Origin of the sequence: Pseudozobellia thermophila, assembly GCF_900141855.1 — a bacterium.
GTDB lineage: Bacteria > Bacteroidota > Bacteroidia > Flavobacteriales > Flavobacteriaceae > Pseudozobellia > Pseudozobellia thermophila.
The window spans coordinates 286,753-335,218 of sequence record NZ_FQYU01000004.1; the positions used below are offsets into that span (position 1 = coordinate 286,753).

The window sequence follows — 48,466 nt, forward strand, 5'->3', positions numbered from 1 at the left end:
CCTTGCAAGGCTATATCGACTTTTTGGAAAAGGAACTCGGAATACCGATCAAAATTGTTTCGGTGGGACCGGACCGGACCCAGACCGTACACAGGTAGGCGATAACCGGGAAGCTGGAAAAACGAAGGGACCCGTACCGGGAACGGCCCGGGACCACAGGGCTTCGGGCACGTCCTAAATCTATGCTAAACCTTATTCGTTTCCACGGGAAAAAACCTATTTTTGGTCAAAATTTGAAGGAATTGAACCCACTTCTGCGTATTCTGATCTTCCTAAGCGGTGTGACGGTATCCGTTGCCCAAGGGCAAGCACCTGTCAAGAACGACAGCGTTCAGAACAAACAGATCAATATCGTTTACGGTGCCAATTTCACCAAGAACGAGGAACAGTTTCCGGGGGCCTCGATCTTCAGTAAGGACAGCCGCCAAGTACAGTTCGAACACCAAGGGGCCGACCTTTGGTGCGATATCGCCATCTACTACCAAAAGGAAAACCGGCTAAGGGCCTTGGGCAACGTGCGCCTCCAGCAGGGCGACTCGATCAAACTGACCAGCGGCAAGATCAATTACGACGGGGAGACCAAATTGGCCAAGGCCTATGAAGACGTCCTCCTCGAGGCACAACAGGCAAGCGGACCGGTAACCCTGCGTACCGACACCCTGTACTTTGATCGCGAAAAACAGGAATCGTATTACAACAGCTCGGGGACCATTGTGGATTCGACCAATACCCTTACCAGCAAAATAGGCCGCTACTTTATGGAGCTGAACAAATACCAGTTCTTGGACAGCGTTCATATTGACAACCCGCAATACACCTTGGACTCGGAGCAACTCGATTACTATACCACCTCAAAAAACGCCTATATGTACGGCCCTTCGACCATTACGGGCGAAACCTATAAAATATACTGCGAAAGAGGTTTTTACGATACAAAGGTAGAAAGTGGCTATGGCATAAAGAACACCCGGATCGATTACAACAACCGAATAATCGAAGGCGACAGCGTCTACTTCGACAAAGCCACCGAATTCGCCTCGGCCACGAACAACATCGTAGTTACCGACACCGTAAACAACGGCGTAATACGGGCACACTACGCGGAGGTCTTCAAGGCCAAGGATTCGGTATTCGCCACAAAACGTGCGGTCTCCATCAGCTTGGTCGAACAAGATTCCCTATACATGCACGGCGACACCCTCATGGTGACCGGCAAGCCCCAAAATCGGATCTCAAGGGCCTTTCACAATGCCAAATTCTACAAAACCGACCTCAGCGGAAAATGCGATTCCATCCATTTTTCGGAAAAAACGGGAATCACCCAGCTTATCAAAGACCCGGTTATCTGGAACGGTGAAAACCAAATGACGGGCGACAGCATCCATCTGATCTCCAACCTGAAGACCGAAAAGCTCGACTCCCTCAAAGTTATCAACAACGCCTTTATCGTTTCGTGGGACAGCATCGGAAAAACCGGGTACAACCAGGCGAAGGGCAAGGACCTTTTCGGCAAGTTTATCGATAACGAACTAAAGATAATCGACTTGGTAAAGAATACCGAGATCATTTATTACATGTACAACGACGATGACGAGCTTATAGGGATCGACAAGACCATTTGCAGCAAGATCCACATCACCATGGCCAACAACGATGTGGAAGACCTCACCTTTATCACCGATCCCGACGGGGATATTTTTCCCGAAAAGGAACTCCCCCCGGAAAGTAGAAAGTTAAAAGGTTTTGTCTGGCGCGGCGATGAGCGGATCAAGACGAAGGAAGATATTTTCGATGAAGACGACAACAATATCGAATTGGCCGTCATACGCGGAATCGACCATCCCATAGATATCGATGCCGAGGAAGCCGAGCGCCGCCGAAACTCCGGAGATCCCGTGAACGGTATTCCCACCGGCAACGACAAGGCCGTTCGACCCGAGGTTAAGGAAAGGCCGAAACAGATAAAGGTTACTTCCGACCCCAATCAGTTTCAATAAGTATAAGCGGTCATGAAAGAAGATTTCTTGAAATATCAGGCGCAGACCTCTGCCCACCCCTTGGCCATGGAAGTTTCCCGCGCCGAAGGAAGCTATATCTACGACACCCAGGGAAGGCCCCATTTGGACTTTGTGGCGGGCGTTTCCGCCTGTAGTCTGGGCCATTGCCACCCCAAGGTCGTCGAGGCGGTACAGAAACAGGCCGAGACCTATATGCATGTCATGGTATATGGTGAGTATGCCCAAGCCCCGGCCGTGGAATACACCAAGCTCTTGGCTTCGCTCTTGCCCGATAACCTAGAGACCACATACCTGGTCAACTCGGGCACCGAAGCGATCGAAGGAGCCCTAAAGCTTGCCCGAAGGGCAACCGGGCGCAGCCAATTGATCGCCGCCAAAAATGCCTACCACGGGAATACCATGGGCAGCCTGAGCATGCTGGGTACCGAAGAGCGGAAAAGTGCCTTTAGGCCCTTATTGCCCGATGTTGCCTTTATTGGGTTCAACCGTAAGGAAGACCTCGACCAAATTACCGGGAAGACAGCGGCCGTATTGCTGGAGACCATACAAGGCGGAGCAGGATTTATCCTGCCTACGGACGATTACCTGAAAGAAGTCAGGAAGCGGTGCGACGAAACCGGAACCTTATTGATCCTTGACGAAATCCAACCCGGTTTCGGACGGACCGGTAGACTCTTCGCCTTTGAACATTACGGTATCAGTCCCGACATCCTGGTCATCGGTAAAGGGATGGCCTCGGGGCTTCCCGCCGGGGCCTTTGTCGCCTCCCACAAGCTCATGTCCCTATTGCAGTACGGCCCCAAACAGGGACATATAACAACTTTTGGCGGAAATTCGGTAATCGCCGCGGCCAGTTTGGCCACCCTTAAACACATTACCACGTCCAATCTCATGGCCGCGTCGCTAAAAAAGGAAAAACGGATCAGAAAACGGCTCAAACATCCGCTTATCAAGGAAATAAGGGGAAAAGGGCTCATGCTTGCCCTAATCATGGAGAGCGCGGAAATTGCAGACCATGTAATATTGGCATGTGCCAAAAGGGGCCTGATATTGTTCTGGTTGCTGTTCGAGCCCCGTGCCATTCGCATTTCGCCGCCTTTGACCATTTCCGATGAGGAAATTGAAAAAGGATGTGGCACGATCCTTGAAGTTTTAACGGAGTACAGGCAATAACTTGTTAACTAATTTGTTAATAATATAGCCTCTAACGGAGAAAAATGTAGCCTGCAAAAGGTTACTTTTAATTCCATAGTTTAACCAAAACGTTCTTATGGCGTTAGAATCTAACGAAAGGCCAGACCGACCCATCGCCAAGTTTGAATCGATGCTCAAGACTGACGACATCTACTTCTTCGATGCCGAGGATTTTGAGGACATTATCCATCATTACCTCAACAACGGCAAAATCAACTTGGCCAAAAAGGCGATTAAAATCGGTCTGCAACAGCACCCCGGATCTATAGAACTCAAACTGCTCGACGTGGAGGTCCTCGTTTTTGAAAACCACCTCGATCTGGCCGAACAGTATTTGGACGAATTGCAATTACTGGACAGCAGCAATGAGGAAATATTCATACAACGGGCCAATATCTATTCGAAAAAAGACAACCACGAGGCAGCGGTAGCCCTGTTGAACAAGGCCTTGGACCTATCCGAGAACAGTTTCGACATTTATTCCTTGCTGGGCATGGAATACCTGTTTATGGACGATTTCAAACTCGCCAAGGAAAGTTTTATGCGCTGCGTCTCCTTCGACGAACAGGATTATTCGTCGCTTTACAACGTAATCTATTGTTTCGAGTTCCTCGAAGATTACGACGGGGCCATTGTATACCTGAACGATTACCTCGAACGCAATCCGTATTGCGAAGTGGCCTGGCACCAACTGGGCAAACAGTACATTGCCAAGAACATGCTCAACGAAGCCCTGGGTGCATTTGACTTTGCCATCATATCCGACGATACCTTTATCGGGGCTTATTTCGAAAAGGGCAAAGTACTCGAAAAACTCGGCAGGTACAACGAGGCCATAGAAAATTACGAGACGACCATCAAGATGGAAGACCCCACCTCGCATGCCTATCTCAGAATAGGCAAGTGCCACGAACGGCTGGGCAACTACGAAATGGCCAAATACTATTACTACCACACCGTACACGAAGACCCCTTGCTTGACAAGGGTTGGTTGGCCATTACCGACTTCTATTACAAAAGGAACAACTACAAGAAGGCCCTGTTCTATGTCAACAAGGCCTTGAATATAGATGGGGAGAATCCACAGTACTGGAAAAAATGTGCCACGATCAATGCCGCCCTGCAGCGTTATGACCAGGCCGACTTTTCGTACAAACAGGCTGTTGACCTGGGCAATTACGAGTTGGGCACATGGCTTGATTGGGCCGATGTCGTGTTCAAGAACAAGGATGTTCGCGGCGCCCTCCAGATATTGGCACAAGGCCAGGAATTTTACCCCGACAATGCCGTCATCAAATATAAGGCCGCCGGTTTTTACCTCGAGATGAACGATAGCATCAACGCCAGGATAAGCCTTATCGATGCCCTAAAGCTCGACATTCAAAAGCTGCCCGTTTTCAACGAAGAATTTCCCCAGTACGCGGCAACCGATTGGGTAAGGAACATTGTCGCCAAGCACGAAAAATCGAAGGGCAAGACCAGCTAATAGCCGAAATTCCCGCCTTAGTACACCCATGGCACCCTTTACTTAAAAGGATAGGCGCCCAAGCTTTGTTCTTTTATTCGGTACTACCACTATAAAAAGCTATTTTTGCTTCCATTGAAAATTTGCCTCATGGAAAACAGAAACCTTGGCCAGTATGTTTTGGTTACCCTCAAAGGAATGGCGATGGGTGCCGCCGATGTCGTCCCCGGCGTATCCGGTGGAACGATCGCCTTTATTTCAGGAATTTACGAAGAGCTCATATCTTCTATAAACAATATCGACATCTCCCTTTTAAAGACCTTAAGGCAACAAGGTGTCAAGGAAGCCTGGACCCGGCTCAACGGAAACTTTTTGCTGGCCCTGTTCGCAGGTATAGGCATCAGTGTACTATCGCTGGCGAAACTGGTAAGCTGGTTGCTTGAGAACAAACCCATCTTGATATGGTCTTTCTTCTTCGGCTTGGTGATCGCCAGTATACTCTTGGTGGGAAAGGAAGTAAGAAAATGGAGCGCCGCCACCCTGCTCGCCTTGGTCGCGGGCGCACTGATAGCCTACTACATCACCACCCTCCCCCCTTCCGGCAGCGTAGACAGCCTGCCTTTTCTTTTTCTATCGGGGGCGGTAGCGGTATGTGCCATGATTCTGCCCGGTATTTCAGGGGCCTTCATTTTGGTGCTTCTGGGATCTTACAAGACCATTATCGACGCGCTTCACAACGTTGACCTTAAAGTAATTGCGGTGGTAGGCTTCGGTGCCGTTTTCGGCCTGTTGAGCTTTGCCCGGTTGCTAAAGTGGATGTTCAACAACTATAAAAACCTAACCTTGGCCCTGTTGACGGGCTTTATCATCGGATCGCTCAACAAGATATGGCCTTGGAAACGGGTTCTGGAAACCAGGAACATCGGTGAGAAGATCATCACCATCGACGAGAATGTATCGCCCTTTGCCTATGAAGGAAACAATCAATTGGCCGTAGCCCTTATTGCCGCTATAATCGGTTTTTTGGTTATTTTTATCCTAGAACGAACAGCTGCAAAAAAATAGTTGCCCCATGTACGAACCGCGCACTATTCTTGATAAGTTCTTTCTATTCATCAAGGGACTCTGTATGGGGGCCGCCAACAAGGTGCCCGGGGTTTCGGGAGGCATAGTGGCCTTTGTTGCCGGTTTCTACGAAGAATTCATCTACTCCCTCCAAAAAGTAAACGGCAAAGCCTTTAAACTTCTTATCAATGGGCGCTTTAAAAGCTTTTACCGCTACATCAACGGCCCGTTTCTGTCACTGCTCCTGTCGGGTATGCTGGTCAGTTACTTCAGTGTTTCAAAGCTGTTGGACTATTTTCTGGAAAAAAAGGAGCTCTTCGTATGGGCAGCCTTTTTTGGAATGATCCTCGGGTCCATTTATTACATATCGAAAGATTTCGAGCATTGGAACCGAAAAACCATAATTGCCGGTATCATAGGTTTACTGGTAGGGGTCTCCATCAGTTTTCTGAATCCCGCAAAGGAAAACGACAACCTGTTTTTTGTCTTTCTCTGTGGAATAATCAGTGTTTCGGGCATGACCCTCCCCGGGTTATCGGGTTCCTTTATCCTCATCCTCTTGGGCAATTATGTATTATTGCTGGTCGATTCGGTAAACGCCCTTTACGACACCTTTGCTGAAATTATCCGTGGCGATTTTGGCTTTGTCGACAACCAAGCGCGTATAGCCACCTTAAAAATACTTGCCGTGTTTACCTTGGGAAGCGCTACCGGACTCGTAAGCCTATCGCATTTATTGAGCTACGTGTTAAAGCACTACAAACATATTACCACGGCCATCATCATCGGGTTCATTACGGGTTCACTGGGCGTGGTATGGCCCTGGAAAAAAACCATCGTAAAGACCGACGAACTAGGAAATAAGATCTTGGATTCCAATGGCGAAGAAATCATCGTCAACTACGAACGCTATTTTCCCGATTTCGGAAACCCCGAAACGTGGTGGGCGCTATTTTTTATCGGCATAGGTATTGCCATTCTATTGGCCCTTGACTGGTATGGAAAAAACAGGAACGACAAAAATGACAAGTAAAACACACAGGTTCGGCCTCGTTGGCAAAGACATCTCGTATTCCTTCTCGAGGGGGTACTTTAAGGAAAAATTCAAATCCCTCGGACTGACGGACCATTCCTATGAAAATTTCGACCTTCAAACGATAACCCAATTTGAATCGGTGGTTAAAGACACCCCTCATTTAAAAGGGCTGAACGTGACCATACCTTATAAGGAAGCCGTTATACCCTATTTGAACGAACTCGACGACGAAGCCAGGCAAATCGGGGCGGTCAATACGATCCAGTTTACCAAAAGCGGCCTTAAGGGCTTCAATACCGATGCCTACGGTTTTAAAAATGCACTGGCCCCCCACCTTAGGCCCCACCATAAAAAAGCCTTGATATTAGGTACGGGAGGAGCGTCAAAAGCCGTTGCCCATGTCTTAAAAAACTTGGATATGGACGTAAATTTCGTTTCCAGAAATCCTTCCCCGGGGCAACTAGGCTATTCCGACCTCGACGAAAGGATACTGGACGAATTTACCGTATTGGTCAATTGCACCCCCTTGGGCACACACCCGAATGTGGAGCAAAGGCCCGATCTGCCCTATGGCGCCTTATCGAAAAAACACCTTCTTTTCGACCTCATCTACAACCCGGACAAAACCGCCTTTCTAAAGGAAGGGGAAATACGGGGCGCCCGTATCTGCAATGGGCGTCGAATGCTCGAATTACAGGCCGACCGGGCCTGGGAAATTTGGCAAGAGTAATTTATTTATTATTTTAACGACATCCGAAGCAAAAGACAGGGCCTTGGCAGGTCTAGGAACAAAATGGGCCGATCTGGCTATTGATTTTTAAAATACGAAAAGAACCTTTGTTCTTTATACGGTTGTTAGTATCTTACCATTTAAATCGATAAGAGATCCGTCTGTTAAAAAATGTAGGGCCAAAGGGCACCGAAACATTTCGGACGGTACGATAAACTATGAGGATTGAACGGGCGCGGACTTATCAATAAACGCAGTTGCGGGCCTGAAAACAAATATAAACGACCATGTCTGAAGATAAGAAACTTCAAGAAAATATCGAAGAGAAAGGCCAAACAACGGAGGATTCGACACCCCAAAACGGGGTAGAAACCCAAGAATCGGCCCAATTGTCCGATGTAAAAGAGGTTGAGAAAGCGGAACCGCCAAAAACCGAGGAGCCGGAAGAAGGAGGCGACCAACCCGTGGCTTCCGATAAAGAGGGCACCGCGGAAGACGGCGATGTTCAAAACCCCGACAACACCGAGGATGTTCTCGAAGAAATTGACGAGAACAATGCCGAAGATGCCGAGGACACCGATAACGAACACCGCCATAACATTCCCATGTTGGACTACCATTCCATGTCTATGGAAAATTTGGTGGGCGAACTTCAACGACTTGTCCGAAATGAAAAGGTACAGGCCATCAAGAAACATGTAGATGGCATAAAAGCGGAGTTCGACCTAAAATTCCAAGATTTTATAGAGCAAAAGAAGGAAGACTTTATTGCCAACGGGGGCAACGAAATCGACTTCAGGTACAACTCGGTTACCAAAAGACAGTTCAATGAGGTCTATGCCGATTATCGCGAAAAGCGAAACCAGTATTACAAAAATCTTGAAAAGGACCTCAAGAACAACCTAAAGAAACGCCTCGAGATCATTGAAGAGCTGAAAGGGCTTGTCAACGTGGAAGAAGATATGAACACCACATACAAGACCTTTAAAGACCTTCAAGAACAATGGCGCAACGCCGGACCCGTTCCACGTACCCACTACAACGATGTATGGCGTACCTACCAGCACCATGTAGAGATCTTTTACGATTTCCTGCACCTGAACAGGGAGCTGCGCGACCTCGATTTCAAACACAATCTGGCCGAAAAGGAAAAACTGATAAAACAAGCCGAAGCCCTGGCCACCGAACCCGACCTGAACAAGGTGTTTCGCGAGCTGCAGATACTCCATAAAATCTGGAAGGAAGACATTGGTCCCGTCGGACAGGAACATCGCGACGAGATATGGGAACGCTTCAGCAATGCCACCAAGGTACTGCACCAACGAAGACAGGACTATTACAAGCAACTCGATGCCGAATACGAAAAAAACTGGGAGAGAAAACAGGTCATCATTGCCGAAATAGCCCATTTGGCGAACAACGTGGCGAACAACCACAAGGGACTGCAACAGCAGATCAAAAAGGTCGAGGAGCTTCGCAACGACTTCTTTGGTGCCGGCAAGGTACCCCGAAGCAAAAACGAAAAGACCTGGGCCGAGTTCAAGGAAGCGGTACGCAGCTTCAACCGCAATAAAAACGCCTACTATAAAAACCTTAAGAAGGAACAACAGGAGAACCTCAACAAAAAGAGGGCCTTGCTCGATCTGGCACTTTCCTTAAAAGACAGTGAGGATTACGACACCACCACCCCCGAAATGAAGCGCATTCAGGCGGAATGGAAAAAGATAGGCCACGTCCCCAGAAAATATTCCGATAAGATCTGGAAAGAGTTCAAAAGCGCCTGTAACCATTACTTCGACCGCCTACATGCCTTAAAAAACAAGGGGCAGCACGAAGAGGAAGAAAACTTGGCGAAGAAAGAAGCCTGCCTTGAAAGGCTAAAGGCCCTGGAACTCTCCGACGATCGCGATGCCGACCTGCAGCGGCTCAAAGATTTTGTTGCCGAATGGAAGTCGTATGGCCGAGTGCCCTTCCGAAAAAAGAACATCGACCAGAAGTTCAATAAAATATTGGATGCCCTGTTCAAAAAGCTCGGGGTCAGCCATCAGGATGCCGAACTCATCAAGTACGGCAACAAGGTACAGGAACTGGCCCAAGCCGAAAACGAACGGGCCATTCAGAACGAACGCAGTTTTATCCGTAAAAAGATAGAAGAATACAAGGGGGAAATCCGACAGCTCGAAACCAACCTGCAGTTTTTCTCCAATGCCTCGGAAGACAACCCCTTGGTCAAGGATGTAATAGACCGTGTCAACAAGCACAAGGAAGCCCTTGCCACCTGGAAAGCGAAATTGAAGAAATTGAACATCTTGGAAAACAGCATGAACCGCGAGGCCGAAGCGACGGAAGACGAAGAAACGGAGGACACCGACGAGGCCACCGAGTAAGGGCCTGCCTCTTCCAAGTCTTTTCCCAAGCCAATTTTATATACACATTTCCCTTTGGCCGCCAAGATCATGGCGGCCCAAATCGAACCCCTATAAATCGGATAACAAAATGAGAGCACAAACCCTAGTATCGATCGTATTTGCCCTATTGACCCTTTCAGCCAATGCCCAGAAGGGAAACGACGGCATTCCAAAAGCGAAAAGGTTCAATAAGCAAAAAGACCTGCTCCTGGCCCAATTCGATTGCAAAACCGACGTAGACGACCTACATACCATTGCCGCTTTCAAGACCCTGGTATCGCAACCCGAATTTTCCGATATCCACTACCATGCCGTGGCCGGCACCTATGGCGTTCAAGAGGGCCTCTATGTACCGCCCAACGAATTGCTCGAATTGGCTTTTGGCCAAAACTGGACGGATGCCCATGAAAACTTTGAGAATGCCGTTGAAAAGGTAAAGAAACTGGTTCTGGCCACATTAAGGGACAACGGCAATATATGGATAGCCGAGGCCGGCCAATCCGACTTTTCGGCGGCCCTTATAAAGGCAGTAAAAAAAGACATGCCCAAACTGAACAGCCTTAAGCGTTTTCACGTGGTACAGCACAGCGATTGGAACGAAAAGGTAACCGACGGCAACAGCTTAACATATGTAAAGGAAAACACCACCTACCACAAAATACAGGACGGCAACGAAGTGGGCAACGGTACCCCCGGCTTCCGTTCGCCGAGCTACAGGCAATGGAAAACCAAAGTTTCCGACAAAAAATTGAACGACGTATGGCAATTGGCCGTTGACCTGGGCCTGAAGTACAACGGTAAGGATGGGCGCTACAATAACGAGGCCGTCGCCAAGGGCGGTCTTGATTTTTCCGACCTGTCGGAAACCTGTTATATCCTTGGAATCGAAGACATTAAAGACGTTTCGGGGTTCTTTGAACGCTATTCCTCAAAATAAGCCCGCACCACCAAGCAATATTACCCTGTCCATAAACGTTTGAATGGTTCTGCATGTACGTTAAAACCCAAAAAAAAGAAGGGTTTGGCCTACATATTAGCTATCGTTCAATAAATGGGCACATGATCAAACCACAAATTCCCCTCAACGAAAAAGAGCGATTGGTTGCTTTGGAAAGCTTTCATATTCTGGATACCACAGAAGAGGAAGCCTATGACGCCATCACCCGAATTGCGGCGGCTATGTTCCATACCCCAATGGCCTTGGTATCACTGATAGACACCGATCGGCAATGGTTCAAGTCGCACCATGGTATCGAGGTTACCGAAACCCCACGTGAACTGGCCTTTTGCGCCCATGCCATAAACGCTCCGCATGACTTGCTCATTGTTGAAGACTCTACCAAGGACGCACGTTTTAAGAACAACCCCTTGGTCATCGACGAGCCCAAGGTGCGATTCTATGCCGGAGCCCCTTTGAACACCAAAGACGGCCTTCCCATAGGAACCCTATGTGTGATAGACACCAAGCCCCGAACCGATTTTACGCCCGAACAGGAAGCCAGTCTAAAGTCCTTGGCCAACCAGGTAATGGCCCAACTGGAACTCCGTCGCCAAAACATCCACCAAAAACTGATCAACGAAGAACTCACCCAGAAAAACGATCAACTCAAACATTTCACCTATCGCCTTGCCCACGATATGAAAACGCCCCTGCACGGTATAAGCACCTTGGTCGGTTTTATAAAGGAAGACTACCTCGATTTCTTAAAGGAGACGGAAATACCCGATTGGCTAAATACCATCGATGACCGCGTCAGCTATATGGAAGCCCTGATCAACGGTATAATCAAGTACACCAACTTTATGAACGGCCAAATACAGTTCAACTCCTTCAACATAGCGGAAGAACTTAAGGGCATCGAAGAAAAAATCGGTCTTACGCCCCATTTGGACCTGGTCTTGACCAACTGCCATCACCAAATAAACCATTCATTAAACGGTTTTGTTCAAATCTTTTCCGAGTTGATGACCAATTCCCTAAAGTTCTCCGAACAAGGCCAAGCCCGGATAGAAATAGCCTTTTGTGAAGAAGACGATTATTACACCTTCACCTATGAGGACGACGGGCCCGGTGTCCCCGAACAGCTGTGGGACAAAGTTTTCCTTATGTTCGAAACGATAAAAAGGACCAACGCCACCGATACCGGTTTGGGTTTGGCCACGGTAAAGGCCATCATAGAAAAATTGGGGGGCACAATAGAACTGGGGCGCCGGAAAGAAAATCGCAGCGGCATCCGTTTTTACTTTACCTTGGCCAAAAAAAAGCCATACACCTCCCGCCTAGCGTAGAAGTCCGGTACCCATAGCGCCGGCAAGCCCAACAACCTAAGGGAGGCTTTTCCTTTCTTGGCCCCGTGGCCCTCAAAAAACGGATTTGGCCTGGATCAGGTACAATTCGGCGGTCAGGCAGGTCCCTTGTCATGTAATCCGTTTTTCAGGAGAAGACCTTCTTCGACAAAACCAGCATCCGGCAACCGATTTTTACCCGAAATTTGGTAGTTTTGGATATGGGACCCTGTACGTATAGGCAACCTTCGGCAAAGAACCCTTATGAAATTCCACACCCTATGAAAACACTCTTTACATCGCTGGCCGCATCGTTACTGTTTTTGGGGTGCGACCTTGAACCCAAGAAGGAGATCAGTTCGTTCAATCCGGAAAATTGGTCGAAAAGAAAGATCGACATTAGCCAAAAGGACAGCCTTGACCACGGCAAGTCGTATCTTTCCATCTATTCACAGATATACAGCCTATCGGAGCACAAGACCCACAACCTGACGGCCATGGTCAGCATGAGGAATACAAGCGATCAGGACACGATCTATTTATTGAAGGCGGAGTATTTCGACACCCACGGCCATCCGATACGGACCTATTTCGATTACCCCCTGTACCTGGCCCCCATGGAAACCACCGAAATCATCATAGATGAGGTGGATATTGAGGGAGGCACCGGCTCCAACTTTATCTTCGAATGGAAAATACCTGCCAACTGCCCCGAACCCATGTTCGAAGGCGTTATGAACTCGACCATGGGACAGCAGGGTATTTCCTTTACCACCCAGGGAAAACGGATAAAATAGACGGACGCCTTGCCCGCCACTATCCCTAGACCGAAGACCTAACAAAAAAGGGCCGCTAAAGCGGCCCCTAAACTTATTTTGATAAAGCGGTCAATCTATTTCGCCACGTTTACCGAACGGGTTTCCCGGATGACGGTTACCTTTACTTGGCCAGGATAGGTCATATCGGTCTGTATTTTTTGCGAGATCTCAAAAGACAACTGTGCGGCTTTATCGTCGCTTACCTTTTCACTTTCGACAATGACCCGCAATTCCCGACCTGCCTGAATGGCATAGGCCTTTTGCACGCCCCCGAATCCGAAAGCGATGTCCTCGAGGTCCTTTAGCCTTTGGATATAGGAATCGAGTACCTGCCTACGGGCGCCGGGCCTCGCACCGCTAATGGCGTCGCAGACCTGTACGATCGGCGAGATCAGCGTATTCATTTCAATCTCGTCGTGGTGGGCGCCGATGGCATTGCATACATCGGGTTTCTCTCCGTATTTTTCGGCCCATTGCATACCCAAAATGGCGTGTGGGGTTTCAACTTCCGCCTCGGTATTCGGCACTTTGCCTATATCGTGCAAAAGTCCCGCCCGCTTGGCCAGTTTCGGATTGAGCCCCAGTTCGGCGGCCATTACCCCACAGAGCTTGGCGACCTCCCTCGAGTGTTGAAGCAGGTTCTGTCCGTACGAAGAACGGTATTTCATACGCCCAACGGCCTTTACAAGTTCGGGGTGCAAGCCGTGGATACCCAAATCGATCACGGCCCTTTTACCGACCTCAACGATTTCCTGTTCGATCTGTTTCTCCGTTTTTTTGACGATCTCTTCGATTCGTGCCGGATGGATTCGCCCATCGGTAACCAATTTATGGAGCGACAAGCGGGCCACTTCGCGGCGGACCGAGTCGAAACAGGACAATATAATGGCCTCGGGGGTATCGTCTACGATGATCTCGACTCCCGTTGCCGCTTCCAAGGCCCGAATGTTACGTCCTTCGCGGCCAATGATACGCCCTTTTACATCGTCCGATTCAAGGTTGAAGACGGAGACGCAGTTCTCGACGGCCTCTTCGGTACCGATCCGCTGAATGGTATTGATAACGATTTTTTTGGCCTCTTGTTGGGCGGTGAGCTTGGCCTCCTCCAAGGTGGTCTGGATGTAGGCCATGGCATCGGTCTTGGCCGTTTCCTTCAGCGATTCCAACAATTGGCCCTTGGCCTCCTCTGCCGAAAGGCCCGAGATAACCTCCAACTGCTGTACCTGGTTTCGATGGAGCTTATCGAGCTCCGCCTGTTTTTTCTCGAAGATAGACTCCTTATGGGCTACCTCCTTGATCTTGGCGCTGAGCTGATCATTGAGCTTTTTGTTCTTTGCAAGCTCACTGCTCACTTGCGATTCCTTGTCACGGGTACGCTTTACGGCCTCATTTATCTTTTTGTCCTTGCTGACGATCACCTTTTCATGCTCGGCCTTAAGTTCAAGAAACTTTTCCTTGGCCTGAAAGATCTTATCCTTTTTGATATTCTCCCCCTCGACCTTGGCATTTTTAATGATGGTATCGGCTTCCCGTTTGGCATTGGCCAGTATTTTCGATGCCTTACCCTTTTCCATGAATTTCGCGATGGCAAAACCTACCGCGATTCCTATGATTGCTACTATTATTAATGTTGCACTATCCATATATTGAAAATTTAATATAAAAAAACCCACATCGGCGAAGTTTTGTACAAACTCCTAAAAACAGGTTTAGGGCTAACAGATTGCTCAAGGATCCTTATACTAGTAAGGCCTGCTTTTACAACCTAAACTCACCCTTTTTAAACAAATTAACGTTGAGTTTGTCAAAAGATAATACCAATGTGGGCAGTAACTTATGCTATTTTAAAGAACGTCTACTTTACACTAAGCTTCGATGTGACCAACTGCTCGAGCGCCTTTAGGCGTTCGGTGGCCTCTTGGTTGTTTTCGGTCTGATCGATACCGCGCTGTTCGATCTTCGATGCGAACTGCAATGCGCACATGGCAAGTACATCCTGTTTATCGCGCACGGCATAACTCTGTTCAAACTTTTTTGCCAATTGTTCGATATTCTTGGCCGCCTTTCTCAGACCTTCCTCTTGGCTGGGATCGATGGTCAAGGGATACACCCTATCGGCAATGGAAAGTTTTATTTTGAGCTTTTCCGACATTTTTTTCCTCTTCTGTTATTCGGCCAGTTGGGTTATACAATGGTCCAACTCCCTTATCAAAGCATTTATCTTAAGCTTAGCTTCAGTCTTATCTGTATTACTGCCAAACATCGTGCCTGCCAATTTAAGCGAATTGTATTTCTCTTCCCAATAGGAAACGGAATCATGAACCTTGTCCCTTTCATTTTTAAGGGCCTCGAGTTCGTTTTCCAATTTGGTATTAGCCTGATGGAGCAATTCCATTTTATGCAATAACTTGCTGATTTTGTTCTCCAAAGAATCGACTACTGTCACCAATTCACTCATAGTTTCAAACGCGATGCATTTTACACAAAGTTAACATACCTTGGGCTTCCTAGCAATTCTTTTTTCAATTATTCTTGAAGTAATACTTTAACTGCCCGTTTAACGTTCATTCCCAGTAGGGAATCTATTTTTATAAGTTTCATTTTTCAGGAATTAGATCCGATTGGCTAATTTCGTAGCTGTAACTATTACTATGGGCAAAAAAATTTTATCGCTTTTACTGTTTAGCTGCGTTTTTGGATTCGCGCAGGAAAAATACCCTACGGACGCATTTCGATCTCCCTTGGATATACCTGTCGTACTGGCCGGGACCTTCGGCGAGCTTCGGTCGAACCACTTTCACTCCGGAATCGACATAAAGACAAAACAAAGGGAGGGACTCCCCGTTTACGCCATTGGCGACGGCAGCGTCACCCGGATAAAAATATCGCATTGGGGCTATGGAAAAGCGCTGTATGTGGCACACCCGAACGGCTACACCTCGGTCTACGGCCACTTGCAAAAATTCTCGCCTACCATTGAGGCCTACATCAAAAAGATCCAGTACAGGAAGAAATCGTACGAGGTCGAAGTTTTTCCCGACTTCGGGGAACTCAAGGTCGAGAAAGGGGAGCTTATCGCCTATAGCGGCAATACCGGAGGCTCATCGGGGCCGCACCTCCATTTCGAAATCAGGAGCAGCATCTCGGAGAAACCTACCAACCCCCTTTTGTACGGCTACGAGGTAAGGGATGCCACCAACCCGACCTTGGAAAAGCTCTATGCCTACCCCCTGTCCGACGATGCCGTGGTCAACCAAAGCAAGCAGGTCATGGAACTTCACTTTAAAAAACAGGAGGACGGCAGCTTTTTGGCCGAGAAGGTCAATGCCGTCGGTACCATCGGCTTCGGCTTTGTCGGCTACGACCGCCAAGATCTAGCGGCCAACCGAAACGGGGTATATTCGGTACAACAACTGGTGAACGGCACCAAATACACGGAATACGACTTTGAAAAGTTTTCGTTCTCCGAAACCCGGTACATCAACACCTTGATCGATTACGAAAGGTATGGCAGGTACCGCCAGCGGATCCAGAAACTCTTTAAGGCCCCCGGCAACAAGCTAAGTATCTACAATACGCTATACAACGACGGCAAGCTGGATGTACGGGAAGGCCTCAGCTACAATGTAGAGCTCTTGATAAAAGATTACGAGGGCAACATTACCAAGGCGGTAATACCCGTGGAGGGCAAGGTCGAACCCGTCATTGTCGACAAGGAAGAGGAAAAGACCGAGAACTACGTTATTGCCAAAAAACCCAACAACTACGACCTGGGAGGGGCCAAGGTCTATTTTCCGGCCAACACCTTCTACGACGATTTTTACATCGATTTGAAAAAGGGCGACGACACGGTCACCATTCACAACAACAGGGTGGCCGCCCATAAAAACTTTACCATTACCTTTGATGTTTCGAAGTACAGCCCCGAAGAAAAAAAACAGCTTTTTATCGCCCGGTTGGACAGCCGGTTAAGGCCGCACCACTCCTCTACCTATAAACGCGGCAATACCTTTACCACCCGTACGCGCAACCTTGGCACCTATACCTTGGCCAAAGACAGCCTAGCCCCCAAAATCAGGCCCAAAAACTTCAAGGATGGACAATGGCTCAACAATTATCGCTACCTAAGCCTGAGGATTACGGACGACCTCAGCGGCATTAAGTCCTATTCGGCAACCTTGAACGGAAAATGGATACTGATGGAGTACGAGCCGAAGACCAATACGCTTACCTATAATTTTGACGATATCATTCTCGATCAAAAGGAATGCAAGTTGGAACTCACCGTAACCGACAACGTCGGAAATTCAAATACGTACACCAGTACCTTTTTCAGAAAATGAACCCTTTTCGTGCATAATCGATTTGTAGGCCTATCTACGAGGCCCTGTTTCCCCTCGACACGGAGACAAGGCGCCGTAGTACAGGGGTGCCGCAAAGGCAAGCCTGCCCCCTATCGCACGGGTCGGCATAAAGCCCCTTAGGTTTACCGGGGTAGATAAAGGGATTATAAGCATGCCGATTTGGGAATTTCCCATATTTTTGCGGAAGGAAAAAGGCACTACCCGAACAACCACTGTCCGATCCGTTTCGACAAACTTGGTGCCGGAGTAGAAAGCTTTGATTTTTTTTAACACCCGAGATCCAATTGCCAATACGGGATCAAGGGATGTTGGGAGCAAAAGAGCATAGGCCGTTCCGATTGATATGACCGGACGGTCAACGAACATTTGATAGCGATTGCGTCTTTAACAATTCAGACCGATGAAAAGAATTTTTTACATTTTGTCCTTTTTGGTCCTGGCACAGGCCAGTGCCCAAAAAAACATTTATGAGAGCAACAGGTTCGACCAACTAAGTGAAGGGCATAAAATTCTGGCCATTATTCCCTTTTTTGCCCACCTCGACCTAAAGGACGAAATTTCCAAAAAGGAATTGCGCTCCTTGGAAGAAAAAGAGGGGTATGCCGTTCAAAATGCCCTTGAAACCTATTTCTCAAAGCGCAAGAAAAAGAAGAAATTTTCCGTAGAGTTTCAAAACATCAAAAATACGAACGCCATTTTGGCCCAGAACAACATCACTTTTGACAACATTGACGTTTACACCATTAAGGAACTCAGTAAAATTTTGGGGGTAGACGGGATCATAAGCGGCAATATCGACCTTAACGTGTTGCTTTCAAAAGGGGTCTCGACCGAGTTCAGCTTTATGGACTATTTTTCGGGAAGTGCCGATTACGGACGTATCGGGGTAAAAATAAGCGATGGCGCCAGCGGAAAACTACTTTGGAAGTACGAAAAGCAGATCAACAAGAAGTCGGGAAAGAACACGAACGACTTCATTGACCGAATGATGAAACTTGCCGCCCGGAAATTTCCTTACGACCGCGAAAAGCGAAAAGACAGAAAAAAGGAAACCGGATAAGCTTCCGGTTTTTACCATCGGCGCGATCAATCCTCGACAAAACCTTTCAATACCTCGACGGTATAGTCGAGCTCTTCCTTGGTGTTGTATTTTGAGAAGGAAAACCTCAACGAAGGTTTTTTCATGTCCCCTTCGTCCAGAATTTCGGAAAGTACATGGGAGGCCGTATCGCTTCCCGATTGGCAGGCGCTTCCCCTTGAGCAGGCAATGCCCTTAATATCCAGATGAAACAAAAGCATGAGGGCCTTTTGGGGATCGATGGGCAAACACACGTTCACCAAGGTATAGGTACTTTTTTCCATATCGCCCGAATGCCCGTTCAATTTGGCCTTCGGTATCCGTTTCTTTATTTGATCGATAAAGTACCGCTTGAGTCCCGCTACATACGCCATTTCATTTTCCAAGTTGTCATAGGCGGAAACAAAGGCCTCTTCAAGTCCCACGATATTGTGGAAAGATTCGGTACCGGCCCGGTATCCACGTTCCTGTGCCCCACCTGAAATCATGGGTTTCAAACCAGAATTTCTCCGTATAAAGGCAAAACCGATACCTTTCGGCCCGTGGAATTTGTGGGCCGCCGCCGCCATAAAATCTATGGGGGTTTCCTGTACGTCCCAAGAATAATGCCCTATCGATTGTACGGTGTCGGAGTGAAAATACGCCCCGGTTTCGCGGCATAGGACGCCCACCGCATTGACATCCGTAATATTGCCGATCTCGTTGTTCACGTGCATCAAACTGACCATTTTCCTTGAATCGTCGGCCTCCAAAAGTTGCTTTAGGTGCTTCAGGTCGGGATTGCCGTATTCGTCAAGGTTTACGAAGCGCAGGTCTATCTTTTCATTTTCCCGCAGGTCCTCCGCGGTATGCAATACGGCATGATGCTCGATCTTCGAGGTAATCAGGGTCGAAACCCCCAAGTCCCTGACCGCACAACGAAGTATCATATTGTCGGCCTCGGTGCCGCCCGAAGTAAAGATAATCTCCGACGGGTGGGCATTCAAATATTTGGCAATGGTCTTTCTCGCACTTTCGATGGCGGTCTTTGCCGTACGCCCGAAGCTATGCGTAGATGAGGGGTTGCCATATACGTTTGAAAGGGCTTCCTGCATTTTTGCTATGACGTTTTCCCTGACCCGGGTCGTGGCGGCATTGTCTAAATACACTTTTTCCATTACGAAAAAATCTATGGGATTTCGATTATCAAGGGCCCAAAATTAGAGGATCTAAAGTTAATTTCTCCCTAATTCCCCATAAACTTGTGCTTAAATTACTTTAAATTTGGGCCATGAAGAAAATCATGTTTTTATGTTTGTCGACGCTCTGGTTCAGTGCCTGCGACGATGGGGACCTACAAATAGAACAAGTTGATTTCGATTCGGTGAGCATAAGTACCTGTGGCGATGTGGACGATGCCACAGAAACTACCTTTTTCTTTAAGATCGATGGTGATGAAGCCTTGCTTTTAAACTTGGAGAGCGGGTTGTTGGCAAACGAGACCTCAAGCCCGGAAAGCATCTCCAGTAGTATTCCCTCTTCATCAAGTTTAATCTACCGGTTCTTTTCGGACGATGTTTCCCAAGATTATTTTTGCGATGTGATACCGTCGGTCGAGCCCGTCGTTTTGGAAGAAAACACGGCCACCGCCGGCGATATCAATATCGACACCCAAGTCGGTTCGGCAACGGAAACCGGTAAAAACTACCGCCATACGATTTCCATTACCGGCCTATCGCTGACCAATTCGCAGGGCGAAAGCATTACCGATGCCTCTACCTTTGAATACGGCACCTTTACCACCAGTACCGACAACAGTGCCCATTTAGACACTCCTTTTTCGAACTACCTCGCCATAGACGCTTATTCGGAATGCTCGGAAAGTCCGTCCGGGTCCGCTGTCCGTTTGTACAAAACAATCAACGACGAGTTCATAAGCCTGGATATCCCTTTGGGGGCATTGGCCGCTTCGGCCACTCCTGATTCCGAACCCCGACAGGTAGATTTGGCCGACGCCCTTTTTAGGTACGTAGTGGTAGACACCTTGGCTACCGACGACATGGCCTGTACAACAGCCCCACTTGGCGAGGAAATCGAAGCCTGGTACTACGAGTCTACCTCGGGAACCCTGAACATAGAAACCGTAGTAGGCGATACCGATGAAAACGGTACGACGACCTACACACACACCTTTACCCTAGACAGTCTTGTCCTGACCCTAAAGGCCAACGATGAAGACGATAGCGATACCACCCTCGACCTGATCGAAAACGTGGAAATGGGCAGCTATACCACCTTTGGCAACTAAACTAATGGTTTTGGAGGATGTACACTTCGGTTGCCCCCATTCCATACTTTTGGTAATCGGCATCGTAGTACCTTACGTTGTCGTACCTTCTAAAAAGGCTGTAGAGCTCTTCCTTTAGCACCCCCTCCCCGACACCATGTATAAACACCATTTTTTGTATACGTTTGCGAATGGCAAACTCAAGCTGCCTTTTGGCGGTGTCGAGTTGTAGATTGAGCATATCGAAATTGGACAGCCCCTTTGTTGATGGAACCAACTGGCCAATATGCAGGTCGACCTCCATTTTGGGCGCGTTCCGCTCTTTGGGCCTAACCGCGGGGCCCCGTCTTTTTTTGGGTGCTTCCTTTTCGGCCTTTACCCTACTGGCCTCAAGATTACTGACCTGAATTTGCCCCTTGTCGACCTTGACCAATTCGTCAGGTGCAAAATTCAATAGAAATCCATCACCGGTTTCTATGGTTATCTCGTTTTCGGCCACTTTGGCCACCCATCCACTGATCACATCGTCCAAGGTCTCAACCTTGTCCCCTATTTGAAAAACGGCCATGTTTTATTTTATATCCACAAAAATAATGGTATTTTTCGTGAACAAATTTTATGAGGTGACCAAAATGTACCTAAGCCATTTTTTTTTAAGCATCGAAAACTATATGCTTCCCTGCTATACCAAAAAATTGTGGGGCTTCGATTGTCCGGGCTGTGGTCTGCAAAGAGCCGTGGTGTTTCTATTAAAGGGCGATTTTTTGTCGGCATTTGAAATGTACCCCGCAATTTACACCATTCTACCCCTGCTTGTTCTTTTGCTACTCGATGGTTTTTCGAGGGTAAAGATCAACAGTCTTCTTATTGTTTCACTGACTATTGCAAGCGTTGCCCTTATCTTGGGCAATTACATACTAAAATTTATATAACTAAACCTTAAAATTATGGAACAACAAAAATTACCCAACGTAACCATAGCCCTCGTTTTGGGCATAGTTTCCTACATCTGCTGTTGCTTTAGCATTGGCATCGGAGGAATTCTACTTTCGGGAATCGCTTTTTTCCTAACCTCCAAAGACGAAAAACTATACAAGGAAAATCCGGGGAACTATTCGAACTACAGCCAATTAAAAACGGCCAAAACGGTCGCCATTATCGGATTGGTATTGGGCGTAATCGCCTTGGTCTGGACCATTGTCTCCATTATGCAGATGGGAGGATGGGCCGCCTATATGGAACAATATCAGGAAATGATGGAGCAATGGGGCATCGAACAATAGCAAGAACGACCGGTTCGCAGTTATCCCAACACCAAGGCACATGAAATCTTTGGGTAACTAGCCGGGCCGTTCGACAACAAAAAATCCCTTCCAAGGAATTCCTTGGAAGGGATTTTTCCATCCGGTCACTTGTCCCGATTACCTTTCGAACCGCTTCAGGGTGGTTGTAATGATCGAAACGCAATCCATCAACTGCGCTTTGTTCATCACCAATGGAGGTGCAAATCGGATAATATTGCCATGGGTAGGTTTGGCCAACAGGCCGTTTTCCTTCAGGGCCACGCAAATATCCCAAGCCGTGGAACTGTCTTCGGTATCGTTGATCAAAATAGCGTTCAACAGGCCCTTGCCGCGCACTTGGCCAACAATGTTGCAAGTAGGGATGAATTGGTTCAATTCGTTTCTAAACACTTCGCCCAAGACCCTTGCGTTCTCGGCGAGGTTTTCATTCTTTACGACTTCCAAAGCCGCCATACCCACCGCGGCAGCTACGGGGTTACCGCCAAAGGTACTACCGTGGTTTCCCGGGCGTATGACGCCCATAATCCCATCATCGGCCAAAACGGCCGAAACGGGATAGGCCCCTCCCGAAAGCGCTTTCCCCAAGATCAAGATATCGGGTTTGACGTTTTCATGGTCTACCGCCAACATCTTACCCGTCCTGGCAATCCCCGTTTGTACTTCGTCCGCTATAAAAAGCACTCCGTGTTTTTCGCACAGGGCCTTGGCCTTGCGCAAATAGCCTTCAGCAGGTACGTAGACCCCGGCTTCGCCCTGGATAGGCTCTACCAAGAACCCGGCAATGTTGTCGTTGGACTTCAAAGCCGATTCCAAGGCCTCAAGATTGTCGTATTCGATCTTAATGAATCCGGCCGTATAGGGCCCGAAATTCTTTCGGGCAACGGGATCGTTGCTAAACGATATGATGGTGGTGGTCCTACCGTGGAAATTATTCTCACAGACAATGATCTGCGCCTCGTTTTCCGGAATCCCTTTTTCTTCGTAAGCCCATTTTCTACAGATTTTCAACGCCGTCTCTACGGCTTCCGCCCCGGTATTCATGGGCAGCAGTTTGTCGTACCCAAAGGTTTTGGTCACATATTTTTCGTAGCGGCCCAACATATCGTTGTAAAAGGCCCTGGAGGTAAGGGTCAATTTTTGGGCCTGATCGGTCATGGCCCGTACAATTTTTGGATGGCAATGCCCTTGGTTTACCGCGGAGTAGGCCGAGAGAAAGTCGTAATATTGCTTTCCTTCAACGTCCCAAACGTACACCCCTTCACCCCTACTCAACACAACGGGCAGGGGGTGATAATTGTGCGCTCCGTACTTGTTTTCTAAATCGATCGCTTGCTGCGATGTTAATTGCTCTAAAACAGCCATTTCATTTTAAATTAAAATTGATAAAACAACCATTCCTACTGTACCTTTATTCTTTCGAAGACTCGAAAAAGCAGCGTGGGAGAGAAATCATCCTTGAAGAACCCCAAAAGTACAAATTATAGTCGTTAAAATAAACTATCATCGGCCTGTGCCCCGATTCATTGTTAATACTATGCTTAACCCTATTCGCATTCCAAAGAAACCGTTTATTTTTGCGGCATGCGAAAAAAGAGAAAACGGCAGGTATTCGAACATGTCGAAGTAGTGGATGCCGGAGCTAAAGGAAAGACCATTGGAAAGGCCCCCGACGGACGGGTCATTTTTTTGACCAATACCGTTCCAGGGGATGTAGTGGACGTTCAGACCACGAAAAAGAGAAAGGCCTATTTTGAAGGGACGGCCATAAGGTTCCACACCTTATCGGACAAGCGGACCACCCCCCAATGCCAACATTTCGGGGTATGTGGTGGCTGCAAATGGCAAAACATGGACTACGGGCACCAGTTGTTCTACAAACAAAGGGAAGTTGAGAACAACCTGAAGCGCATAGGCCATTTAGAGCTTCCGGAAATCAGCCCTATCCTGGGCTCCGAGGCGCCATATTTCTATCGCAACAAAATGGAATTTTCATTTTCCGACAGTCGGTGGCTGACCCAAGAGGAAATCAATTCGGATAACGAGATCGAAGATCGAAACGCATTGGGCTTCCATATTCCCGGGATGTGGGACAAAATTCTCGACATCAAGACATGCCACCTGCAGCGCGATCCGTCGAACGCGATAAGGCTGGCCACCCGCGAGTTTGCCATAGCGAACGGATTGTCGTTCTTTAATCCCAGGCACCAGCACGGCCTTCTGCGGACCCTTATGATCCGTACCGCCTCGACAGGGGAGCTGATGGTATTGATCCAGTTCTACGAAGACGACCGGTCAAAACGGGAGCTCTTATTGAACCATCTCAAGGAGGCCTTTCCCGAGATCACCTCCCTGCTCTACGTCATCAATCCCAAGCAGAACGACACCATTTACGACCAGGAAATCGTATGCTTTGCCGGACGTGACCATATTTTCGAGGAAATGGAGGGCCTAAGCTTTAAGATAACGGCCAAATCGTTTTATCAGACCAATTCGGCACAGGCCTACGAACTTTACAAAATTACAAGGCAATTTGCCGACCTTAAGGGAGACGAACTTGTCTACGACCTTTACACCGGTACGGGAACCATCGCCCAATTCGTGGCCCAAAGGGCCAAAAAGGTGGTGGGAATCGAATCGGTGCCCGAAGCCATTGCCGACGCAAAGGCCAATGCCGCCCGCAACAAGATCGACAATGTTGATTTTTATGTGGGCGACATGAGAAACGTGTTCAACGAGCAGTTTATCGCCGAAAACGGAGTACCCGATGTTATCATCACCGACCCGCCCAGGGACGGGATGCACAAGGATGTGGTCCAGCAAATTTTGAACATTTCGCCGAAAAGGGTGGTCTATGTGAGTTGCAACAGCGCTACGCAGGCCAGGGACCTGGCCTTAATGAAAGATGTGTACCATGTAGCAAAAGTACAGCCCGTCGATATGTTTCCGCAAACCCACCATGTTGAAAATGTTGTACTTTTGGAAAAGATATGACCCCATGAACAAAATCAGAATTGCCGTCATCATACTTTTGGGCATCCTTTCTTTTTCCGCATGTGAGAAAGACGACATCTGCATCGATGCCGACACCCCAAGCCTGGTCATACGGTTCTACGATGTTTCCGACCCCACTGAGTTCAAGGATGTCCAGAACTTGATCGTTCGCGGGCTCCTTCCTTCCGGGGCGCAGGACACCATAGACAATGTGGCCCTGGATTCGATCGTCCTTCCCTTGCGCGTCGACTCCAATACCACCTCCTTCACCCTGAGCAGGCAAGTGTCTATCGACGATATCAACATAGACACCTTGACCTTCAACTACGAGACCAAGGAAATCTTTAAGTCAAGGGCCTGCGGCTATATTGTCAATTACGAACAGCTCGAAGCAAGCGTCGTTCCCAGTGACAGCCTGTGGATCCAAGATGTAATTGTAGTAGATTCAACCGTTGAAAACACCGCCTCGGCCCATGTTAAGATTTTTCACTAGTATATTCATTTTGTCAATAGGCACGTTTGGCCAAGCCTACGCCCAAGAGCAACCCGAAGACCAAGGACCGAAGGACAGCACGGTCTACAAACAGCCCTACGGCTTTCGTGGCGGGGTCGACCTAAGCCGTCCCCTAATTTCGGTTTTGGAGGACAATTATACCGGCATCGAATTCGTAGGCGACTATCGCTTGAGCCAAAACCTATACCTAGCGGGCGAACTGGGCAATGAAAAGAAAACGATCGGTACGCCCTTGGGAGCCGAAATCGACAGTGAAGACGGCGACCTGTACAACTTTACGGCCTCGGGCAGCTACCTAAAGCTCGGTATCGACTACAATACCTACGGCAACTGGTACGGAGAGCAAAACATGATCTATGTCGGTGCCCGATATGCCTTTAGCACCTTTAGCCAGACCGTGAACGAGTACAAGATTTTCGATACGGACCGCTATTGGAGCCCCGATGACTTTGCCCAAGGTTCAGGAGAGATCGGGGAGTTTAGCGGACTTACCGCCTCGTGGTTGGAGTTTGTCGTCGGCATCAAGGCCGAAATGTTCAAAAATCTCTATTTCGGGGCCAGTGCCCGCCTAGGCTTTCTGGTGACCAACAAAGAACCCGATAATTTTTCGAACCTCTTTATTCCCGGGTTCAACAAGGTTACCGATGGCAGTAGGTTCGGGGTCGGATACAATTATTCGATTTCCTACCTGATCCCATTGTACAAAAAAGCCAAGAAACCCAAAGAACCAAAAGTCACCGGGCAAGGGCGGCCCGAGCCGCCCCAAGAAGGGAAACAACCCAATAACTGATTTGCCCAAAGCCGTTTTAATCGGCTTTTTGGTACTTGGCCTTCTTACTCCCCTCGTACATCAGGTATTTTACGAATCTCGATTCCAAATGGCTATTGAATACCTTGATCTTACGCGAAGGCCTTAGGCCAACGTATTTGAGCGCCTCGAGGTTGGAGGTAATGAACCAGGCCTCGGTTCCCGGATATTTTTGTTTTAGCGTGTCGCCGATGGCGCTGTAAAACTCCTCCATTTCTAGGTTGAGCCGTTCGCCATAGGGAGGATTGAACACCATATGCAGGCGGTTTTCGGTAAACTTCGCCGTATCGAAGAAATTTTTCCGTTCTACCGTAATGTACTCCGACAGGTTGGCATTGGCCACATTATCGATCGACTTTCTTACGGCCGAAGGTGCCTTGTCGTAGCCCACTATCCGATGGTGGAACTCACGGGTCTTGTTCAGGCACACCATGGTAATCTTCTCGAACAGGGCCTCGTCAAAGTCGTTCCATTTTTCAAAGGCAAATTCCTTCCGATTGATGTTGGCGGGGATGTTACAGGCAATCATGGCCGCTTCGGTCAAAAAAGTGCCACTGCCGCACATGGGATCCAGAAAGTCGCACTGCCCTTCCCATCCACTCATCAACAAAAGTCCAGAAGCCAAGACTTCATTTATGGGCGCAATATTGGTAGCGGTGCGGTAGCCCCTTTGGTGCAACGACCTTCCCGAACTGTCCAATGCAATGTTACAGAATTCCTTGTGAATGTGTACATTGATCTTAACGTCGGGGAATTTCAGGTCGACGCTGGGACGCTTTCCCTCGGTGTCACGAAATTTGTCGACGATGGCATCCTTTACCTTTTGCGACACGTAAAGGGAATGCGTAAAGGTATCGGAATTCACCGTTGAATCGATGGCCAAGGAAGTATCGGCCGAAAGATAGTCCCCCCAGTCCATCGCATAAACCTTACGGTACAGTTCCTTTTCGGTCCTTGCCGAAAAGGAATGGATGGGCTTTATGATCTTAAGGGCCGTTCGCAGACACAGGTTGGCCTTGTACATAAACCCCGTATCGCCTTCAAAGGAAACATTACGGACACCTTGAACGATATTGCCCCCGCCCAGGTTCCTTATTTCCTTTGCCAGAATCTCCTCAAAGCCAAAAAATGTCTTGGCCACCATTTTAAAATTAGCACTCATAGAAATCGTATGAAAGTGGCAAAAATAGGTTAATTTTGCGCCAAACATTAAGATTCCGGTCAATAGTTGGGGATGGTCAAGAATCGTTGTGCCGTTCCGTTCCCACGCTGTTGTGCCGTTTGATTCCCGTTACCGTCCATGACCTACCTTCTTCCCATACTGGCCGTTCTATTCAGTTTTATATTCGTATATACGGTAAAACCCGAAAACAAGAACAACTTTAAATTGGTCTTGGCCTTTAGCGGTGCTTTTTTGCTCGCCCTTACCATATTCGAACTCTTTCCCTCGGTATATGAACACTCCGATTCGAAGACGGTCGGGGTTTTTGTGATGTTGGGTATCCTGTTGCAGATTTTTTTGGAGTTCTTTTCAAAGGGGGCCGAACACGGCCATGTTCATATGAACAGTGAAAAGTCGGGGTTTCCGTGGTCTATTTTTATAAGCCTTTGCATCCATTCCTTTTTGGAAGGTTTTCCCATCGAACACCACGACACCCTTCTTTACGGGGTGTTGATGCACAAAATTCCGATAGCCATTATACTGTCCATCTTTCTTTTGAACTCGAGAATACCGTTTTACAAAGCCCTTTTGTTTACGACCCTTTTTGCCCTGATGACGCCCATGGGCAGCTATATGGCGGCACATGTAGATTGGATGGAGGCCTACTACGCCCCCATTACGGCCTTGGTCATCGGGGTCTTTCTGCACATCTCGACGGTTATTCTTTTTGAAAGTTCGGAAGGTCACTCCTTTAACCTTCGAAAAATTCTGGTTATTATCCTAGGAATCGCAATCGCCTATTTTCTATAAATGTTCAGCAAGGAAGAATCAAAAAAACTACGCCAGGAATTTTGGATCGCCTTTGGGAAATCGTATCCCAGAAAATGGATCCTTTACAACACCAAGATCAAGGGCCTGACCCTTAAGTTCCATTTCGATGTAAAAAAAGCCATGGTGGTCATGGACGTCGAAACGGCCGATTTGGAAAGACGGATTTCGCTCTGGGAAAAAATCCAATCCCTGACATCCATTCTAAGGTCCGATGAATACCTGCCCGAAGCCCGGTTCGAGGACGCCTATATCCTGGAGAACGGCAAGGAGGTCTCACGGGTTTACATCGAGAAAAAGGGAGTATCGATCCACAATAAAAACACCTGGCAGGAAACCATGGTGTTTTTAAGTGAAACGATGATGCGTCTTGAAGCGTTTTTTATCGAATACAGGGATATTTTAAATTCGTGATCCCTATTCTTGCTGGGTCATTTTATAGGCCTCGATGGTCGTATAGTATTTTGAGATCATATTGGGCACTTCCCAATCCGGAAGCTTCCCTTGCCCCAAATACTCAAGAAAGTTCTCGGTTACCTGGGCAAAATGGGCCTCATGGCCAATTTTAAATTCATCGGGTATGTTTACGCGATAGGTACCGTCTTCCATTTTTTCGACCGTAGTTCCGGCAAATGCCTTGGCGACCTCGCCTTGTATGGCATCGTTCAGGGCCGTTTCGAAAGTTTCGTTCTCCTTTGGCTCTATATAGAGTATGGGTTTATACCCCTCTTCTTCGCCTTGTTTGATGATCAGGTTGCTTTTGGTGCCCCGCATAATGCTGTAGTGGGTATCGCCCGTTCCTTCGGGGGCCTGGTAATTCCATATGACCGATACCTTGGCAAACTTGCCATTGATCTTATAGACCATTTCGCCATTGGCGTACACATGAAGTTTTCCATCTTTGATATCTTTATCGAGGTAGGGGGGAAACTCTTCAAGGCCCGTTACCTTTTGAAATTCTTCGGGCGTCAAAACCGTAGGCCAACGACGCGCCTGTACCATATCAACCTTCGACGTGTCGATAACCTGTCCGGGAAAAGCTTCCCATTGCACCAAATCGACCAAATGCGTTGTTACGTCAACGATGCCCTCGCCTTCTTCCTCCACATCGAAAAACCAAGCCGGGCGCACCAAGGGCTGACCGCTGACATACTTGAAGAAATGGTGTACGCTTTCCTTACTGATCGCCGGTTCTTGGGGCGTACCATCGACCAAGGTGCCGAACACCTCGGGCAGGGTCGACAACAATTTTTGCATCATGGTGGTCGATTCGAAGCGTTCGGTCATAATATCATAGATCAGCACCTTGTTCTCCTCGGCTATGGCAAAGGCCTGCCTCAGCTTTTCAAAGCCTTCGGGGTTGATGACCAGGGGTTTGTCGGCATAGACGTTCAAACCTGCTTTCACGGCCGCCAGCACGTAATCTATTTTTTTTGAGTTCTTGCCGGCCACGATCATGACATTGCCCGGTTTATTGGCCAACATTTGCTCGAGATAATCGTTTCCGAACTTACTTTCCACCTTCCAGGCGGTAGGTGCTTCCTCCCTCGAATTATAGGCCTCTATCTTGTCCAAAAAATCGTTTACTTCAGGACCTTCCGGGGCGAACAGATAAATGGTGGAATCTACCTGGGGGTACATGGATTTGTGCACCAGGGCCGCATGGAAGTGGCCTGGGTCCAAGGTCATCAATTTTACTTTGGGCTTCATTTCTTCGGTCGTGCTTTTTTCGCTTTTCTTCTCTTCCCCACAGGAGAACAGCAATACAGCCATTAAAAAAATCAGGTAGTGTTTCATGGGTCGTTTCATTTGTTATCGGTAATCGATGCGTAAGCCATAAAGGTACATTTTCTGCAAAATATAAAACACCCCCGTCTTGCGAATAGGGGTGTTTCAATGGGGGCTCGATCCAAGTTATGCCTTGACATAGTCCGTACCATAAGGTTTGCGTTGCTCCCTGCGAAGCAGGGCATTGGCCTCATCGTCGTTGATGAACTCCTCTTTCTCGGGATCCCATTCGAGCTTGCGGTCAAACTGCATGGCAATATCGCTTATCAGGCATATCACACAAGCCTTATGGCCTTTATCGATATTCGAAATGGGTTGTTTACGGGTTTTTATACACTCCAACCAGTTGCCGTGTTGGTCGTCTATTTTTTCGAGGTGGATTTCGTTCTCACCGATGACGGATTCCAATATTTTGGGATCAGAGGCGTTCAAGGCCTTTGTGCTCTTTTCCTTATCGACAGGGTCGGATGCCGAGGCCTGGTAATCGCCCCGCGAGACAAAGATCCATCCGTCGTCGCCGATGTATTTGATTCCGTTGGTATACCCGCCACTGGTATAGACCGTGATTCCGTTGTCGTATTCATGCTTTACAAAGAAGTCGCCATGCACGTTCCAGAGTCCCGATTTCGGGAATTCGGCCAAGGCCTCCACCGAGGTGGGCCCGGTCAATTCGGTATCCATACCCCACGCGGCCGAATCGTAATGGTGCTGCCCCCAGCCCGTGATCATTCCGGCACCGTAATTTCTAATTCTCAACCATCCCGGTCTTCCGTATCCCTCTTGTGGATGAACCCCGATTTCGGTGTACGGAACTTCGGGCGTAGAGCCCAACCACATATCGAAGTTCAGGTTTTCGGGAACGGGCATGGCCGGAGCATCGGGACCGGCGGGATCACCGGGCAAACCGATCTTAACGGTATGTACCTTGCCTATACGTCCGTTTCTTACCAGCTCGGCGGCTACCCTAAACTGGGGCATGGCCCGTTGCTGTGTTCCTACCTGAAGGATCACCCCGGTCTTTTTTACGGCCTCACGCAACTGCTGTCCCTCCCGTACCGTCAAGGAGGTCGGTTTTTGAAGGTAGATATCCTTTCCGGCATAAGCGGCCTCCATGGCGGGTTGCGAATGCCAATGGTCAGGGGTACTGATCACCACGGCATCAATATCCTTGTTCAACAGCATTTCGCGATAGTCTTCGTACACCTTGGTGCTGTTGTATTTTGTTTTACCGGTCTTTTTTTTGTAGAAGGAATCGACCAAGACCTTGGCATCATCGGCCCGTTTCGAATCAACGTCGCAGACGGCGATGTATTTGGCCTGATCGAACCTAATGGTATCGTGTATGTCGTGCCCTCGGGCGATACGGCCACATCCGATCTGGGCAATATTGATTTTGTTACTGGGGGCATCCTTCCCCAATACGCTGGCCGGTACAATGGTCGGGAAGCCTACCATGGCGGCGGTGCCCAATGCGGTTTTATTGATAAATTTTCTTCGCTGCATTTTACTATCTATTTAATTCTTGGTTATTTTAATTTCCGGGTCGCCCACAAAATGTTGCCAATAGGCCTCGGCCTCATCGGGACCGAGCTCGCCATCAAAAACGATCATTCTATATTTCAGGCTATAATTTTTATTTGGTTCTATTTGCCATTCTTCGTGGCGGATGGGGCAAAACTCAAAAAACATGTCGCCCCTGCCCCCATTGGCATCCAGGGGCCAAATTCGCATGGGTTCGGGATGCTTCCGGTTTTCGGTATGGCTTAAGAACAGAATACCATTTGTTCCCTTCCCATCCGAGGATTTGCCGGCCACAATACACCATCGGGCATTGGTGCCATCGGCAGAGGCCCTATCGTGGCCTTCCGACGTCAATACCGTACAGTTATCCGCCTTCCAGCGCTCATGGAACCGCAAGCCCAATCCCCCTCCATAGCGATATGCTTCAAAGAGAATACCATCTTCTAAGGGCGAATTAAAGTTAGTGATATAATCCAACATATACCTATCGGGTCGGTTCAAGTCCCAAATTTTTACCGTAAGGTATTCGTTTAGTGCTATTTGCGGATTCTCTTGTGTTTTTAGGTCGATATGCTCCTGCAATGCCGTAAAGGAGGTGTACAGGTTACCCGTCCCATTCTCCTTAAACTCCTTAAAAAGTACGGTACCCATACCTTCCCTTAGGTTCCAAAAATCAACCCGCTCCCCGTCTATTTGGGTGTGTGTCCACGGCCCCCAAAGACCGTAATGATGGTAATGGTCGGGTGCCTGTATCCGGGTCAGGGTATCCCCTTTTGGCGTAATAATCGGGTGGATATACCCCGATTTCCGGTAGAGCGAGTCTACCCCTTCGGGCGGATAGGTCATACCGTACCTATAGGTTACCACGGGGTTTCCCCCAAGTCGAAGCTTCAGGTCACCGTTATGCTTTTCCTGTTCAAGCTTCCCTTTTTTGGTTGCTGCGGACGGGTCGTTGAAAAAACTATATGAATCCACATCCCTTTCATGGCCCGGAACAAACCAGATTTTACCCGAGTCCTTGTCCAATTGATAGGGAATCCTTTGTTGGCCGTTTTCCCCATTACCTACAAGTACGAGGGTAGTGTCGATTTGCAGGCCATTGGCCTCGATTACATCGGTATCGACAAAATAAGGTTGGGATAAAATAATTCCATTGCCCCTTTCCATATCAAACACAAGGGAACGTTCTTTTTTGCATGATGCAAAGACAAAAAGAAAAAAAAGCAAAAAATATCTACAGAACATGTTGTACAAATTAAGGCAATGGAATTTAAAAATAAACTAACTCCAAAAAAACTAACAACTAACTTTCTTTCTTGAATACCAATGGGTTTTGCCCCCATCGGCACCTTTAATTATAACCAGGGTTTTGAACCAGTTCCGCCCCACGGTTGCCCTCGATTTCATCTGCCGGGATAGGCCACAGATTAAAATGTTCTTGCATACCGTTTTCGACATAGAACGGATTGTACTTCATAACACGGTCGTATATGGTATTGGTTCGCATCAAGGTAAGCCTACGCTTCTCTTCCAAGCCCAATTCACGTACGCGCTCATCGAGTATATAATCGAGGGTTACATCACCTGCCGCAACTTCCGAGGCATTGGCCCTGTTACGGATGACGTTAAGGTCATCTGCCGCAAGTTGTGGTTGGTTATTGGCCAAATAAGCCTCGGCCCTTAACAGATAGGTCTCGGCCAATCGCACCATATATTGATCGGTATAGGTACCACCTGCCGACGACGTAAGGGCAAACGGCACATCGCCCCCCCTGTATAGGCCATCGGGATGGTTGTACGGTGTAGTTACCTTGGTCGGATAGGCGTAAAACTCCCTGATTCTTGGTTGATTCTCGGTAGACCATACCGTATCGCGGCCAATTTCTTCGGCGATGAGGGCCAAAGCGGAGGAGTTATCACGGTTATAGACCCGAACAAAATTATGGTTGGCGTTTCTTATGTCGTTTGCGAAGTCGGGATCGCTAGCATCCCCGCCCCATACCGTATTGGTGTAGTACTCGGTGGTGATTCCCCAACCGATACCGCGGCCTCCGGTATAATCGCCTACCGGCCAGGAGGTAAACGGTGCGAACCTTAGCAAGGGGGCAAAATGCCTTTCATAAGGATACGAACCACCCCGGCTACCCGACTGCAATCCACCACCTTGAACATCAACTTCGAATTGTATGACCCAAATGGCTTCGGTATTGCCACTGGCCCTATTTTGATTTCCCCTTCTGAACAAATCCCAGAACACATCGCCGGGCTCCTCTGCCGACCGCGTACCAAAGCGTTCTGTCATCAAGCCGGTATTGCCATCATCGATTACCTTCGATAGGGCCGCAATGGCCTCCGTATTGTTCCCGAGGGCCAAGTAAGCTTCGCCTAAATAGTGATAGGCCACCAATTTATTGACACGGCCATCCTGGGCTTCGGCAATACCGGGCAAATGGGCCGCAGCGAAGCTTAAATCGTCTATGACCTGATTTAGCACTTCTTCCCTTGAGTTTCGCACAAAATCTATTTTAGGCTCGGTTATGGCCTCTGTGACGAGAGGAACGCCGCCATACAGGGTTACCAGTACATTGTACGAAAATCCCCTGAAAAAACGGGCTTGCGACACGATATCGTTAATCTCCTCCTCCGACATTTCCGATAAAGGGGCGCGCTCAATAACGGTATTGGCCTCAGCGATGTTTTTGTACAGCAGGTTCCAATGCGTAGTTGTTATATCCCCGGCGGGATCATAGGCCTGGACCATATTACCGTGTCTTTGTGTTCCCCCGGGCTCTCCGTCAAAAACAAGATCGGTACCGTATAGAAAGTCAAAAGGCCTGTTCTCGTCCCTATTGTAAAATTGTCTTCTTACCAGGTAATACATATTATTTACCGATGCGGTAAAATCTTCATACGTATTAAAGGCGTTGGCCGAACTTAGAAAGTCTTCCGGTTTTTCCTCCAAGAAATCCTCGTCGCACGACCAGAAAAAGGAAATTATAGCTAAAAATATAATTGATTTTTTCATCTTGTTGTTGTTTTAGAATGATACGTTAAGCCCCATTGAATATCCTTTTAATACCGGTCTTCCCCCTACGGATAGTCCAACACCATAAACATTGTTACTGGAATCTTGATATTCGGGGTCAAAACCGTTCCAATCGGTCCAGGTCGCCAAGTTCTTTCCGCTAATGAAGATGCTCAATTCCGCCAAACCAATTTTTTCCAAAACTTCCTGGCCAAAACTGTATCGAAGATTTACATCCTGCAACCTGACAAAACTTCTATTCTCATATCGGGTTCCGGCAATACCGGGCCTGTTGGGCGCCATGGCGTTCAACCCATCGGGGTTTTGTGGGGACCAATAGTCGATTCCCGAGACCACATTTTGGTAAAGCGTGTTGGCATTCCTGTATAAGGCGTTATCGTTTCTCGAAATATAATGGCCATCCTTACCTTGTATCGAATTCAAGAAGAAGCTGAACGAAAGGTTCTTGTATTTAAAGGTGTTCAACAACGACACGGCATAGGACGGGTCCCTTGTCCCAATGATTTTTCGGTCATCCGCCTGTGTGATCAATCCATCGCCGTTTTGGTCAACCACCCTATAATTTCCTATTCCGTAACCGTCGGGTATGTCATCACCGATCTGATAGATCCCATCCACTTCATAGTCATAGATGGCATTGATCGATTCGCCGATGAACAATCCGCTTTGGATAAGATCATCCTCGACCCCATCCCCATCGGCATCCTCGCCCGTAAGCGCCAAGATCTTGTTTTTGTTGGTAGCGTAATTGGCCGTTGCGCTCCACGTAAAGTTATCGTTACGAACGATATCACCGTTCAAGGTAACCTCCAAACCTGTATTTTGGATCTTACCTACGTTGGTCTGTATATTACTGAAGCCCGTCAAGTAAGGAATTCGAACGGAGAACAGTAGGTCGTCGGTAATGTTTTTATAGGCATCCACGCTACCGTTCAACCTATTGGCGAAAAGGGAAAAATCGACCCCGACATTTAAGCCGGCGGTTTTCTCCCATCTAAGATTCGGGTTGGCCAAGGAAGTCAATTCTTGACCGAAGGCGGGCCCTCCACCGTCTCCAAACACGTAAGCTGCCCTTGTTCCCAATCTGGCCAAAGAGGTATAACGGCCCGTTTGGTTACCGGCAATACCATAACTGGCCCTGATTTTCAGGTTATCGACCCAGTCGGAGTCTTTAAGGAAGTTTTCATTGGAAGCTATCCAACCTAGGGCTCCAGAGGGGAAGTAAGCCGTTTTTTCATTGGCCGCAAAGCCCGAGAAACCATCCCGTCGAATCGTACCGGTCAAGATATAACGGTTATCAAATTTATAGTTTGCCCGCAACATTTGGTAGTTCAACGTTTCGGTGAAGGCACTGGAACTTATGATCGGTATAGCGCCCACCGACAGATCGTTATACCCCAAAGACAACCTATCGAAGCCCGACGAGTAGGCATTTGTCCTTTCGTCCTTGCGCTCAATGGCCCCGTACAACAGGGTGGCCGAAACATCGTGCTTGCCGAATATCCTGTTGTAATTAAGGAGGTTATCCAAGGTATAGTCCCTGTAAAAACGAATATCCTTTCCGGCGTCACCTGTAAGCCCGGCACCGTAAATACTAGACCCGTAGCGTTTTTCGATCCTGTAGTTATTACCGAAGTTTACCCGGTAGGTAAGTCCCTTTACAAAGGGCAGGTCCACCTCCGAATAAATATTGGCAAAGAAATAATCCTTGCGCTCATAATCTTGCGTGTTTTGGCCCAAGAAGGGATTCGATTCTATGGTACCTGCCGGATTGGGAATTAAATTCCCTTCTTCGTCATAGGGCACCAATAAGGGCGAAAAGTTTCTCAATTGGGACAGGAAGGGCTCATCGCCATCCTGTTTTACAAAGGACCCAAATGTTTGAATCCCCACTTTCCACCCTTTGGACACATCGGTATCGAGGTTCACCCGAATACTCCTACGGGAAAAATCATCATTGTTGATAATCCCCTCTTGTTCGGTCAGGCCCAATGAAATCAAGTAACTCGTGCTTTCCGAAGCCCCCGCTATGCTCACTTCATTTTGCTGCACAAAACCGGTTTGGGTGCCTTCGCCCCACCAATCGTAATCGTTCTCGCTAAATTCACCGGGATTGGTATCGGACTGCAACTCAAAATTGGCATTGATCCCCTGCCCCGGTTCGAAATAACTTACATAGTCAGGGTTCGGGGTAGTGTAATCGGGCGCCAAAAAGCGCAGGTCGTAAAGCTGCATATTGATATGGTCGATGTATTCGGCCCTTCTCAACGGCCTATTGCTTACCGTAGGTTGAAGCGTTGCATAGGAGGAAGAAACCGAGATTCTCGGTTTTTGGTTACGCTTGCCCCCCTTTGAGGTGATCAGTATGACCCCGTTGGCGGCTTGCGCCCCATAGACGGCAGTAGAACTGACGTCCTTTAAGACATCGATCGACTCAATATCGTTCGGGTTGATCGAAGACAAGCTTCCGTTGTACTGAATACCATCGAGAACGATAAGTACGCTCTGGCTCCCATTCAAGGACACCTGCCCGCGAATGGTTATTTCAGGTGTAGATCCGGCCGAGTTGACCTGGCCTACGTTCAAGCCCGGTACGGTACCTTGAAGGCTCTGCCCTATATTGGTATTGGGCGATTCCTCAAAGGCCTCTAGATTGGCGCTGGCAACGGCACCGGTTACATCGGACCGCTTCTGGGAACCATACCCCACCAGCACCACTTCATCCAAATTGGATGCATTGGGTTCCATTTGGGTATTGGCGACCGTCATTCCGTTTAAGGGTATTTCTTGCGTACCGTAGCCAATATAACTGATAAGCAAAACCGCATCAGGACCGGATACCCGTAAGGTGTATTTACCGTCAAAGTCGGTAGAAGTACCGTTCGTTGTCCCCTTTTCGATTACAGAAGCCCCGGGAAGAGGACCATCCAATTCATCGGTTACCTTTCCTGTAACCGTAATTTCTTCCTGTGCATTTACCGCCATACAAAATAGAAGCAAAAGCGGGAAGAGGACCAAATTTCCCTTTATACGTTTAAAACAATGTGATTTTCGTTCCATACATGACATGGATTAAAGTTTAAGTTGATTAATAAGTGTTAAATTGACACCGTTACAAATCTATAAAATTAAATTGTTTACGCAACCGATTACATAAAAATTTAAATAAAAACTTATCAAAAACACAACTTAACCCCCTAAAATAGCCCTATATCGAAATTTTATAGCGCATTAATTACTGTTTACAACGTTCTTTTTAAAACTTTTTGTAATATTGCGTAATATTGTTGCGTACAATTGCACAAGGATTCTTGAAGAAAAAAACGACCATATACGACTTAGCCAAAAAATTGGGGGTTTCCCCCGCTACCATAAGCAGAAGCCTAAACGACCATCCTTCCATCAGCATAAAGACCAAGGAGAAGGTGCTGCAAGCGGCCAAGGAAACAGGGTACAGGATCAACAAATTTGCTTCCAATCTCAGTTTACAAAAATCCAATACCATAGGAGTTATTGTCCCAAGATTGAATTCCGACTTTATGTCTACCGTACTTTCCGGAATCGAAAAAATAGCCAATAATGCGGGGTACAACCTGATCATTAGCCAGTCACTGGAGCAGGAAGCCAAGGAAAAGTTCAATACCAAAACCTTATTTGAGAGCGGTGTGGACGCCCTGCTGGTATCGCTGGCCAACGAAACCAAGAATTACGAGCACTTCGCCACCTTTACCGAAAGAAAAATCCCCCTGCTGTTTTTTGACAGGGTAGTCGATTTGCCCAATTGCCCGACAATAATCATTGACAATGAAGCTGCCGGGTACCAAGCTACCGAACATTTGATCAAACAAGGTTGCGAAAACATCATCCACGTATCCTCAGGACTCAATAGAAGTGTTTACAAACTCCGGTATTCGGGTTACAAAAAAGCGCTCAAGGAGTTTTCGACCTACAATCGGGAACAACTGGTCGAAGTCGGTAATTTTTCCCAAGCCGAGGCCCAGAAGGTCGTAGATTACATCCAATCCTCAAAACAACCCGTTGACGGTGTTTTTGTATCCAATGACAACCTTGCCGTATATATTATCAAGGCACTGTTAAAGGCAGGTTACAAAATCCCCGATCAAATTAAGATCATAGGTTTTAACAACGACCCCGTAACCCAAGTTATTTCCCCGGAACTGTCCACCATCGACTATCCCGGCTATAAAATGGGTAAATTAGCGGGACAAAGCATACTAAGTCATTTGAACGGTTCCATCAACATTGAATCTGCCGATCAAATTATACTGAAACACGAGCTGATTATCAGGGAATCTTCCCAAAAGTAAACTATTCTAAAGCATGCAAATGAGAAGCAAACTAAGTTTTATCTTATTACTCACCTCCTTTACCTTGTTTTCACAAAACTTGGATTCTTTTGAGATTACCGACGAATGGATATCGAAAATGGAGGCCCTTGCCCCATCCGAACCACGGATAAAAGCCACCCCTAAAAAGGTCTTGGTTTTTTCGCAACATACGGGATTCTATCACTGGACGGCTCCACACAATGTGGAAATGTTAAAGATCTTAGGGCGAAAATCGGGTGTTTTCGAGGTTACCAATTCTTACGATATCGACAGTTTCGACAAGGCCAATCTGGCCAAATACGACGCCGTGGTATTCAACAACTGCAACCCAAAAGGCCCCAAAAGGGATTTGTTTTGGGACTTACTGCAGAAGAATTCGAACTTGCCCGACGACAAAATGGAGTCCCTGGCCCGGGAATACGAGCATAATTTTACCGAGTACATTGCCAATGGGGGCGGATTGATGATCCTTCACGGTGCCATAACCGTGCAAAACAATTCCATGGAATTTAGCGAGCTGACCGGGGGAAGCTTTGACTACCACCCCAAGCAGCAGAAAATGCATGTCAAGGAAGTAGACGAAAACCATCCATTGGTCGCCGCTTTTTCCGGTAACGGCTTTACCCACATCGACGAGCCCTATTTCTTTAAAAATGCCTATTTCAACTATAATTTCAGACCGCTTCTGTATATTGAAGTAGACCAATTGGAGGGACTTAAAAAGGAGGCGACCGACAAAATCACCTACGTATCGTGGATCAAAAGACATGGCAAGGGAAGGGTCTTTTACACTTCACCATCACACAATGCCCAAACCCTCGACAACCCTGAATTCCTTCAGTTTCTTTTGGATGGAATGCAATACGTACTGGGAGACCTCAAGTGCGATGACAGCCCCATAGGCAAAAAGAATTAACGAACCTATTTACCATAAGGGGCCCAACCCCGTTATTTTAAGGACTCCATAACCTCGTCAAGCTCTTCAATAGTATACTCCGAACCGCTCTTCGACGGCAGTGCGCGGAGCTCTTTTACCCTCTCGGGGCGCAGCCCCTTGGGATATTTGGAAAAGGCATTGGTCACGTAAGAAATGATGGCCGAAATATCTTTATCGCTAAGGGTTTGATTAGAGTTCAGTCCGGGCATGGAATGGTTCAGATTGTACATAGTGCCATCAACCTCAATAGGCCCCTTCAGGCCGTGCAACACGATCATCGCCAGTTTTTCGGGGGGCAGTATGTGCTCGGAACCTACCAAGGGCGGTGCCAAGCCTTCGACGCCGTTACCGTTCGATTGATGGCACGATGCGCAGATCTGCCTGAACAGTTTCGCCCCCTTCGTACGGGAATCTTGACTCGAACCCTTCCTCACATAGATAGGATTCTTTTTTCCGGCCTTTCTTCGGTCCCTATTTTTCCCTACTTCCTTTTCTAAAAGGGAGTCTTTGGGGTTGCCCTCATCCAGAAGGGCCAACAAATCGTCATCGGACGACGAAAAACCGCTCAACAGGGCCTCTACGTAAACAGGATCGCCCATATGCCGTTCGCGCAAGGTATTCATCATGGGGTAAAAGCTTTCCGAAATACGTGCCCAAGGGCCCAGGGTGGTAGCCAGGTAAAGATCTATGCCCCCATGGTCTTTCTTTATCAGTTCCTGAAAGAGCGAAAGGGCCGCGTCGGCATGGTCATCGTCCGCATACCCCTCGAGCAATACAAGGGCATGGGCGACCACTTCGGGGTCGCTGGTTGCGGCCACCTTTCTTAAAAAATCGAAAGACAAGCCCCTTTCCAATCCCTCCAAGGTGTGCAAGGCGTGTACCTGGGCAATGGGATCGCTTACGTCTTGCGCCATTCGCACCAGTTCGGCCTCGGCTTCAACCAGGTTTTTATAGACCAGGCGATGCTGTGCCTGATCCCTGATATAGCCATTTTCGTCCTTGAGCAGTTTTACCAGTTCCGGGGCCGACAGTTTATCCAAGTCGTACATTTTAGGCGCTTTTGCGGACACCGGCCTGACCCTAAGTATTCGTCCAAAGTTGACCAGGGTATCCAATTGGGCCTCCTGCGCCCTTTTCTTCAAATACGGACTCAGAAAGGCGTGATGCTGTATCACCCCCCTATGCATATCGACGATGTACATACTGCCGTCAGGTCCGGTCGACAAATTTACTGGGCGGAAACCCTCATCGGTACTGGCCAAAAACTCCTTGCCTTCCCAAGCCTGTTCGGCCTCGACCGCGTCTCCCCTAAAGTTTAGGATATTTCGTTTGACGGCATTTATCTCGGGAATACAGACGAACACGTTTTGGTCGTAACCTTCAGGAAAAGCCCCTCCACGGTAAACCAGGGGCCCGCAGGCCGCGGTAACCTCGATCAGCAGGCTATCCTTATCCAATACCCCATCGACATAGCCTCTATTGACCCTAGCGGCATGCAAGGGATAAACGCGTTGGTCTTCGGTCAATTTCTGATTAACCCCTTTGCTCGGAATCAAGAATGGGTTGCGTACCAAGCGGTTGGGCAACACATAGTCGCCCAGCAACTGGGTTGAATTGTTATTGTAGTAAAGCCTGCCAAAATTATCTTGGCTAATGCCCCACTGACCCCGGTATGTCGTAGGTTCTTTTTTCCAAACCCCATTTTTTCGTTGGTACCTGAAGTGCGACCCCGCGTTGTAGATCCAGTTGTCTATATTGAGGCGCAATCCATTGGGCTGGTATTCGGGATTTCCCTCCAAGGCATATAGGGAATCGACCAACACCTTGTTCTTGGGCTTGTCGTTCGCATCGATTTCAACAAAATAAAGGTTAGGAGGCTCAGCATACAACACACCTCCGTAAACCAGGGCCAAGGCCCTGGGCATGACCAAACTATCGAGAAACACCTTGGCGTGGTCCATAACGCCGTCTTCGTCCCTATCTTCAAGGATCTTTATCGCTCCCGAGGGCCTATTTTCATCCGTTCCGTCGACATCCCTCATAAAACCGGACATTTCAACGGCCCAAATGCGTCCTTGGGTATCGAAGTCTATTTGAACGGGGGCATCCAAGAGCGGCTCCGATGCCACCACCTGTAAATCGAAACCTGCCTCAATTTGGTAGTCGTCCAAAGGAATATGGGTCTCTTCGTATGTTTCCTTGCAGGAGACGAACAGAAACAAAAGGGAAAAAAAAGGATAGGATTTGGGGAGTGCTTTTTGTAAAAATGTCATTTTGATATTCGAATATTCAAATTTAACAGTAACCACTTACACCACACTTATAAACATGACCAACCAGTGGCTTATTGCTCCGGCCAATACAAATAAATGCCATATAAAATGATGATAGGGAATTTTTTCAAATGCGTAAAAAAGGATTCCAAAGGTATAAAAGACGCCGCCAAGAAACAACAATCTAACCCCTAAAACGGAAGTATATTCAACAAAATTGTTAAAATCCAAAACAATTAACCACCCCATGCCTACATAGAGTAAAAGGGAGATAAACTCAAACCGACCTGTATAATACAATTTAAATACGGTACCCGCCAAGGCTATCGCCCACACGGCAAAGAAAATGGTCCACCCATTGGCCTTGACCAAGGTGATCAGGCAAATCGGGGTATAGGTTCCGGCAATAAGAAAATAGATGTTGATATGGTCGAGTATCCTTAATTTCCGTTTAAAATTCACCTTTTGTGTATAGTGGTAAAGGGAGGAAACCAAAAACATGGCTATAAGGCTTAGCCCGTAGACGAGAATGCTCGGGGTGGCCCATTCGGACTTACCGGAATTTCGACAAAGCAGCAGTAGGGTACCCGGTACAGCGAGAAAGGCCCCAATTGCGTGGGATACCGTATTTAGACGTTCTTCCTTGTACTTGATATCTTGCTTGCCCATCTAAGGAAACAAAGATAAATGAAGGCCGGCAAAAAAAATAAGCAAGAATTGTGATTATTGTAAACATGGCCCATAAAAAAAGCCCCTGCACGTAAAGTGCGGGGGCTTTCGAAGTAAGGCGGCGACCTACTCTCCCACCTGGTGTGGCAGTACCATCGGCGCTGGCGGGCTTAACTTCCCTGTTCGGAATGGAAAGGGGTGGGCCCCGCCGCCATGGCCACCTAAATTTTCAATATTTTTTGGTGATGACATAATAATGGGACAGTGAAGAAGAAAAAGCAGGTATTTTTTAAGTAGATCCTACACGGTGCGAACGCTTTTGAAAAAGGGGTCGTTGCGCCCCCGAAGGGGCGCATGCGCAAGCCGTACGGGCAATTAGTACCACTCGGCTACCGACATTACTGCCGTTGCACCTATGGCCTATCGACGTGGTCGTCTCCCACGGCCCTTTAAAGAAATCTCATCTTGCGGTTGGTTTCGCGCTTATATGCTTTCAGCGCTTATCCAGTCCCGACATAGCTACCCGGCAATGCCCCTGGCGGGACAACCGGTGCACCAGCGGTCGGTCCGGCCCGGTCCTCTCGTACTAGGGCCAGGTCCGCTCGAATTTCTAACGCCCGCAGTAGATAGAGACCGAACTGTCTCACGACGTTCTGAACCCAGCTCGCGTGCCACTTTAATGGGCGAACAGCCCAACCCTTGGGACCTTCTCCAGCCCCAGGATGTGACGAGCCGACATCGAGGTGCCAAACCCCCCCGTCGATATGAGCTCTTGGGGGAGATCAGCCTGTTATCCCCGGCGTACCTTTTATCCTTTGAGCGATGGCCCTTCCATGCGGAACCACCGGATCACTATGCTCTTGTTTCCAACCTGTTCGACCTGTATGTCTCACAGTCAAGCGCCCTTGTGCCATTGCACTCTACGTACGATTGCCGACCGTACTGAGGGCACCTTTAGAAGCCTCCGTTACTCTTTTGGAGGCGACCACCCCAGTCAAACTACCCACCACGCACTGTTCCCTTTTGCAAGGGTTAGGCCCCGGACAAGCAAAGGCTGGTATTTCAACAATGACTCCACCGCGCCTGGCGACGCGGCTTCGAAGTCTCCCAGCTATCCTACACATTGCTTGACCAAGGTCAATACGAAGCTATAGTAAAGGTGCACGGGGTCTTTTCGTCCCACTGCGGGTAACCGGCATCTTCACCGATACTACAATTTCACCGAGCTCATGGCCGAGACAGTGTCCAGATCGTTGCACCATTCGTGCAGGTCGGAACTTACCCGACAAGGAATTTCGCTACCTTAGGACCGTTATAGTTACGGCCGCCGTTTACCGGGGCTTCAGTTCAACGCTTCCTCCCGAAGGATTTACGTCTCCCCTTAACCTTCCGGCACCGGGCAGGTGTCAGGCCCTATACTTCATCTCTCGATTTCGCAGAGCCCTGTGTTTTTGATAAACAGTCGCCTGGACCTCTTCACTGCGTCCCGACGTTAAGTCGGGAGACCCTTCTCCCGAAGTTACGGGTCTATTTTGCCTAGTTCCTTAGCCATGAATCTCTCGAGCGCCTTAGAATACTCATCCCGACCACCTGTGTCGGTTTACGGTACGGGCCGCACATCTCGCTTTTCTTGGAAGTCGATACGCTGGATTATCGCCTTGGCCGTAGCCTCGGCGTACTATCGGGCAGTTACCTGTCCCTTCAACGTGCAATTCCGTCTGCACGCACCAACCTCTCGCCTCCGTCGCTTTTGTCGATGTGCGGGTAGCGGAATATTAACCGCTTGTCCATCCACTTCCCCCTTCGGGTCCGCGTTAGGTCCCGACTGACCCCCGGCTGATTAGCATAGCCGGGGAAACCTTGGTCTTTCGGCGTGCGGGTTTCTCGCCCGCATTATCGTTACTTATGCCTACATTTTCGTTTGTAGCTCCTCCAGCGCCCCTCGCGGGTACACCTTCGACGGCACTACAATGCTCCCCTACCCCTTGTATAAATACAAAGCCATGGCTTCGGTAATATGCTTATGCCCGATCATTATCCATGCGGAACCGCTCGACCAGTGAGCTGTTACGCACTCTTTAAATGAATGGCTGCTTCCAAGCCAACATCCTGGCTGTCGGTGCAGTTCCACCGCGTTTTGTCAACTTAGCATATATTTGGGGACCTTAGCCGATGGTCCGGGTTCTTTCCCTCTCGGACATGGACCTTAGCACCCATGCCCTCACTGCGCAGAAACGTTTTATAGCATTCGGAGTTTGTCAGGAATTGGTAGGCGGTGAAGCCCCCGCATCCAATCAGTAGCTCTACCTCTATAAAACTATCTACACGCTGCACCTAAATGCATTTCGGGGAGTACGAGCTATTTCCGAGCTTGATTGGCCTTTCACCCCTACCCACAGGTCATCCCAAGACTTTTCAACGTCAACGGGTTCGGTCCTCCACTATGTGTTACCACAGCTTCAACCTGCCCATGGGTAGATCGCACGGTTTCGCGTCTACTACTACTGACTATGGCGCCCTGTTAAGACTCGCTTTCGCTGCGGCTCCGGCCCTGAAGGCCTTAACCTCGCCAGTAAAAGTAACTCGTAGGCTCATTATGCAAAAGGCACGCCGTCATCCCGATAAATCGGGACTCCGACCGCTTGTAGGCGTATGGTTTCAGGATCTTTTTCACTCCCTTGTTCAGGGTTCTTTTCACCTTTCCCTCACGGTACTGGTTCACTATCGGTCTCTCAGGAGTATTTAGTCTTGGCGGATGGTCCCGCCGGGTTCACACAGGGTTTCACGTGCCCCGCGCTACTCAGGATACCGCTATCTAACAGGTCTTTACCTATACCGGGCTATCACCGTCTATGGCCGCTCTTTCCAAAGCGTTCTAGTTCATTACTGCTCGAATATCGCGGTCCTACAACCCCGCACATGCCGGAACATGTACGGTTTGGACTAATCCGGTTTCGCTCGCCGCTACTCCCGGAATCACTTTTGTTTTCTCCTCCTCCGGCTACTTAGATGTTTCAGTTCACCGGGTTCGCCTCCTTGCGGATACTATACCTTCAGTATAGTGGGTTGCCCCATTCGGATACCTGCGGATCATATCGTATGTGCCGATCCCCGCAGCTTTTCGCAGCTTATCGCGTCCTTCATCGCCTCTGAGAGCCTAGGCATTCCCCATACGCCCTTATCCAGCTTGTCGCCGTCCTTTTGTTTCGCTATTCTATTCGCGTACTCTTTACTTAAAAAATTCGTGTTTTTCTTCTTCAAGGCACATCATAAAATGTACCCTGTCCCAATATGTCAATGAACCTTTTGCAATAAACAATTTCCAATAAACAATCAACAATAAATCCTTGATCGTAGATCGGTCATTGCCTATTGACCTGTGGAGAATATCGGAGTCGAACCGATGACCTCCTGCGTGCAAGGCAGGCGCTCTAGCCAGCTGAGCTAATCCCCCAATTACTAGCCGTTAGTAATTAGTAGTCAGTAGTTAGCACTTAACTACCACCCAACTTCTAGAATTTCCTTCAATTTCAACTCAATGAACGTCGTGCCACGGGGCACATCGTAGTCCCGGGCAGACTCGAACTGCCGACCTCTACATTATCAGTGTAGCGCTCTAACCAGCTGAGCTACGGGACTGTCCCGGACCGCACAAGGGCGACCGTTTCCTATATTATCAATACCATAGAGACTTCTTCTTGACCGCTGCCATACGTTTCGGAACACTTTTTTTAGGATACAAATAGGGGACGGGGCGCGGAACGCCTCTATCGGCGAAGGTCGCCCTTGCGCGATACATCGCGCAAAGCTCTAGAAAGGAGGTGTTCCAGCCGCACCTTCCGGTACGGCTACCTTGTTACGACTTAGCCCTAGTTACCGATCTTGCCCTAGGCCGCTCCTTGCGGTGACGGACTTCAGGCACTCCCGGCTTCCATGGCTTGACGGGCGGTGTGTACAAGGCCCGGGAACGTATTCACCGGATCATGGCTGATATCCGATTACTAGCGATTCCAGCTTCACGGGGTCGGGTTGCAGACCCCGATCCGAACTGTGACCGGTTTTGTGGATCCGCTCTGCCTTGCGACATGGCTTCCCGCTGTACCGGCCATTGTAGCACGTGTGTGGCCCAGGACGTAAGGGCCGTGATGATTTGACGTCGTCCCCACCTTCCTCACGGTTTGCACCGGCAGTCCCGTTAGAGTCCCCATCTTGACATGCTGGCAACTAACGGTAGGGGTTGCGCTCGTTATAGGACTTAACCTGACACCTCACGGCACGAGCTGACGACAACCATGCAGCACCTTGCAAATTGCCCGAAGGAAAAGTCATCTCTGACCCTGTCAATATGCATTTAAGCCCTGGTAAGGTTCCTCGCGTATCATCGAATTAAACCACATGCTCCACCGCTTGTGCGGGCCCCCGTCAATTCCTTTGAGTTTCATTCTTGCGAACGTACTCCCCAGGTGGGATACTTATCACTTTCGCTTGGCCGCCCAGGACTCAAGGTCCCGGACAGCTAGTATCCATCGTTTACGGCGTGGACTACCGGGGTATCTAATCCCGTTCGCTCCCCACGCTTTCGTCCATCAGCGTCAGTACATACTTAGTGAGCTGCCTTCGCGATCGGTGTTCTATGTAATATCTATGCATTTCACCGCTACACTACATATTCCGCCCACTCCAATATGACTCAAGACCGCCAGTATCAAGGGCAGTTCTACGGTTGAGCCGCAGACTTTCACCCCTGACTTAACGGCCCGCCTACGGACCCTTTAAACCCAATGATTCCGGATAACGCTCGGACCCTCCGTATTACCGCGGCTGCTGGCACGGAGTTAGCCGGTCCTTATTCTTACGGTACCGTCAGTACCCCACACGTGGGGTGGTTTCTTCCCGTATAAAAGCGGTTTACGACCCATAGGGCCTTCTTCCCGCACGCGGCATGGCTGGATCAGGCTCCCGCCCATTGTCCAATATTCCTCACTGCTGCCTCCCGTAGGAGTCTGGTCCGTGTCTCAGTACCAGTGTGGGGGATCCCCCTCTCAGGGCCCCTAACCATCGTAGCCTTGGTGGGCCGTTACCCCACCAACAAACTAATGGTACGCATGGCCATCCCTGTCCGATAAATCTTTAATCCAATACCCATGCAGGTAATGGATGCCATGGGGCATTAATCCAAATTTCTCTGGGCTATTCCCCGGACAGGGGCAGGTTCCATACGCGTTGCGCACCCGTGCGCCGGTCGCCGGCGGAGTGCAAGCACTCCCCGCTGCCCCTCGACTTGCATGTGTTAGGCCTGCCGCTAGCGTTCATCCTGAGCCAGGATCAAACTCTTCATCGTTGATTCGTATATAATTTCGCGCCAACGCCGATAAAGTCATCCCGGCCCCGTCTCTCTATCTGTGTTCCATTCTTTTTGTTCCAAAATACTTATATGGTAGCTCGCCTGTATATCCCTCAAAACGGATATCGGCTCGCTATCGTCTCTACAGTATGTCAATGAACTTCTTATTCTCTTTTTCAAAGGACCTTCCCGGTCCCCAATCTT

Annotated in this window: 37 protein-coding genes, 2 tRNA genes, 3 rRNA genes and 1 other RNA gene (1 of these 43 cut by a window edge); 23 read left to right on the forward strand and 20 right to left on the reverse strand. The window is 48.5% G+C overall.

Features of this window, described 5'->3' with window-relative positions:
- The 11 genes from BUB37_RS13050 to BUB37_RS13100 all read left to right on the forward strand — a co-directional run.
- On the forward strand, positions 1–98 hold the end of the coding sequence (locus tag BUB37_RS13050) for an adenylosuccinate synthase (RefSeq protein WP_072994257.1). The gene continues 1,174 nt to the left of window position 1, outside the view; only the last 98 of its 1,272 coding nucleotides appear in the window; the start codon falls outside the window, past its left edge; the stop codon is at positions 96–98.
- 135 nt (positions 99–233) lie between these two features.
- Complete coding sequence (locus BUB37_RS13055; protein WP_397459881.1) at positions 234–1,997, forward strand: OstA-like protein; 1,764 nt, start codon at positions 234–236, stop codon at positions 1,995–1,997.
- A 12-nt stretch (positions 1,998–2,009) separates the two neighbouring features.
- Positions 2,010–3,191, forward strand: a complete 1,182-nt coding sequence (locus BUB37_RS13060; protein WP_072994258.1) for an aspartate aminotransferase family protein — start codon at positions 2,010–2,012, stop codon at positions 3,189–3,191.
- A gap of 97 nt (positions 3,192–3,288) precedes the next feature.
- Positions 3,289–4,698 carry a tetratricopeptide repeat protein gene (locus tag BUB37_RS13065; protein WP_072994259.1) on the forward strand — a complete coding sequence of 470 codons (1,410 nt, stop codon included), beginning with the start codon at positions 3,289–3,291 and terminating at the stop codon, positions 4,696–4,698.
- 129 nt (positions 4,699–4,827) lie between these two features.
- Positions 4,828–5,742: a polyprenyl-phosphate transporter gene (locus tag BUB37_RS13070; RefSeq protein WP_072994260.1), complete on the forward strand. Its 915-nt coding sequence runs from the start codon at positions 4,828–4,830 to the stop codon at positions 5,740–5,742.
- A 7-nt stretch (positions 5,743–5,749) separates the two neighbouring features.
- Entirely contained in the window at positions 5,750–6,775 is a 1,026-nt protein-coding gene (locus tag BUB37_RS13075; protein WP_072994261.1) for a DUF368 domain-containing protein, read from the forward strand.
- Positions 6,765–7,508 carry a shikimate dehydrogenase family protein gene (locus BUB37_RS13080; protein WP_244526831.1) on the forward strand — a complete coding sequence of 248 codons (744 nt, stop codon included), beginning with the start codon at positions 6,765–6,767 and terminating at the stop codon, positions 7,506–7,508. The genes BUB37_RS13075 and BUB37_RS13080 overlap by 11 nt, the downstream gene beginning before the upstream one ends.
- 287 nt (positions 7,509–7,795) lie before the next feature.
- Entirely contained in the window at positions 7,796–9,895 is a 2,100-nt protein-coding gene (locus BUB37_RS13085) for a DUF349 domain-containing protein (protein ID WP_072994263.1), read from the forward strand.
- Positions 9,896–10,004: 109 nt separating this feature from the next.
- Entirely contained in the window at positions 10,005–10,853 is an 849-nt protein-coding gene (locus BUB37_RS13090; RefSeq protein ID WP_072994264.1) for a hypothetical protein, read from the forward strand.
- 122 nt (positions 10,854–10,975) lie between these two features.
- The gene (locus BUB37_RS13095) at positions 10,976–12,205 is read left to right on the forward strand and encodes a sensor histidine kinase (protein WP_072994307.1); all 1,230 of its coding nucleotides are present in this window, start codon (positions 10,976–10,978) and stop codon (positions 12,203–12,205) included.
- A 278-nt stretch (positions 12,206–12,483) separates the two neighbouring features.
- Positions 12,484–12,999, forward strand: coding sequence for a DUF3124 domain-containing protein (locus BUB37_RS13100; RefSeq protein ID WP_072994308.1), 516 nt, complete (start codon positions 12,484–12,486; stop codon positions 12,997–12,999).
- 95 nt (positions 13,000–13,094) lie between these two features.
- Here BUB37_RS13100 and rny read toward each other — a convergent pair whose 3' ends face one another.
- The 4 genes from rny to BUB37_RS13120 all read right to left on the reverse strand — a co-directional run bounded on the left by rny (position 13,095) and on the right by BUB37_RS13120 (position 15,478).
- Positions 13,095–14,663: a ribonuclease Y gene (rny, locus tag BUB37_RS13105; protein WP_072994265.1), complete on the reverse strand. Its 1,569-nt coding sequence runs from the start codon at positions 14,661–14,663 to the stop codon at positions 13,095–13,097.
- A 48-nt stretch (positions 14,664–14,711) separates the two neighbouring features.
- A non-coding RNA gene (ssrS, locus tag BUB37_RS13110) (6S RNA) lies at positions 14,712–14,821 on the reverse strand.
- 54 nt (positions 14,822–14,875) lie between these two features.
- On the reverse strand, positions 14,876–15,172 hold the full coding sequence (locus tag BUB37_RS13115) for a cell division protein ZapA (protein ID WP_072994266.1): 297 nt from the start codon (positions 15,170–15,172) through the stop codon (positions 14,876–14,878).
- Positions 15,173–15,187: 15 nt separating this feature from the next.
- Positions 15,188–15,478: a hypothetical protein gene (locus tag BUB37_RS13120; RefSeq protein WP_072994267.1), complete on the reverse strand. Its 291-nt coding sequence runs from the start codon at positions 15,476–15,478 to the stop codon at positions 15,188–15,190.
- A gap of 193 nt (positions 15,479–15,671) precedes the next feature.
- Between BUB37_RS13120 and BUB37_RS13125 the strand changes: the two genes are divergently transcribed.
- On the forward strand, positions 15,672–17,363 hold the full coding sequence (locus tag BUB37_RS13125; protein WP_072994268.1) for a M23 family metallopeptidase: 1,692 nt from the start codon (positions 15,672–15,674) through the stop codon (positions 17,361–17,363).
- A 421-nt stretch (positions 17,364–17,784) separates the two neighbouring features.
- The gene (locus BUB37_RS13135; RefSeq protein ID WP_072994270.1) at positions 17,785–18,444 is read left to right on the forward strand and encodes a hypothetical protein; all 660 of its coding nucleotides are present in this window, start codon (positions 17,785–17,787) and stop codon (positions 18,442–18,444) included.
- A gap of 26 nt (positions 18,445–18,470) precedes the next feature.
- On the opposite strand, the gene BUB37_RS13140 is transcribed toward BUB37_RS13135, so the two are convergent.
- Positions 18,471–19,619: a cysteine desulfurase family protein gene (locus BUB37_RS13140; RefSeq protein ID WP_072994271.1), complete on the reverse strand. Its 1,149-nt coding sequence runs from the start codon at positions 19,617–19,619 to the stop codon at positions 18,471–18,473.
- Between the two features lie 113 nt (positions 19,620–19,732).
- Here BUB37_RS13140 and BUB37_RS21795 point away from each other — a divergent pair, with 113 nt between their 5' ends.
- Entirely contained in the window at positions 19,733–20,749 is a 1,017-nt protein-coding gene (locus tag BUB37_RS21795) for a hypothetical protein (protein ID WP_072994272.1), read from the forward strand.
- A gap of 1 nt (position 20,750) precedes the next feature.
- Here the strand turns inward: BUB37_RS21795 and BUB37_RS13150 are convergent, their stop codons facing one another.
- Positions 20,751–21,296, reverse strand: coding sequence for a Smr/MutS family protein (locus tag BUB37_RS13150; protein WP_072994273.1), 546 nt, complete (start codon positions 21,294–21,296; stop codon positions 20,751–20,753).
- A gap of 37 nt (positions 21,297–21,333) precedes the next feature.
- Here BUB37_RS13150 and BUB37_RS13155 point away from each other — a divergent pair, with 37 nt between their 5' ends.
- A complete protein-coding gene (locus BUB37_RS13155; protein WP_244526833.1) occupies positions 21,334–21,660 on the forward strand; it encodes a DUF2752 domain-containing protein in 327 nt (108 codons plus the stop codon).
- Between the two features lie 15 nt (positions 21,661–21,675).
- Complete coding sequence (locus BUB37_RS13160) at positions 21,676–22,011, forward strand: CCC motif membrane protein (RefSeq protein ID WP_072994274.1); 336 nt, start codon at positions 21,676–21,678, stop codon at positions 22,009–22,011.
- A 138-nt stretch (positions 22,012–22,149) separates the two neighbouring features.
- Here BUB37_RS13160 and rocD read toward each other — a convergent pair whose 3' ends face one another.
- The gene (rocD, locus tag BUB37_RS13165; RefSeq protein WP_072994275.1) at positions 22,150–23,394 is read right to left on the reverse strand and encodes an ornithine--oxo-acid transaminase; all 1,245 of its coding nucleotides are present in this window, start codon (positions 23,392–23,394) and stop codon (positions 22,150–22,152) included.
- Between the two features lie 219 nt (positions 23,395–23,613).
- Between rocD and rlmD the strand changes: the two genes are divergently transcribed.
- The 3 genes from rlmD to BUB37_RS13180 are packed head-to-tail and all read left to right on the forward strand — an operon-like array spanning position 23,614 to position 26,327.
- On the forward strand, positions 23,614–25,023 hold the full coding sequence (rlmD, locus tag BUB37_RS13170) for a 23S rRNA (uracil(1939)-C(5))-methyltransferase RlmD (protein ID WP_072994276.1): 1,410 nt from the start codon (positions 23,614–23,616) through the stop codon (positions 25,021–25,023).
- Positions 25,024–25,027: 4 nt separating this feature from the next.
- Entirely contained in the window at positions 25,028–25,516 is a 489-nt protein-coding gene (locus tag BUB37_RS13175) for a DUF6452 family protein (protein WP_072994277.1), read from the forward strand.
- Positions 25,517–25,526: 10 nt separating this feature from the next.
- A complete protein-coding gene (locus BUB37_RS13180) occupies positions 25,527–26,327 on the forward strand; it encodes a DUF6048 family protein (protein ID WP_317616552.1) in 801 nt (266 codons plus the stop codon).
- Positions 26,328–26,343: 16 nt separating this feature from the next.
- On the opposite strand, the gene BUB37_RS13185 is transcribed toward BUB37_RS13180, so the two are convergent.
- On the reverse strand, positions 26,344–27,507 hold the full coding sequence (locus tag BUB37_RS13185) for a THUMP domain-containing class I SAM-dependent RNA methyltransferase (protein ID WP_072994279.1): 1,164 nt from the start codon (positions 27,505–27,507) through the stop codon (positions 26,344–26,346).
- Between the two features lie 138 nt (positions 27,508–27,645).
- Here BUB37_RS13185 and BUB37_RS13190 point away from each other — a divergent pair, with 138 nt between their 5' ends.
- Together BUB37_RS13190 and BUB37_RS13195 are read left to right on the forward strand one after the other, a co-directional pair.
- Positions 27,646–28,317, forward strand: coding sequence for a ZIP family metal transporter (locus tag BUB37_RS13190; protein WP_072994280.1), 672 nt, complete (start codon positions 27,646–27,648; stop codon positions 28,315–28,317).
- The gene (locus tag BUB37_RS13195; RefSeq protein WP_072994281.1) at positions 28,318–28,749 is read left to right on the forward strand and encodes a DUF4268 domain-containing protein; all 432 of its coding nucleotides are present in this window, start codon (positions 28,318–28,320) and stop codon (positions 28,747–28,749) included. It begins immediately after the preceding gene.
- A 3-nt stretch (positions 28,750–28,752) separates the two neighbouring features.
- Here the strand turns inward: BUB37_RS13195 and BUB37_RS13200 are convergent, their stop codons facing one another.
- The 5 genes from BUB37_RS13200 to BUB37_RS13220 form a co-directional block, all read right to left on the reverse strand.
- Positions 28,753–30,132 (reverse strand): putative oxidoreductase C-terminal domain-containing protein, encoded by a 1,380-nt coding sequence (locus tag BUB37_RS13200; protein WP_072994310.1) that lies wholly within the window; start codon positions 30,130–30,132, stop codon positions 28,753–28,755.
- Between the two features lie 117 nt (positions 30,133–30,249).
- Entirely contained in the window at positions 30,250–31,626 is a 1,377-nt protein-coding gene (locus BUB37_RS13205; RefSeq protein WP_072994282.1) for a Gfo/Idh/MocA family protein, read from the reverse strand.
- A gap of 12 nt (positions 31,627–31,638) precedes the next feature.
- Positions 31,639–32,811, reverse strand: a complete 1,173-nt coding sequence (locus tag BUB37_RS13210) for a DUF6807 domain-containing protein (protein ID WP_244526838.1) — start codon at positions 32,809–32,811, stop codon at positions 31,639–31,641.
- 184 nt (positions 32,812–32,995) lie between these two features.
- On the reverse strand, positions 32,996–34,669 hold the full coding sequence (locus tag BUB37_RS13215) for a RagB/SusD family nutrient uptake outer membrane protein (protein ID WP_072994283.1): 1,674 nt from the start codon (positions 34,667–34,669) through the stop codon (positions 32,996–32,998).
- A gap of 12 nt (positions 34,670–34,681) precedes the next feature.
- The gene (locus BUB37_RS13220) at positions 34,682–37,750 is read right to left on the reverse strand and encodes a SusC/RagA family TonB-linked outer membrane protein (protein ID WP_072994284.1); all 3,069 of its coding nucleotides are present in this window, start codon (positions 37,748–37,750) and stop codon (positions 34,682–34,684) included.
- 251 nt (positions 37,751–38,001) lie between these two features.
- Here BUB37_RS13220 and BUB37_RS13225 point away from each other — a divergent pair, with 251 nt between their 5' ends.
- Positions 38,002–39,018, forward strand: a complete 1,017-nt coding sequence (locus tag BUB37_RS13225) for a LacI family DNA-binding transcriptional regulator (RefSeq protein ID WP_072994312.1) — start codon at positions 38,002–38,004, stop codon at positions 39,016–39,018.
- Between the two features lie 19 nt (positions 39,019–39,037).
- Positions 39,038–39,955 (forward strand): ThuA domain-containing protein, encoded by a 918-nt coding sequence (locus BUB37_RS13230; protein ID WP_244526835.1) that lies wholly within the window; start codon positions 39,038–39,040, stop codon positions 39,953–39,955.
- A gap of 32 nt (positions 39,956–39,987) precedes the next feature.
- On the opposite strand, the gene BUB37_RS13235 is transcribed toward BUB37_RS13230, so the two are convergent.
- The 7 genes from BUB37_RS13235 to BUB37_RS13265 form a co-directional block, all read right to left on the reverse strand.
- On the reverse strand, positions 39,988–42,249 hold the full coding sequence (locus BUB37_RS13235; RefSeq protein WP_072994286.1) for a DUF7133 domain-containing protein: 2,262 nt from the start codon (positions 42,247–42,249) through the stop codon (positions 39,988–39,990).
- A 36-nt stretch (positions 42,250–42,285) separates the two neighbouring features.
- Positions 42,286–42,918 (reverse strand): PAQR family membrane homeostasis protein TrhA, encoded by a 633-nt coding sequence (gene trhA / locus BUB37_RS13240; protein ID WP_072994287.1) that lies wholly within the window; start codon positions 42,916–42,918, stop codon positions 42,286–42,288.
- Between the two features lie 113 nt (positions 42,919–43,031).
- Positions 43,032–43,143 (reverse strand): 5S ribosomal RNA (rrf, locus tag BUB37_RS13245).
- Positions 43,144–43,272: 129 nt separating this feature from the next.
- A 23S ribosomal RNA gene (locus tag BUB37_RS13250) occupies positions 43,273–46,112 on the reverse strand.
- 186 nt (positions 46,113–46,298) lie between these two features.
- Positions 46,299–46,372, reverse strand: a tRNA-Ala gene (locus BUB37_RS13255).
- 111 nt (positions 46,373–46,483) lie between these two features.
- Positions 46,484–46,557: transfer RNA gene (locus BUB37_RS13260), tRNA-Ile, on the reverse strand.
- Between the two features lie 175 nt (positions 46,558–46,732).
- Positions 46,733–48,259, reverse strand: a 16S ribosomal RNA gene (locus tag BUB37_RS13265).
- The 16S, 23S and 5S rRNA genes sit together here with 2 tRNA genes alongside, the layout of an rRNA operon.
- Positions 48,260–48,466 lie beyond the last annotated feature (207 nt).

What these genes read in the sequence shown, in the direction of transcription:
- BUB37_RS13080 (WP_244526831.1), top strand. Translation starts at nt 6,765, where the DNA reads ATGACAAGTAAAACACACAGGTTCGGCCTCGTTGGCAAAGACATCTCG.
- rocD (WP_072994275.1), bottom strand. Translation starts at nt 23,394, where the DNA reads ATGGCTGTTTTAGAGCAATTAACATCGCAGCAAGCGATCGATTTAGAA.
- BUB37_RS13085 (WP_072994263.1), top strand. Translation starts at nt 7,796, where the DNA reads ATGTCTGAAGATAAGAAACTTCAAGAAAATATCGAAGAGAAAGGCCAA.
- BUB37_RS13200 (WP_072994310.1), bottom strand. Translation starts at nt 30,132, where the DNA reads ATGAAACACTACCTGATTTTTTTAATGGCTGTATTGCTGTTCTCCTGT.
- BUB37_RS13175 (WP_072994277.1), top strand. Translation starts at nt 25,028, where the DNA reads ATGAACAAAATCAGAATTGCCGTCATCATACTTTTGGGCATCCTTTCT.
- BUB37_RS13150 (WP_072994273.1), bottom strand. Translation starts at nt 21,296, where the DNA reads ATGGCCGTTTTTCAAATAGGGGACAAGGTTGAGACCTTGGACGATGTG.
- BUB37_RS13120 (WP_072994267.1), bottom strand. Translation starts at nt 15,478, where the DNA reads ATGAGTGAATTGGTGACAGTAGTCGATTCTTTGGAGAACAAAATCAGC.
- BUB37_RS13090 (WP_072994264.1), top strand. Translation starts at nt 10,005, where the DNA reads ATGAGAGCACAAACCCTAGTATCGATCGTATTTGCCCTATTGACCCTT.
- rny (WP_072994265.1), bottom strand. Translation starts at nt 14,663, where the DNA reads ATGGATAGTGCAACATTAATAATAGTAGCAATCATAGGAATCGCGGTA.
- BUB37_RS13220 (WP_072994284.1), bottom strand. Translation starts at nt 37,750, where the DNA reads ATGGAACGAAAATCACATTGTTTTAAACGTATAAAGGGAAATTTGGTC.
- BUB37_RS13060 (WP_072994258.1), top strand. Translation starts at nt 2,010, where the DNA reads ATGAAAGAAGATTTCTTGAAATATCAGGCGCAGACCTCTGCCCACCCC.
- BUB37_RS13190 (WP_072994280.1), top strand. Translation starts at nt 27,646, where the DNA reads ATGACCTACCTTCTTCCCATACTGGCCGTTCTATTCAGTTTTATATTC.
- BUB37_RS13195 (WP_072994281.1), top strand. Translation starts at nt 28,318, where the DNA reads ATGTTCAGCAAGGAAGAATCAAAAAAACTACGCCAGGAATTTTGGATC.
- BUB37_RS13070 (WP_072994260.1), top strand. Translation starts at nt 4,828, where the DNA reads ATGGAAAACAGAAACCTTGGCCAGTATGTTTTGGTTACCCTCAAAGGA.
- rlmD (WP_072994276.1), top strand. Translation starts at nt 23,614, where the DNA reads ATGCGAAAAAAGAGAAAACGGCAGGTATTCGAACATGTCGAAGTAGTG.
- BUB37_RS13235 (WP_072994286.1), bottom strand. Translation starts at nt 42,249, where the DNA reads ATGACATTTTTACAAAAAGCACTCCCCAAATCCTATCCTTTTTTTTCC.
- BUB37_RS13095 (WP_072994307.1), top strand. Translation starts at nt 10,976, where the DNA reads ATGATCAAACCACAAATTCCCCTCAACGAAAAAGAGCGATTGGTTGCT.
- BUB37_RS13160 (WP_072994274.1), top strand. Translation starts at nt 21,676, where the DNA reads ATGGAACAACAAAAATTACCCAACGTAACCATAGCCCTCGTTTTGGGC.
- BUB37_RS13230 (WP_244526835.1), top strand. Translation starts at nt 39,038, where the DNA reads ATGAGAAGCAAACTAAGTTTTATCTTATTACTCACCTCCTTTACCTTG.
- BUB37_RS13115 (WP_072994266.1), bottom strand. Translation starts at nt 15,172, where the DNA reads ATGTCGGAAAAGCTCAAAATAAAACTTTCCATTGCCGATAGGGTGTAT.
- BUB37_RS13210 (WP_244526838.1), bottom strand. Translation starts at nt 32,811, where the DNA reads ATGGAAAGGGGCAATGGAATTATTTTATCCCAACCTTATTTTGTCGAT.
- BUB37_RS13075 (WP_072994261.1), top strand. Translation starts at nt 5,750, where the DNA reads ATGTACGAACCGCGCACTATTCTTGATAAGTTCTTTCTATTCATCAAG.
- BUB37_RS13185 (WP_072994279.1), bottom strand. Translation starts at nt 27,507, where the DNA reads ATGAGTGCTAATTTTAAAATGGTGGCCAAGACATTTTTTGGCTTTGAG.
- BUB37_RS21795 (WP_072994272.1), top strand. Translation starts at nt 19,733, where the DNA reads ATGAAGAAAATCATGTTTTTATGTTTGTCGACGCTCTGGTTCAGTGCC.
- BUB37_RS13215 (WP_072994283.1), bottom strand. Translation starts at nt 34,669, where the DNA reads ATGAAAAAATCAATTATATTTTTAGCTATAATTTCCTTTTTCTGGTCG.
- BUB37_RS13205 (WP_072994282.1), bottom strand. Translation starts at nt 31,626, where the DNA reads ATGCAGCGAAGAAAATTTATCAATAAAACCGCATTGGGCACCGCCGCC.
- BUB37_RS13100 (WP_072994308.1), top strand. Translation starts at nt 12,484, where the DNA reads ATGAAAACACTCTTTACATCGCTGGCCGCATCGTTACTGTTTTTGGGG.
- BUB37_RS13140 (WP_072994271.1), bottom strand. Translation starts at nt 19,619, where the DNA reads ATGGAAAAAGTGTATTTAGACAATGCCGCCACGACCCGGGTCAGGGAA.
- BUB37_RS13065 (WP_072994259.1), top strand. Translation starts at nt 3,289, where the DNA reads ATGGCGTTAGAATCTAACGAAAGGCCAGACCGACCCATCGCCAAGTTT.
- trhA (WP_072994287.1), bottom strand. Translation starts at nt 42,918, where the DNA reads ATGGGCAAGCAAGATATCAAGTACAAGGAAGAACGTCTAAATACGGTA.
- BUB37_RS13125 (WP_072994268.1), top strand. Translation starts at nt 15,672, where the DNA reads ATGGGCAAAAAAATTTTATCGCTTTTACTGTTTAGCTGCGTTTTTGGA.
- BUB37_RS13135 (WP_072994270.1), top strand. Translation starts at nt 17,785, where the DNA reads ATGAAAAGAATTTTTTACATTTTGTCCTTTTTGGTCCTGGCACAGGCC.